At 69.8% G+C, this 41,625-nt stretch carries 35 protein-coding genes; 18 read left to right on the top strand and 17 right to left on the bottom strand.

What is annotated here, in order from left to right:
• Positions 1–228, top strand: a 228-nt coding sequence (locus FL311_RS11390; protein ID WP_141325064.1) for a response regulator transcription factor, incomplete at its 5' end; no start/stop codon positions are given.
• A gap of 69 nt (positions 229–297) precedes the next feature.
• Here the strand turns inward: FL311_RS11390 and FL311_RS11385 are convergent.
• Positions 298–1,539, bottom strand: a complete 1,242-nt coding sequence (locus FL311_RS11385; protein WP_141325063.1) for a cellulase family glycosylhydrolase — start codon at positions 1,537–1,539, stop codon at positions 298–300.
• 39 nt (positions 1,540–1,578) lie between these two features.
• Between FL311_RS11385 and FL311_RS11380 the strand changes: the two genes are divergently transcribed.
• Together FL311_RS11380 and FL311_RS11375 are read left to right on the top strand one after the other, a co-directional pair.
• Complete coding sequence (locus tag FL311_RS11380) at positions 1,579–2,460, top strand: ABC transporter ATP-binding protein (RefSeq protein ID WP_141325062.1); 882 nt, start codon at positions 1,579–1,581, stop codon at positions 2,458–2,460.
• 1 nt (position 2,461) lies between these two features.
• A complete protein-coding gene (locus FL311_RS11375) occupies positions 2,462–6,064 on the top strand; it encodes a M1 family aminopeptidase (RefSeq protein ID WP_141325061.1) in 3,603 nt (1,200 codons plus the stop codon).
• Between the two features lie 19 nt (positions 6,065–6,083).
• Here FL311_RS11375 and FL311_RS11370 read toward each other — a convergent pair whose 3' ends face one another.
• Positions 6,084–6,617, bottom strand: coding sequence for a DUF2378 family protein (locus tag FL311_RS11370; protein WP_141325060.1), 534 nt, complete (start codon positions 6,615–6,617; stop codon positions 6,084–6,086).
• A 58-nt stretch (positions 6,618–6,675) separates the two neighbouring features.
• Positions 6,676–7,776, bottom strand: coding sequence for an ankyrin repeat domain-containing protein (locus tag FL311_RS11365; RefSeq protein WP_141325059.1), 1,101 nt, complete (start codon positions 7,774–7,776; stop codon positions 6,676–6,678).
• A 238-nt stretch (positions 7,777–8,014) separates the two neighbouring features.
• On the opposite strand from FL311_RS11365, the gene FL311_RS11360 reads away from it, so the two are divergent.
• The 5 genes from FL311_RS11360 (at position 8,015) to FL311_RS11340 (ending at position 16,965) form a co-directional block, all read left to right on the top strand.
• Positions 8,015–9,877, top strand: a complete 1,863-nt coding sequence (locus FL311_RS11360) for a methylmalonyl-CoA mutase family protein (protein ID WP_141325058.1) — start codon at positions 8,015–8,017, stop codon at positions 9,875–9,877.
• The gene (gene scpA, locus FL311_RS11355) at positions 9,877–12,066 is read left to right on the top strand and encodes a methylmalonyl-CoA mutase (protein ID WP_141325057.1); all 2,190 of its coding nucleotides are present in this window, start codon (positions 9,877–9,879) and stop codon (positions 12,064–12,066) included. Before FL311_RS11360 ends, scpA begins: the two co-directional genes overlap by 1 nt.
• Positions 12,063–13,046, top strand: coding sequence for a methylmalonyl Co-A mutase-associated GTPase MeaB (gene meaB, locus FL311_RS11350; protein WP_141325056.1), 984 nt, complete (start codon positions 12,063–12,065; stop codon positions 13,044–13,046). Before scpA ends, meaB begins: the two co-directional genes overlap by 4 nt.
• A 75-nt stretch (positions 13,047–13,121) precedes the next feature.
• Entirely contained in the window at positions 13,122–16,589 is a 3,468-nt protein-coding gene (locus tag FL311_RS11345; RefSeq protein WP_141325055.1) for a methylmalonyl-CoA mutase family protein, read from the top strand.
• A gap of 58 nt (positions 16,590–16,647) precedes the next feature.
• The gene (locus FL311_RS11340) at positions 16,648–16,965 is read left to right on the top strand and encodes a hypothetical protein (protein WP_228556816.1); all 318 of its coding nucleotides are present in this window, start codon (positions 16,648–16,650) and stop codon (positions 16,963–16,965) included.
• Between the two features lie 27 nt (positions 16,966–16,992).
• Here FL311_RS11340 and FL311_RS11335 read toward each other — a convergent pair whose 3' ends face one another.
• Together FL311_RS11335 and FL311_RS11330 are read right to left on the bottom strand one after the other, a co-directional pair.
• Entirely contained in the window at positions 16,993–17,811 is an 819-nt protein-coding gene (locus tag FL311_RS11335; protein ID WP_141325054.1) for a hypothetical protein, read from the bottom strand.
• A 186-nt stretch (positions 17,812–17,997) separates the two neighbouring features.
• Entirely contained in the window at positions 17,998–18,609 is a 612-nt protein-coding gene (locus FL311_RS11330) for a TetR/AcrR family transcriptional regulator (protein ID WP_141325053.1), read from the bottom strand.
• Positions 18,610–18,671: 62 nt separating this feature from the next.
• Between FL311_RS11330 and FL311_RS11325 the strand changes: the two genes are divergently transcribed.
• Together FL311_RS11325 and FL311_RS11320 are read left to right on the top strand one after the other, a co-directional pair.
• Positions 18,672–19,097: a PaaI family thioesterase gene (locus FL311_RS11325; RefSeq protein ID WP_228556815.1), complete on the top strand. Its 426-nt coding sequence runs from the start codon at positions 18,672–18,674 to the stop codon at positions 19,095–19,097.
• Positions 19,094–19,627 carry a pyridoxamine 5'-phosphate oxidase family protein gene (locus tag FL311_RS11320; RefSeq protein ID WP_141325052.1) on the top strand — a complete coding sequence of 178 codons (534 nt, stop codon included), beginning with the start codon at positions 19,094–19,096 and terminating at the stop codon, positions 19,625–19,627. Before FL311_RS11325 ends, FL311_RS11320 begins: the two co-directional genes overlap by 4 nt.
• Positions 19,628–19,851: 224 nt before the next feature.
• Here the strand turns inward: FL311_RS11320 and FL311_RS11315 are convergent, their stop codons facing one another.
• The 4 genes from FL311_RS11315 to FL311_RS11300 all read right to left on the bottom strand — a co-directional run bounded on the left by FL311_RS11315 (position 19,852) and on the right by FL311_RS11300 (position 26,141).
• Positions 19,852–21,336, bottom strand: coding sequence for a DEAD/DEAH box helicase (locus FL311_RS11315; RefSeq protein WP_141325051.1), 1,485 nt, complete (start codon positions 21,334–21,336; stop codon positions 19,852–19,854).
• A gap of 389 nt (positions 21,337–21,725) precedes the next feature.
• Positions 21,726–23,834: an elongation factor G gene (gene fusA / locus FL311_RS11310; RefSeq protein WP_141325050.1), complete on the bottom strand. Its 2,109-nt coding sequence runs from the start codon at positions 23,832–23,834 to the stop codon at positions 21,726–21,728.
• Between the two features lie 466 nt (positions 23,835–24,300).
• The gene (locus FL311_RS11305; RefSeq protein WP_141325049.1) at positions 24,301–25,497 is read right to left on the bottom strand and encodes a cyclic nucleotide-binding domain-containing protein; all 1,197 of its coding nucleotides are present in this window, start codon (positions 25,495–25,497) and stop codon (positions 24,301–24,303) included.
• 155 nt (positions 25,498–25,652) lie between these two features.
• The gene (locus FL311_RS11300) at positions 25,653–26,141 is read right to left on the bottom strand and encodes an FKBP-type peptidyl-prolyl cis-trans isomerase (protein WP_141325048.1); all 489 of its coding nucleotides are present in this window, start codon (positions 26,139–26,141) and stop codon (positions 25,653–25,655) included.
• A 190-nt stretch (positions 26,142–26,331) separates the two neighbouring features.
• Here FL311_RS11300 and FL311_RS11295 point away from each other — a divergent pair, with 190 nt between their 5' ends.
• The 7 genes from FL311_RS11295 (at position 26,332) to FL311_RS11265 (ending at position 31,981) form a co-directional block, all read left to right on the top strand.
• The gene (locus tag FL311_RS11295) at positions 26,332–27,528 is read left to right on the top strand and encodes a metallophosphoesterase (protein WP_141325047.1); all 1,197 of its coding nucleotides are present in this window, start codon (positions 26,332–26,334) and stop codon (positions 27,526–27,528) included.
• A 124-nt stretch (positions 27,529–27,652) separates the two neighbouring features.
• Positions 27,653–28,198, top strand: a complete 546-nt coding sequence (locus FL311_RS11290; protein ID WP_141325046.1) for an RNA polymerase sigma factor — start codon at positions 27,653–27,655, stop codon at positions 28,196–28,198.
• The gene (locus FL311_RS11285; protein ID WP_141325045.1) at positions 28,195–28,863 is read left to right on the top strand and encodes a DUF1109 domain-containing protein; all 669 of its coding nucleotides are present in this window, start codon (positions 28,195–28,197) and stop codon (positions 28,861–28,863) included. Before FL311_RS11290 ends, FL311_RS11285 begins: the two co-directional genes overlap by 4 nt.
• Positions 28,860–29,189 (top strand): Carotenogenesis protein CarS, encoded by a 330-nt coding sequence (locus tag FL311_RS11280; RefSeq protein WP_194869163.1) that lies wholly within the window; start codon positions 28,860–28,862, stop codon positions 29,187–29,189. The genes FL311_RS11285 and FL311_RS11280 overlap by 4 nt, the downstream gene beginning before the upstream one ends.
• Before the next feature lie 43 nt (positions 29,190–29,232).
• Entirely contained in the window at positions 29,233–29,991 is a 759-nt protein-coding gene (locus FL311_RS11275) for an RNA ligase family protein (RefSeq protein ID WP_141325044.1), read from the top strand.
• Positions 29,988–31,184 (top strand): non-canonical purine NTP pyrophosphatase, encoded by a 1,197-nt coding sequence (locus FL311_RS11270; RefSeq protein WP_141325043.1) that lies wholly within the window; start codon positions 29,988–29,990, stop codon positions 31,182–31,184. Before FL311_RS11275 ends, FL311_RS11270 begins: the two co-directional genes overlap by 4 nt.
• Positions 31,181–31,981, top strand: a complete 801-nt coding sequence (locus FL311_RS11265; protein ID WP_141325042.1) for a nucleotidyl transferase AbiEii/AbiGii toxin family protein — start codon at positions 31,181–31,183, stop codon at positions 31,979–31,981. The genes FL311_RS11270 and FL311_RS11265 overlap by 4 nt, the downstream gene beginning before the upstream one ends.
• A gap of 12 nt (positions 31,982–31,993) precedes the next feature.
• Here FL311_RS11265 and FL311_RS45010 read toward each other — a convergent pair whose 3' ends face one another.
• Together FL311_RS45010 and FL311_RS11255 are read right to left on the bottom strand one after the other, a co-directional pair.
• Positions 31,994–33,751 (bottom strand): hypothetical protein, encoded by a 1,758-nt coding sequence (locus FL311_RS45010; protein WP_228556814.1) that lies wholly within the window; start codon positions 33,749–33,751, stop codon positions 31,994–31,996.
• 61 nt (positions 33,752–33,812) lie between these two features.
• Positions 33,813–34,982 carry an AI-2E family transporter gene (locus tag FL311_RS11255; RefSeq protein ID WP_141325041.1) on the bottom strand — a complete coding sequence of 390 codons (1,170 nt, stop codon included), beginning with the start codon at positions 34,980–34,982 and terminating at the stop codon, positions 33,813–33,815.
• Between the two features lie 102 nt (positions 34,983–35,084).
• On the opposite strand from FL311_RS11255, the gene FL311_RS11250 reads away from it, so the two are divergent.
• Positions 35,085–35,570 carry a hypothetical protein gene (locus tag FL311_RS11250; RefSeq protein WP_223749957.1) on the top strand — a complete coding sequence of 162 codons (486 nt, stop codon included), beginning with the start codon at positions 35,085–35,087 and terminating at the stop codon, positions 35,568–35,570.
• A 30-nt stretch (positions 35,571–35,600) separates the two neighbouring features.
• Here the strand turns inward: FL311_RS11250 and FL311_RS11245 are convergent, their stop codons facing one another.
• From FL311_RS11245 to hemB, 6 genes are all read right to left on the bottom strand, one after another.
• Positions 35,601–35,717: a hypothetical protein gene (locus FL311_RS11245; protein ID WP_046713536.1), complete on the bottom strand. Its 117-nt coding sequence runs from the start codon at positions 35,715–35,717 to the stop codon at positions 35,601–35,603.
• Between the two features lie 43 nt (positions 35,718–35,760).
• The gene (locus tag FL311_RS11240) at positions 35,761–37,140 is read right to left on the bottom strand and encodes a P1 family peptidase (RefSeq protein ID WP_141325040.1); all 1,380 of its coding nucleotides are present in this window, start codon (positions 37,138–37,140) and stop codon (positions 35,761–35,763) included.
• Between the two features lie 103 nt (positions 37,141–37,243).
• Positions 37,244–39,490: an ATP-grasp domain-containing protein gene (locus FL311_RS11235; protein WP_141325039.1), complete on the bottom strand. Its 2,247-nt coding sequence runs from the start codon at positions 39,488–39,490 to the stop codon at positions 37,244–37,246.
• Positions 39,475–40,089 carry an RDD family protein gene (locus tag FL311_RS11230; protein WP_141325065.1) on the bottom strand — a complete coding sequence of 205 codons (615 nt, stop codon included), beginning with the start codon at positions 40,087–40,089 and terminating at the stop codon, positions 39,475–39,477. Before FL311_RS11230 ends, FL311_RS11235 begins: the two co-directional genes overlap by 16 nt.
• 23 nt (positions 40,090–40,112) lie before the next feature.
• Complete coding sequence (locus FL311_RS11225; protein WP_141325038.1) at positions 40,113–40,616, bottom strand: hypothetical protein; 504 nt, start codon at positions 40,614–40,616, stop codon at positions 40,113–40,115.
• A gap of 74 nt (positions 40,617–40,690) precedes the next feature.
• Positions 40,691–41,623 (bottom strand): porphobilinogen synthase, encoded by a 933-nt coding sequence (gene hemB / locus FL311_RS11220; RefSeq protein WP_141325037.1) that lies wholly within the window; start codon positions 41,621–41,623, stop codon positions 40,691–40,693.
• Positions 41,624–41,625: the final 2 nt, after the last annotated feature.

Here is a 41,625-nt window from a genome sequence, read left to right as displayed (position 1 = left end):
GAGAGCGCCTCCGCCGAGGAGCCGCTGCTCAAGCCCCTGTCGGACCGCGAGCGCGAAATCCTCCAGCTCATCGCCAAGGGCGTCTCCAACAGCGAGGCCGCCCGGCTCCTCAGCCTCAGCAAGGCCACCATCCGCACGCACCTGGAGCACATCTACCGGAAGCTCGAGGTGACCAACCGCGTCGAGGCCGTCACCGAGGGCATCCGCAAGGGCCTCATCTCCGTCTGAGCCGTCGCGAATCCACCGTGGCCCGTGGCCCGGAGTGGCGCGAAGCGCGCCGCGCCGGGCCTTCGTGCGTCAGGGCCTCGTCGAACCCGCGGCCTCGATGACCAGGTCCGCGTAGCGGTTCACCGGGTCATCGGGCGAGGTGCCGTCGCGGAAGTAGAACGTGTGGTCATCCCACGCGTCGGGCCGGGCGTCGTTGGCGAACATCCACAGCGCGCCGCCGCCCACGCCCACGCCGCGCATGCACTCCAGCCAGCCACGATACAGCGCGCGACGCTGGGACAAATCCAAGTCCCCCGCGTTGCGCAGGCCCAGCTCCCCCACCAGCAGCGGCTTGCCCAGGCCGTGCGCGATGGCCGCGTGCTCGCGAATCCACCGGGCCCCCGCCTCCGCCGTGCCCGCGCCATCCAGCCCCCACGACTCCGGATAGAAGTGCACCGACGCGAAGTCGATGTACGGCGACGCCGTGTTGCGCGTGAAGCTGGAGCCGGGCGTGCGCAGCATCGTCGTCCCCACGCGGGACCAGTAGGCACCGTCGTACCCTTCCGACGAGGGCTCGAAGCCCTCCTCGCCCGTGCCCACCAGGTGCCCCGGGGCTCGCGACTTCACCTCGCGCGCCATCTCGTCGACCCACGCGCGCAGCTTCTCGCCCCGCGCATCCAGCCCCCGCCCCCGAGGCTCGTTGAGCAGCTCCCACGCCAGCACCGCCGGATGGTCGCCGTAGCGCATGCCGTCCTCGGTGTTCACCCGCTCCAACGTCCGCGCCAGGTGCTCCTTGTAGAGCGCCCGGACGACGGGCTCGGTGAAGAAGCGCGGGTCCCCCTGCACCGGGTCCGGCAGCCCCGCCCAGCTCACGTACTGGCGCGTGCCACCATAGGCATCCCAGTAGTTGCCCAGCGTGAGCACCAGCCGGACCCCATGCACCCGGGCCCGGGCGAGCACGCGGTCCAGCCCTCGCAGGGCGACCTCGTCGTACTGGAGCGGCGCCACCTGGATGGTGCTGTCCCCCACCTTCTCCGGCGCCTCGTTGTGCCCGTTGGTCCGGAGCGCCACGACGCCCATCGCGGCGGCCTTGGCGAACACCTCCTCGACGATGGGTGAGTCGGACAGGCCCCGGCGCACGTCGCGCGCGGCCTCCTCCTGGAGGAAGTAGGCGTTGAGCACCATGCTCGTCGCGGGCAGCCGCCCCAGCCGCTGCGGTGGAGCGCTCCCACAGTCGGCCGCCGCGGCCTCGAGCATCACGGGCTCTCCCTCGCCACACGCGCACAGCAGGAAGAGGGGCGTGAGACACAGGAGCCAGCGCCGTGAAGACATGGAGCCCATGGTAACGGATGGGCTAGGTTGATGCCCGACATGGAGCTCCGACTCGAAGGCGTGTCCAAGACGTACCCCAACGGTACGCGTGCGTTGCACGACGTCACCCTCACCATCCCGCGCGGGATGTTCGGCCTGCTGGGGCCCAACGGCGCTGGAAAGTCGACGCTCATGCGCTCCATCGCCACGTTGCAGGACGTGGACGGTGGGACGATGACCTTCGACGGCATCGACGTGCGACGTGACAAGGACCGGCTGCGCGACGTGCTCGGCTTCCTGCCGCAGGATTTCGGCGTGTACCCGAAGGTGACGGCCTGGGACATGCTGGACCACCTGGCGCAGCTCAAGGGCCTGGCCCAGCGGCGCGCGCGCCACGACGCGGTGAAGGCGCTGCTCACCAAGGTGAACCTGTGGGAGCACCGCGACCGCAGGCTCGGCGGCTTCTCCGGCGGCATGAAGCAGCGCTTCGGCATCGCCCAGGCGCTGCTCGGAGACCCCAAGCTGCTCATCGTCGACGAGCCCACCGCGGGCCTGGACCCCGCCGAGCGCTTCCGCTTCCACAACCTGCTGGCGGAGATCAGCTCGGACGTGGTGGTGCTGCTGTCCACGCACATCGTGTCGGACGTGGCGGACCTCTGTCAGGACATGGCCGTGCTCGCGCAGGGCCGCGTGGTGGCGAGCGGCCACCCGCTGAAGCTGGTGGACCAGCTGCGAGGCCGGGTGTGGAAGCGCTTCGTCACGAGCCAGGAGGAGCTCGACGCGCTGTCGAAGCAGCTGGAGGTCATCGCCGTGCGGCGCGTGGCGGGCCAGCGGCTGGTGCACGTACACGCCCCCAGCGCGCCCGAGGGCTTCGAGGCGGCGAGCCCCGACCTGGAGGACGTCTACTTCCACGCGCTGTCCGGCGCGTCGAAGGCGGCGTGACATGTTCAGCGCACTCGTGACCTTCGAGCTGCGTCGCCGGGTCAAGATGATCTCGACCTGGGTGTACGCAGCGGTGCTCGCCGGCGCCGGCCTGTTGTTGATGCTGGCGACCGGCGGCGTCTTCAAGAACATCAGCGCCAGCTCCGGCGCCGAGCGCGTGCTGGCCAACAGCCCGTACACGCTCTTCAACTTCATCACCGTGCTGGGCCTGTTCGCCCTCCTCATGGTGGCGGCCGTCTTCGGCCAGGCCGCATACCAGGACTTCGGCCACGGCACGTGGATGCTCATCTTCACGAAGAACGTGAAGAAGGCGCCGTACCTGCTGGGCCGCTTCCTCGGCGCGTTCGTCTTCAGCGCGGTGCTGATGTTGTCCATCATCCCGGGCCTGCTGGTGGGCGCCGGCGTCGTGTGGCTCTTTGACAAGACCCAGCTGGCGCCCCACCAGTCGCTCGCCTACCTGTGGCCGTACGTGGTGGGCGTGTGGCCCACGCTGTTCTTCGCGGGCACGGTGTTCTTCTCGCTGGCCGCGCTCACGCGCCGCATGGCCCCCGTGTACGTGGGCGTCGTCGTGCTGGTGCTGGGCTACCTGGCGCTCAGCTCCGCCATGTCGGACGTGGCCAACCGGCCGCTGGGCTCCATCCTGGACCCGTTCGGGTTCATCACCGTCGACAACGTGACGCGCTACTGGACCCCCGCCGAGCGCAACCGCGACCTGATTCCGTTCAGCGGGGTGCTGCTCGTCAACCGCCTGTTGTGGTCCACCGTGGGCGCGCTGCTGTTGGGCCTCACGGTGCTGCGCTTCCGGCCCGAGGTGGAGGAGCACCGCGGTGGCCGCGCGGCGAAGGCGGCGGAGCCGCCCCAGGCGCCCGTGGGCATCCCCACCACGCGCGCCGCGCCGACCTTCGGCAGCTGGGCGCGCACGGCCGCGGCGTCCGCGTGGCTCGCCTTCCGGGACGTGCTGCGCTCGCCGGTGTACTGGTCCTTCGTGGTGGCGGGGCTCATCTTCGTCACGCTGGGCGCGCTGGTGTCCAAGCAGATCTACGGCACCTCGACGTGGCCCGTGACGTGGCAGGCGCTGGAGGTGGCGACGGGCACCTTCAAGCCCTTCGTGCTCATCACCCTCACCTTCTACGCCGGTGAGCTGGTGTGGAAGGAGCGCGACGCGGGCCTGGGCGACATCGTGGACGCGACGCGGGCCCCGACGTGGGTGGGCTATGCGTCCAAGCTCGGCGCGCTGCTGCTGGTGGTGTTCTCGCTCAAGGTGGTGGTCGCGCTCGCGGTGCTCATCTCGCAGGTGAGCCGGGGCTTCTTCCAGATCGAGTGGGGCCTGTACTTCAGGGACATCGTCCTGGTGGACTTCACGCACGAGGTGCTCCTGTGCGTGCTGGCCTTCTTCGCGCAGGTGCTCATCCACCAGAAGTACCTGGCGTACCTGGTCATGGTCATCCACTTCGCGTCGCAGGCCGCGCTGGGCCTGTTCGGCGTGGAGGACCGCCTGGTGCGCTACGGCTCGGACACCGGCATGCTGTACTCGGACATGAACGGCTACGGCCACTTCGTGTCCAACCTCGTGTGGTTCCGCCTGTACTGGTACGCGCTCGCGGTGCTGCTCGTCGCGGTGGGCTACCTGCTCATCGTCCGGGGACGCACCACGCGGTGGAAGGAGCGGCTGCGCGAGGCGCGGGCCCGACAGAGCTGGGCGTGGACGGCCGGCGCCAGCGTGGCGCTGCTGGCGTTCCTGGGGCTGGGCGGTTTCATCACGTACCAGACCCGCGTGGTCAACCCGTTCGTCACCGAGAAGGACATGGAGCGCGCGCGGGCCCGCTACGAGAAGGAGTACAAGTCCTTCCTCGCCCTGCCCCACCCGCGCGTGACGGACGTGGACGTGACGTTCCACATCCATCCGGAGGAGCAGCGGCTGGAGGCGCTCGGCACCTACCGGCTGCGCAACAAGACGCAGGAGCCCATCGCCAAGGTGCTGCTCGACATGCCCACCGACGTGCGCGTGCGCAAGCTGAGCCTCGCGGGCGCCGAGCGCACGGAGCCCACGGACCGGGAGCTGGGCCTGTTCGTCCTGGAGCTGCCCACGCCGCTGGCCCCGGGCGCGGAGGCGGAGCTGGTCTTCGACCTGGAGTTCCACGCGAAGCGCCTGAAGCACGGGGCAGCGCGCACGGACATCGTGAGCAACGGCACCTTCTTCAACAGCGGCAACCTGCCGACGCTCGGCTACCAGGAGGACTCGGAGCTGTCCGAGGACAAGGACCGCAAGGAGTACGGGCTCGAGCCCAAGGAGCGGCTGCCGGACCGGGATGACCCGAAGGCGCTGGCGAACAACTACATCACGCCCGACGCGGACTTCGTCTCCTTCCAGGCCACGGTGAGCACGTCGCCGGACCAGCTCGCCATCGCCCCGGGCTACCTGGAGAAGGAGTGGACCGTGGGGGACCGGCGCTTCTTCCGCTACAAGATGGACCAGCCCATCCTGAAGTTCTACTCGGTGCTGTCCGCGCGCTACGAGGTGATGCGCGACACGTGGAAGGGCGTGGCGCTGGAGATCTACCACCACCCCACGCACACGTACGTGCTGGACCGGATGATGCGCGGCATGAAGGACGCGTTGGAGTACTGCTCGGAGAACTTCGGGTCGTACCAGCACCGCCAGGCGCGCATCCTGGAGTTCCCCCGCTACGGGAGCTTCGCGCAGTCGTTCCCCAACACGATTCCGTACTCGGAGGCGGTGGGCTTCATCGCCCGCGTGCGCGATGGCAGCCCGGACGACGTCGACTACCCGTACTACATCACCGCGCACGAGATCGCCCATCAGTGGTGGGGGCACCAGGTGGTGGGCGGGCGCGCGCAGGGCGCCACGATGACGTCGGAGACGATGTCGCAGTACGCCGCGCTGATGGTGATGAAGCACCGCTTCGGCGCGACGAAGATGAAGCGCTTCCTCAAGTTCGAGCTGGACACCTACCTGATGGGCCGCGCGATGGAGCGCAAGAAGGAGGTGCCGCTGTCGCGGGTGGAGAACCAGCCGTACATCCACTACCAGAAGGGCAGCCTCGCCATGTACGCGCTGCAGGACTTCATCGGCGAGGAGCGCGTCAACCGCGCCCTGAAGCGCTACGTGGAGAAGGTCCGCTTCCAGGGGCCTCCGTACACGGGCTCCGCGGAGCTCATCGGCTTCCTGCGCGAGGAGACGCCGCCGGAGTACCAGTACCTGCTGGAGGACCTCTTCGAGACCATCACCCTCTACGACAACCGGGCGGTGTCCGCGACGATGCGGCAGAACGCCCAGGGCGGCTGGGACGTCACGCTCAAGGTCCTCGCGAAGAAGTTCCGCAGCGACGACAAGGGCGAGCAGACCGAGCTGAAGTTCTCCGACTGGATGGACGTGGGCGCGCTCGACGCGGACGGCAACGCGGTGTTCCTGGAGAAGCGCCAGGTGAGCCAGGGTGAATCCGAGCTGAGCTTCACGGTGCCGGTGAAGCCCGTGGAGGTCGGTATCGATCCGCTCAACAAGCTCATCGACCGCACGTCGCAGGACAACGTGACGGAGCCCACGGAGGGCGCGGCCGTGGCGCTGGGCACGCCCCAGCCCTGAGCCCGGAGTGCCGGGGGCTTCACCAGCGAAGACGCAGGTCGAAGCCCTCGGTGCCCTCGTAGCGCTCCACCTCCACGGTGGCCGTGGAGGCGCCCGCCTGCTTCAGCGCGACCTCACACGTGCCCGCGGCGGCCTCGGCGGGGAAGACGTAGCCGCGGAACTTCGCGCGCCAGACCTGCGGACCCAGGTTCTCCACCGTGATGTCCACCGGCTCCATCACCGAGCTGAAGCTGAGCGCCACACGCTTCATCGCCCGCTCGGGCCCCGCCACCTTCAGCGCCATGCCCACCACGCGGCCCACCAGCGTGTCGAAGTACTTGCGGACCAAATCCCTCCCCAGCTCCCGCTGAGCGGCCTTCGGCGCGAGCCCCGCGTACGTCGTGCGCAGCGCCACGGCCTGACACGCGGCGAACACGGACGCGGGATAGGTGGCGCGAGGCCGGTCCACGTCGTAGCCCGCCGCGAGGAGCTCGGCGCGCTGGGCCGAGTCGGGGTTCATGCAGCGAATCAGCGACTCGAACAACGTGGACTGGACTTTGACTTCGGTCGGCATTCGGGCCGTCACCCTAGGGGCAATCGCGTCATCCGGTCATGACGCGCTGGTTCAAGCACTAGGAGTCAACGCGCTCCTGGACCTCGAAATGCCCCGCCTTGACGACATGCTGTTTCACCACGAGCTTCGGGGTGCGCAGGGTGCCCCTGACCTCGAGCGCGTAGTCGTTGTGCGCCGCCTCGACGTGGGAGGCGTCCAGGTCGCCGCCGATGATGACGGGCCCCTCGGTGTAGAAGGACTCGCACGTGAAGGCGCCCCCGACGAACAGCGAGGCGCCCTGGCGGTTGGCGGCCTTGCCCTTCACCGTCAGGTTGCCCGTCACCAGGAGCGACTTCACGGTGAGCGGGCCATTGATCTCCAGGTCTCCGTGGTGGGCGTAGGAATCCTTGGCGAGCTTCTTCACCGACTTGTTCTTGGGCGCCTCGACGATGACAGCCTGGATGAGGCCGATGGCGGCGAAGACCAGGTCGGGATTCACGGAGGAGCGGTCCTCGATACCCGCGTAGAGTTCCTCCAGCGAGACGGCGTGGGCCTCCACGAAGACAGCTTCCATGATGCCCCGGAGCATCGTCCAGGACGCCGCGCTGACACCCGCGGGCGGCTCGCTGGAGAGGTACTTCATCACCTTCTCCTCGGAGAGACCCTTGAGCTTCTTGGGCGGCGGCGGGCGCTGGTCCTTGGTGGGCAGCAGCAGTTGCACCAGCATGGCCGGGACACCGCGGCTGTGACGCGAGTTCCGGGCGATGCGCAGCGCGCTGCCGCCGAACGGTGAAGGGGTCCGCGGGTCCACGCCCTGCTCGATGATGAAGCGCACGACGCGGTCCGCGCCGAACTCCGCAGCGCGGTGCAGCGGCATCTCGTTGCCATGGGCCACGCGAATGTCCGCGCCGTGGGCCATGAGCAGTTGGATGAGCGCCACGTTGTTCTGCGTGACGGCGGTCAGGAGCGGCGTGTGGTGATTCTGGTCCGCGAAGTCCAGGCTCAGCCCCGAGGCGAGCGCCTGACGGATCTCCTCGAGCGTGACCTCGTTCTCCGCCTGCTCCTTCGCCAGTCGCCGCTCGTAGTCAGCCGGGTCCCTGGGCCGGATGTGGTCTTCGATGAAGTTGTGGCTTCGGACCTGCCTGATGAGGTTCAGGAACTCGTACTGTTGCTGCGTCATGGCGTGCGCACCCGGTGGATCGTCCGGGTCAGCCTTCTCGCGCCTCGCGGGTGAAAGCAACCCCTGTCCGCCTGGCGTCCCACCGGCCCATGACTCCCGGCTTGTTGACACCCCGGCGGCCGGGGCGATGCCAACAAGGCCCTCCCCCGCTCACCGCCATTGAACGGGCGCGTTTTTGCGCCTATGGGACGGGGACGGCCGCCCTGTCATCGGCCACATCCCCCCGCGAGGACACAGCATGTCGCAGGTGCCTCTTCACATCGCCGCCGAGTTCCCGGCCCGCACTCTCGAGGAGTGGCGCCGGCTGGTGGACAAGGACCTGAAGGGCAAGCCCTTCACGGTGCTCCAGTCGCCGCTGGAAGGTGGACTGGCGCTCCAGCCCCTCTACGCGCAGGCGGACACGGCCGCGCCGCAGCCGCCAGGCGTCGCCCCCTATGTCCGGGGCACCCAGCCCCTGGGCCACACCGAGGGCGGCTGGCTGCTGTGCCAGGAGTACTCCGAGCCGGACGTGACGCTCGCCGCCGAGGCCCTCCGCACGGACCTGGAGCGAGGCACCCAGGGTGTCTGGCTCTGCCTGGGCGAGGTCCATGGCATCCCGGTGAAGGACGAGGCCACGCTGGCCCGGCTGCTGGCCCACGTGCCGCTGGACCGGACTCCCGTGCACCTGGAGCCGGACTCGGCGCCGCTCGCCACGGCGTCCCTGCTGCTGGCCGTGGCCGACAAGGCGGGCGTCAAGCCGAGCGGCTCGCTGGGCATCGACCCCTTGGGCATCCTCGCTCGCACCGGCGCGCTGCCGGAGGGCGTGGCGGCGGTGCTCGCGGAGGCCGCGCCGCTCGTCACGTCGCGGGCCCAGAGCGCGCCGGAGCTGCGGGTGCTGCTGGTGTCGACGCGGGCCTACGCGGACGCGGGGGCCACGTCGGTGCACGAGCTGGCGTGGGCCATGGCCACGGGTGTGGAGTACCTGCGCGGAATGGAGCGCGCGGGCGTGGCGGTGGACGTCGCGGCGCGCTCGGTGCAGTTCGCGCTGTCTGTCGGCGGCCAGTTCTTCCCGGAGATCGCCAAGCTGCGCGCCGCGCGGCTGTTGTGGGCCAAGGTCGTGGCCGCGTCGGGTGGCTCGCCCGAGGCGCAGGCGATGCGGCTGCACGCGCGCACCGCCCTCGGCACGAAGACGCAGAGAGACCCGTGGGTGAACATCCTGCGCGCCACGGCCGAGTCCTTCGCGGCCGTGGTCGCGGGCGCGGACAGCGTCAGCACCTCCCCGTTCGACGAGCCGCTCGGCACGCCAGACGAGGGCGCGCGCAGGCTCGCGCGCAACACGCAGCTCATCCTGCGCGACGAGTCGAGCCTCAACCGCGTCGCGGACCCCGCGGGCGGCAGCTACTACCTGGAGCAGCTCACCTCGGAGCTGGCGCGCGCGGCGTGGACGGAGCTGCAGCGAGTCGAGTCGCTCGGCGGCCTGGAGAAGGCGCTGGCCCAGGGCGACATCGCGAAGGTGCTCGCGGAGACGCGGGCCGCGCGTGAGAAGGCCGTGCGCAGCCGCAAGCAGCCCATCGTGGGCGTGAGCGAGTTCCCCTTCCTGGGCGAGGCGCCCGTGCGCCGCGTGGACCGGGCGCGGAGCACCGTCGCGAGCAGCGAGGGACTGAAGCCCACGCGCCTCGCGGAGCCCTTCGAGTCGTTGCGTGACGCGAGCGACCGGTATGTCGCGGCGCACGGACAGCGGCCCACCGCGTTCCTGGCGAGCCTGGGCACGGTGGCCGAGCACACGGCGCGCTCCACGTGGGTGGTCAACGCGCTGGCGGCCGGCGGCATCGAGTCGAAGGAGAAGCACGGCTTCGCGGACCCGGCGGCGGTGGTGACGGCCTTCGCCGAGTCGGGCGCGACGCTCGCGGTCATCTCCGGTCCGGACGCGATGTATCCCGAGTGGGTGCCCGCGCTGACGGCGGCGCTGAAGGCGAAGGGCGCGCACACGGTGGCGGTGGCGGGACGTCCTGGCGAGCACGAGGCCGCCTTCCGCGCGGCCGGCGTGGACCTGTTCATCTTCGCGGGAGCGGACCTGTTCGCGCTCCTGAACTCGCTGCACGCGCAGCTCGGAGTGGCCTGATGAGTCCCCACGTCCCGAACTTCTCCGGCATCGCCTTCGACGCGCCGGAGACCCAGCCGACCGCCGCCGCGCTCGAGGCGCAGCGCGAGAAGGCCCGCGCCACGCTGAAGGACGCCGAGCACTGGGACACGCCCGAGGGCATCCCCGTCAAGGCGGTGTACACGCCCGAGGACCTGGCGGACGTCGAGCACCTGGGCTCGCTGCCGGGCCTGCCGCCCTTCGTGCGCGGCCCCTACTCCACCATGTACGTGCAGCAGCCGTGGACGGTGCGCCAGTACGCGGGCTTCTCCACGGCCGAGGCGTCCAACGCCTTCTACCGCCGCAACCTCGCGGCCGGACAGAAGGGTTTGTCCATCGCCTTCGACCTGGCCACGCACCGGGGCTACGACAGCGACCATCCGCGCGTCGCCGGTGACGTGGGCATGGCGGGCGTGGCCATCGACTCCATCAAGGACATGCGCATCCTGTTCGACCGCATCCCGCTCGACCAGATGAGCGTGTCGATGACGATGAACGGCGCGGTGCTGCCCATCCTCGCGCTCTACGTGGTGGCGGCCGAGGAGCAGGGCGTCAAGCCGGAGCAGCTCAGCGGGACCATCCAGAACGACATCCTCAAGGAGTTCATGGTCCGCAACACGTACATCTACCCGCCGGGCCCGTCGATGCGCATCATCGGCGACATCTTCCGCTTCACCGCGGAGAAGATGCCGCGCTTCAACAGCATCAGCATCAGCGGCTACCACATGCAGGAGGCCGGAGCGACGCAGGACCTGGAGCTCGGCTACACCCTGGCGGACGGTGTGGAGTACGTGCGCGCGGGGCTCGCGGCGGGACTGGGCGTGGACGCGTTCGCGCCGCGCCTGTCGTTCTTCTGGGCCATCGGCATGAACTTCTTCATGGAGGTGGCGAAGATGCGCGCGGGCCGGATGATCTGGGCCCGGCTCATCAAGGGCTTCAGCCCCAAGAGCGACAAGAGCCTGGCGCTGCGCACGCACTCGCAGACCTCCGGCTGGAGCCTCACCGCGCAGGACGTGTTCAACAACGTGGTGCGCACGTGCGTGGAGGCCATGGCCGCGACGCAGGGCCACACGCAGAGCCTGCACACCAACTCGCTCGACGAGGCCATCGCCCTCCCCACGGACTTCAGCGCGCGCATCGCCCGCAACACGCAGCTGTATCTCCAGCTGGAGAGCGGCACCACGCGCGTCATCGACCCGTGGGGCGGCAGCTACTACGTGGAGCGGCTCACGCACGAGCTGGCGCAGAAGGCGTGGGGCCACATCCAGGAGGTCGAGGCGCTGGGCGGCATGACGAAGGCCATCGAGGCGGGGCTGCCCAAGCTGCGCATCGAGGAGGCGGCGGCCCGCACGCAGGCGCGCATCGACTCCGGCCGTCAGGCCATCATCGGCGTGAACAAGTACCCGCCCGAGCGTCCCGACAACATCGAGATCCTCAAGGTGGACAACTCCGCGGTGCGCGAGGCGCAGATCGCCCGGCTCAAGGAGCTGCGCGCGGAGCGCAACGCGGACGACGTGCGCCGCAAGCTGGAGGCGCTCACCGAGGCGGGCCGGCGCAACGAGGGCAATCTCCTGGCGCTCGCCATCGACGCGGCGCGCGCGAAGGCGACGGTGGGAGAGATCAGCGACGCGCTCGAGAAGGTCTTCGGGCGCTACGAAGCGACGGTGAGGAGCGTGTCCGGCGTGTACTCGAGCGAAGCGGGCAAGGACGCCCAGGGCATCACCGAGGCCCGCGCCGCGGCGGACGCGTTCCTCGCGCGCTTCGGCCGCCGGCCTCGCATCCTCATCGCGAAGATGGGCCAGGACGGGCATGACCGGGGACAGAAGGTCATCGCCACCGCGTTCGCGGACCTGGGCTTCGACGTGGACATCGGTCCGCTGTTCCAGACGCCCGAGGAGTCCGCGCGCCAGGCCGTGGAGAACGACGTGCATGTGGTGGGCGCCAGCTCGCTGGCGGCCGGACACCTGACGCTGGTGCCGCAGCTCAAGCGCGCGCTGAGCGAGCTGGGCCGCGAGGACATCATGGTCGTCGTGGGCGGCGTCATCCCCGCGCAGGACTACGACGAGCTGCGCGCCGCGGGCGCCGCCGCCATCTTCGGCCCCGGCACGGTCATCTCGAAGGCGGCCCTGGAGCTGCTGGAGAAGCTGACGGCGGCGCAGGAGGAGGCGTGAAGCAGCTGACGGTGGACGCCTACGTGGACGGCGTCCGCTCGGCGGATCGCTCCGTGCTCGCGCGCGCCATCACCCTGGTGGAGAGCGGACATCCGCGCCACCAGGCGCTCGCGCAGGAGGTCCTCACCCGGCTGCTCCCCTTCACGGGCGGCAGCCGGCGCATCGGTATCAGCGGAGTGCCCGGCGTGGGCAAGAGCACCTTCATCGACGCGCTGGGGATGCACCTGGTGGGCGCGGGACGGCGCGTGGCGGTGCTCGCCATCGACCCGTCGAGCACCATCTCCGGCGGCAGCATCCTGGGCGACAAGACGCGCATGGCCCGGCTGTCGCGCGAGACGGCCGCGTACATCCGCCCCAGTCCGTCCAGTGGCACACTGGGCGGGGTCGCGCGCAAGACGCGTGAGACGCTGCTGTTGTGCGAGGCGGCGGGCTTCGACGTGGTGCTGGTGGAGACGGTGGGCGTGGGCCAGTCGGAGACGGTGGTCGCCGACATGGTGGACTTCTACCTGGTGCTGATGCTCGCGGGCGCGGGCGACGAGCTGCAGGGCATCAAGCGCGGCATCCTCGAGGTGGCGGACATGCTCGCCATCAACAAGGCGGACGGTGACAACCTGCCGAGGGCCGAGCGGGCCCGCTCCGAGCTGCGCGCCGCGCTCCACCTGATGCGTCCGGGCAACGAGCCCGTGGTCACCACGTGCAGCGCGCTGGAGGGCCAGGGCATCGGCAAGCTGTGGGAGGCGCTGGAGGCGCAGGTGGGCAAGCGCGTGGCCTCCGGGACACTGGAGCAGCGACGGCGCGCGCAGCAGGTGGGCTGGATGTGGTCCATGGTGCAGGACGGTCTGCGAGCGGCCCTGCATGCGAACCCCACGGTGGCCGCCCTGGTGCCGGTGCTGGAGGCGGAGGTCCGCGAGGGACGCGCCACGCCGACGTCCGCCGCACTGCGGGTGCTGGAATCCTTCCTCCCGACATCGAGGGCTTGACAGTCCGCGTCGAGCCCCGGCGGCCCCCGCTTCAATCGCTTGCCCGACATCCACCGCGCTCCTACTGTACGCGCCGTGCGAAACGTCCAGTTGACCCCGGTCCCCGGGCCCTACAAGCCGCGATTCCACGTGCGAATCGTGACGGCCGCCTCCCTGTTCGACGGGCACGACGCGGCCATCAACGTCATGCGCCGCCTGATGCAGGCCTCGGGCGCCGAAATCATCCACCTGGGACACAACCGCTCGGTCGCGGAGATCGTCGACTGCGCCATCCAGGAGGACGCGCAGGGCATCGCGATCACCTCGTACCAGGGCGGTCACGTCGAGTTCTTCAAGTACATGATCGACCTGCTGAAGCAGCGCGGGGCGAACATCAAGGTCTTCGGCGGTGGCGGCGGCACCATCCTGCCGACGGAGATCGAGGAGCTCCACGCGTACGGGGTCACGCGCATCTACTCCCCGGATGACGGGCGGGCCATGGGCCTGCAGGGGATGATCGACCACCTCATCCAGGAGTGTGACTTCGAGAAGCGCCCGGCGGACTTCGCGCCGACGGCGGCGGCGATGCCGGTGCGCGAGCCGATGAAGATCGCCTCGCTCATCACCATCGCGGAGAACTTCGCGTCGGTGGGAGACCAGCTCCGCGACGCGATGACGAAGCTGAGCTCGAAGCAGCCGCGCGTGCCCGTGCTGGGCATCACCGGCACCGGCGGCGCGGGCAAGTCCAGCCTCGTCGACGAGCTGGTGCGGCGCTTCCTGGCGGACTTCCCGGACAAGACGCTGGCGGTGCTATCGGTGGACCCGTCGAAGCGCAAGTCGGGCGGCGCGCTGCTCGGCGACCGCATCCGGATGAACGCCATCGACAACCCGCGCGTGTACATGCGCTCCATGGCGACCCGGCAGAGCAACCTCGCGCTGTCCAAGCACGTGGGCGACTCCATCGAGGTGTGCAAGGCCGCGGGCTTCGACCTCATCGTGGTGGAGACCTCCGGCATCGGCCAGTCCGACACCGAGATCACCGAGCACTCGGACGTGTCGCTCTACGTGATGACGGCCGAGTACGGCGCGGCGACGCAGCTCGAGAAGATCGACATGCTCGACTTCGCGGACGTCATCGCCATCAACAAGTTCGACAAGCGCGGCTCGCTGGACGCCCTGCGCGACGTGCGCAAGCAGTGGAAGCGCAACCACAACGCCTTCACCACGGCGGATGACGCGGTGCCCGTGCACGGCACCATCGCGTCGCAGTTCAACGACCCGGGGATGAACCAGCTCTACCGCGCCATCATGGACGCGGTGGTGAAGAAGACGGGCGCCCCGCTCCAGTCGCACCTGGCCCAGACGCCGGGCATGAGCGAGAAGAAGTGGATCATCCCGCCCGAGCGCACCCGCTACCTCGCGGAGATCGTCGAGACGTGTGAGGCGTACGATGCCTTCGCCCGCGCGCAGGCGGCCATCGCCCGGCGGATGTACCAGCTCCACGGCACCATCGAGGCGCTGCGGCAGAACGTCGGCAAGAAGCGGCTGGAGATCGTCGAGCCGAAGGACGCGTCCGACGTGGTGCACGTCACCGAGCGCGTCGAGGGCGAGCCCGCGTACCTGAGCGAGCTGGTGGAGCTGTACAAGGACCTGGAGTCGCGGCTGGACCCGGATTGCCGCCGGCTCCTGAGCGAGTGGCCCGCGACGAAGCGGCGCTACGCGGCGTCCAAGTACCAGTACCAGGTGCGCGACAAGGTCATCGAGCTGGACCTGTTCACCGAGTCGCTGTCGCACCTGCGCATCCCGAAGATCGCCCTGCCCCGCTACGAGGACTGGGGTGACATCCTGATGTGGCTGTTGCGCGAGAACGCGCCCGGCGCGTTCCCGTTCACCGCAGGCGTCTTCCCGCTCAAGCGCGAGGGCGAGGACCCGGCGCGCATGTTCGCCGGCGAGGGCGGCCCGGAGCGCACCAACAAGCGCTTCCACTACGTGTCGCGCGGACTGCCGGCCAAGCGCCTGTCCACGGCGTTCGACTCGGTGACGCTGTACGGCGAGGACCCGGACCACCGGCCGGACATCTATGGCAAGGTCGGCAACTCGGGCGTGTCCATCGCCAACGTCGACGACGCGAAGAAGCTCTACTCGGGCTTCGACCTGGCGGACCCGACGACGTCGGTGTCGATGACCATCAACGGCCCCGCGCCGATGCTGCTCGGGTTCTTCCTGAACGCGGCGGTGGACCAGCAGTGCGAGAAGTGGATCCGCGCCAACAACAAGGTGGAGGAGGTCGAGCAGAAGATCGACGCGCTCTACCAGAAGCGTGGCGTGCCGCGTCCGCGCTACCAGGGTGAGCTGCCGCAGGGAAATGACGGGCTGGGGCTCTTGCTGCTCGGCGTGTCCGGCGACGAGGTGCTGCCGCGCGAGGTGTACGAGAAGATCCGCGCGTCGACGCTCCAGCAGGTGCGCGGCACGGTGCAGGCGGACATCCTGAAGGAGGACCAGGCGCAGAACACCTGCATCTTCTCCACGGAGTTCGCGCTGCGGCTGATGGGCGACATCCAGCAGTACTTCACCGACAAGAAGGTGCGGAACTTCTACTCGGTGTCCATCTCCGGCTACCACATCGCGGAGGCCGGGGCGAACCCCATCTCCCAGCTGGCCTTCACACTGGCCAATGGCTTCACCTTCGTCGAGTACTACCTGTCGCGCGGGATGGACATCGACGACTTCGCGCCCAACCTCTCGTTCTTCTTCTCGAACGGAATGGACCCCGAGTACACGGTGCTCGGCCGGGTGGCGCGTCGCATCTGGGCCAAGGCCATCCGCGACAAGTACGGCGGCAATGACCGCTCGCAGAAGCTGAAGTACCACATCCAGACGTCGGGCCGTTCCCTGCACGCGCAGGAGATCGCCTTCAACGACATCCGCACCACGCTGCAGGCGCTGCTGGCGTTGAACGACAACTGCAACTCGCTGCACACCAACGCCTACGACGAGGCCATCACCACGCCCACCGAGGAGAGCGTGCGGCGCGCGCTGGCCATCCAGCTCATCATCAACAAGGAGTTCGGCCTGTCGAAGAACGAGAACCCCAACCAGGGCTCGTTCATCGTCGAGGAGCTGACGGACCTGGTCGAGGCCGCGGTGCTCACCGAGTTCCGCGCCATCTCCGAGCGCGGCGGCGTGCTGGGCGCCATGGAGCGCATGTACCAGCGCTCGAAGATCCAAGAGGAGTCGCTGTACTACGAGACGCTGAAGCACGACGGCTCGCTGCCCATCATCGGGGTGAACACGTTCCTGGACCCGAAGGGCTCGCCCACCGTGACGCCGCCGGAGGTGATTCGCGCGACGAAGGAGGAGAAGGACTACTCCATCACCTCGCGCGACGCGTTCTGGAAGCGCAACGCGGACGTGGCTCCCGCCGCGCTGGAGGCCGTGAAGCGCGCGGCGCTCGACAACGGCAACATCTTCGCCGCGCTGATGGACGCCTGTAAGGTCTGCACGCTCGGGCAGATCTCCCGCGCCCTGTACGAGGTCGGCGGGCAGTACCGGCGGAACATGTAGTCTGTCAGCGCGTTGAGCGCCCCACGTCTCCTCGAGGAATCTCTCGAGGAGACGTGACATGGGATGGATGACGGACGCACTTCAGGCGCTGACGCAAGGCAAGGACATCACGGTACGCCCCCGGGGAGGCTCGATGCGCGGAGTCATCGAGGACAACCAGGCCGTGACGCTGGCCCCGGTGAATCCGTTGGAGGTGCGCGCGGGAGATGTCGTCTTCGTGCGCTGGAAGGGCGGCGCGCTGCTCCACCTGGTCAAGGACGCCACGCCCGAGCGCGTCTTGATTGGCAACGCGCTGGGGAGGATCAACGGGTGGGCTCGACGCTCCGATGTGCTCGGACGGGTGGCACGGATTCATCCGCGGACCTCCGGGCCTTGAGGCTCGGAGCATTTGCGGAATCCCTGCTCACGAGCTCCCGCCATCTGGCCCCGCATCGCTCGAGGCCCCCCCTGAGCCAGCATCACTTGCCAGCGGAGTATCTACCCCTGCATCTGAGGCTCCAGCATCGCTCGTTCCAGCGTCCGTATCAGCAGGAGATTTGAACGCCCCTTCCGCGTACTTGATCATCATCAACCGGGCTTGGGTATTGGCCTCCTGTCTCTCGGATACCCATTGGCTTCGTGCAGCCATGCAAATAGCGAAGGCTGCATCTGAAGTCTGACTTGCCATCCCCAGTGAGGCCGTCGACGAGGCCTTGGCCGCGGAGGAACTCCGCTCCAAACCATAAATGCCGATACCAAGGGCAACGAGACTCCCTCCGAGCGTTGCGAAGTCCTCGAACGTAGCCTTGCCCTCCGTCATCATCTTGGTCCCAGCCACTGTTCCAGCCAGCCCTGCCCCCAGGAAGACAATCCCCTCCCCTGCCCATGCAGTCGATGCACGAGCAGCATGCTGTTCGATGTTTCGGCAGTACGACCAACCATCACGCATCGGGTATCGAATCCGCCTGGAGTCGTAGACTACCCCACCATCCATCCCCCCATCCAAACCTCCCGCGATCACGAGCGTCCCGCCATCAATGAGCACAGGGCCGCCGTCCGCCAAAATACCATCTGGATAAGGCGCATAAATCCGGGCCGCCAACGCCCGCTCGTCGGGAGTCGGAGAATCAATCACCGGCACGAAGTTTGGAAATGGCCCATGGATACTCTTGAGCCATGAGCATCCAACACACGCAACCGAGATACCCAGACTCAGCAGAACCCTGGCTTGAAGCTGCATCATCCCCCCACGCATGCATGTCCATCAATCATCACAAACATGCCAGCCAATGTAAATACCGGCCCATCCGGGTAGACATCGCCCCTGGTAATTCACACCCAGGTCGCATCCACGAGACGGCCCTCCACTGACGCGTTCTCAAAGCAGGCATACACATCAGGATGGGTCAATCCCCTGTCGGACAGACTTCTACTTACGAAGAGCCTTCGCGCTCGTGGGGCTCTTTTCGACGGACTGCCAGGCCGCACGGGCCAGGACGGGTATCGCGGTGCGCGGGTCGGTCTTCGTCCTGCCCGCGAGCCACTCCCGGAGCATCTCCTGCGCCGGTCCCCGGAGGATGGCGAGGAAGAGCTCGAAGGGCATCTCGTCGAACGTGCCGTCGCGGACGTGGCCCTGCCACCAGTCCTTGAGCTGACGGAAGAAGCCCTTGTTCTGCTCGCGGATGCGCGTCTCCGCCGCGGTGACGGCGGCTCCACTTCGAGCCTCCACCAGGAAGCGGGCGGCGTCGGGACGCGACAGGGACCAGTCCAGGTGGTGGCGCACCAGCACCTCGATGCCCTCGCGCGCGCCGGGATGCTGCTCCAGCTCCTTCAAGAGGCCCGTCTGGTACTCGCCGAGCACCTCCAGGTAGAGGGCGGCCGCGATGGCCTCCTTGCTCTCGAACAGGTGGTAGATGCTCCCCGTGCTGGCCCCGGAGCGCTCTCGGATGGCCGCCATCGTCGTGCCCTCGACGCCTCGCTCCAGGAAGCACTCGAGCGCCGCCTTGAGGACCTCTTCTCTCCGGTGACCCGGGTTGCGCATGGCCGCACCCTACATTAGAACGTCATTCTAGAACGATATTCTAGTCAGCCCGGGAGGGCACCGTGGACTCACTCATGGAGATTGGGCAGCAGCTCCTCGCCAAGCAGGGCTTCAGCAACCTGTTGGGCACCCGGCTGACGCGGTTGACGAAGGGCGAGGTGGAGCTCGAACTGCCCATGCGCCCGGAGCTGCGCCAGCAGTATGGCTTCGCGCACGGCGGCGTCCTGAGCTACCTGGCCGACAACGCGCTCACGTTCGCCGGGGGCACCGCGATGCTCGACGTGCCGATCATCACGTCGGAGTTCAAGATCAACTACGTGCGGCCGGCGCTCGGCCATCAGCTCGTCGCCCGGGCACGCGCGGTGCACACGGGACGACGACAGTCGGTGTGCCAGTGCGAGATCTTCGCGGTGGACGACCAGGGGGAGACGCTGGTCGCCGTGGCGCAGGGCACCATCGTCGTGATGGGGAGCAGCAAGGAGTCATGAGCGCCCTGGCACCCACTGACCTCGGCACCACCCTGCCCCGGGATATCAGGGAGCAGTGGACGCGGACGCGTCAGCTGTTCTCGCGGGCCTTCGCCAGCTCGCTCCACTTCTCCATCGCCACCGTCGACGAGAATGGAGCACCCCATGTCACGCCCATCGGCTCCGTGCTCCTGGGTGAGCCTGGACGTGGCGTCTTCTTCGAAGTCTTCACCCGACGGCTCTCGATGAACCTCGCGCGCGATGCGCGACTGAGCATCCCGGCCGTGGACAGCGGCAGGGGGTTCTGGCTCCGCTCGCTGTTCAGGGGACACTTCGCGCGGGCACCCGCCGTGCGCCTCGTCAGCCGCGTCCTCGGGCCGCCCCGTCGCGCCACGAAAGAGGAGCAACAGCGCTTCGCGAGACGGGTGAGCGCGGTCCGATGGACGAAGGGGCACGACCTGCTGTGGGGCCGACTCGAGTTCGTCCGCGACTTCGCGGTCGAACGAATCGAGCCCGTTCACCTCGGCGCGATGACGGCCCACCTCGAGTAGGCAGGTCCGGCCCAAACCCGACAACCGCCGAGCCATGCGCGCGGACTCATGCGTGAGTCCGTGCCGCACCCAGGCTCAACGTCGAGGCCCGAAGACGATAGAGCCCCGAGCGCTCGCACCGCTGCACGAGGAGGCGCCTCCAGCGCGATGACGCGGGAGGCGACCTTCCACGCGGCACCCGTCGCCCCTCAGGAAGGAGTCACGGATGCCACGGAGCCACTACCTCACAGCCACTTCGGCGCTTCGCGACGCGCGGGAGGCGCGTCAGCGGGCTTCGACGGCCCCGCGGAGGCCGCGGGCCTGGGCGAGGAGCCCCCCGGTCCACGCGGCGCCTGCGCATTGCCACGGTTCGGACCCGGGCCACCCGGACGCGCCGAGCGATTGCCGCCCTCGGACCGACCCTGGCCACCGCCACCACCCCGGCCACCGCGCCGACGACGCGAGGCACCACCGGGCGCGTTGCCCCCCCGGCCACCACCACCGCCCTGCCCGCCTCGCGCCTGGGCGCCAGGATTCGGACCGCGCGACACCGGCGCCTCCACCGTGGCCGAGGCCCCGGGACGCGGCGGCGCCATGCCCGAGCGGTACGGATGGTCCTCCACCACCGGCACGCTGCGCCGGATGGTCCGCTCGATGTCGCGCAGGTACGCGCGCTCCTCACCGTCGCAGAAGGACACCGCCGTGCCCGTCGCACCCGCCCGGCCCGTGCGGCCGATGCGGTGCACGTACTGCTCCGGCACGTTGGGCAGGTCGTAGTTGATGACGAAGCTCAGCCCGTCGATGTCGATGCCGCGCGCCGCGATGTCCGTGGCCACCAGCACGCGCAACGTCCCGGAGCGGAACTCGTCCAGCGCGCGCTCACGCGCGTTCTGGCTCTTGTTGCCGTGAATCGCCGCGGCCGTCACACCCGAGCCCTCGAGCTGCTTGGCCACGCGGTTCGCGCCGTGCTTGGTGCGCGTGAAGACCAGCGCCCGCGAAATCCTGCCGTCCTTCAGCAGGTGCGTCAGCAGGCCGCGCTTCTGCTCGCGCTCCACGAAGTACACCTGCTGCGCCACCGTCTCCGCGGTGCTGGAGACAGGCGTCACCTCCACGCGCACGGGGTCCGTCAGCAGGTTGCGCGACAGGTCCACGATCTCAGGCGGCATCGTCGCGCTGAAGAACAGCGTCTGACGCTTCGCCGGCAGCGCCTTGATGACCTTGCGCACGTCGTGGATGAACCCCATGTCCAGCATGCGGTCCGCCTCGTCGAGCACGAACACCTCGAGCGAGCGCAGGGACACGTAGCCCTGGTCCATCAGGTCCAACAGACGGCCCGGCGTCGCCACCAGCACGTCCAGGCCGCGCTGGAGCGACTGCACCTGCGCCGCCTGCCCCACGCCGCCGAAGATGACCGCGTGCTTGAGCGGCAGGTTCTTGCCGTACGTCATGAAGCTCTCGCCCACCTGACCGGCGAGCTCGCGCGTCGGGGTGAGCACCAGGCACCGAATCGGTCGGTGCCCGCCCGCGGGCGCCTTCGCGGACAGCCGCTGGAGGATGGGCAGCGCGAACGCCGCCGTCTTCCCCGTGCCCGTCTGCGCCACGCCGAGGACGTCCTTGCCCAGCAACGCGTGGGGAATCGCCTTCGCCTGGATGGGCGTGGGGGTGGTGTAGCCCTCCGCCTTGACCGCGCGCAGGAGGGTGTCGTGAAGCTGCAGTTCGTCGAAAGTCATGTCTTCCTGGGAAACAGTGAGCTCACCGCCTTGCGGTGGTGAGCAAGCCCGCGCAGCGCGCTCTTCCGACCCATGCCGGAGGCGCCTGGCGGTGCGCGGCCGGACCTCACTGGGTCCGGACCACTCGGGGAACGTCGGGGAACAGGGAGGCTGAGCCACCCATTCCGACGTCTTGGCGCGAGACCCTGCCCGCTCCCCGGGCCAAAGTCCCGCGGAATCAACGGCGGGGTGTACGTTTTGCGCCACTCCCCTCGGGGGCGCCAGGACGCCCGCCTGGTCTCCTGTCTGACGAGGAGGCTCGCGGCTTGTACCCACGTACAAGCAAGCGAAATCGCTCGCGCTCGAAACAAAGAGACCCCGGGCCGATACGAGCCCCGGGGCCTCTTGCCTCATGCGTGAGTCACGGCCTGGGACGGCTGGAGCGCGTCCGGCAGCGGCTCGTACTCACCCAGGCGCATGCTCGCCTGGGCCCTGCCTTGCGTCCGGCCACGCAGGCTCGTCACGTAGCCGAAGAGGCTGGCCATGGGGACGCGCGCCGAGACGACTCGCGCGTTGCCCCGCTCCTCCATCCCCAACACCCTGCCCCGCCGCGCGGCGAGGTCACCCAGCACGTCGCCCAGGTACGCCTCGGGCGTCGTCACCTCCACCGCCATCACGGGCTCGAGCACCCGCACGCCAGCGGCCCGCACCGCCTCCTGCAGCGCCAGGGAGCCGGCCGTGGAGAACGCCTGGGGTGTGGAGTCGCGCACGTGCGTGTCTCCATCCACCAGCCGGACCTCCACGTCCACGAGCGCCACGCCGTCGCGCACGCCCTTCTCCATGGCCCCCGCCACGCCCTTCTGGATGGCCGGCACCAGCTCCCTCGGGATGGAGCCACCCTTCGTGTCGTCCACGAACACGAGCCCCGCGCCTCGCGCCGCCGGGGCCACGTCCAGCACCACGTACGCATACTGACCCGGCCCGCCCGATTGACGGACGTGGCGGTACTCCTGGCGCACCGCGCGCTGGAGCGTGTCGCGGTAGGCCACCTTGGGCTGTCCCACGCGCGCCTCCACGCCGTACTCCGTCCTCAAGCGGTCCACGACGACCTCCAGGTGAAGCTCACCCATTCCGGACAGCAGCACCTGGCCACTCTCCGGGTCCACGCCCACGCGCAGCGACGGATCCTCCGCCGCCAGACGATGCAGGCCCTCCTCCAGCTTCGGCAGCTCCGCCGGTGACTTCGCCTCCACGGCCAGGTGCACCACCGGCTCCGGGAAGCCGAGCGACTCGAGCACCACGGGGGCCTCCACGTCGCTCAGCGTGTCTCCGGTGCGCACGCCCTTCAGGCCGAGCGCCGCGGCGATGTCTCCAGCATGGACCTCCTCCACCTCCTCCCGGCGATTGGCGTGCATGAACATCAGTCGGCCCACCCGCTCCCGCTTGCCGGTGGCGGAGTTGAGCAGGACGGTGCCCGCGCGCAGCGTGCCCGAGTACACGCGCAGGAAGACGATGTTCCCCACGTTCTTGTCACTCATCATCTTGAACGCCAGCGCGGCCGGAGGGCTGTCGTCCGCGGGCTCACGCGTGGTCCGCTGCTCCGTGCCGTACACGGAGCCCTCCACCGCCGGCAGGTCCGACGGCGCGGGCAGGTAGTCGACGACGGCGTCCAGCAGCCTCTGCACTCCCTTCTTCTTGAACGCCGCGCCGGCGAGCACCGGCACCAGCACGCGCGACAGCGTCCCCGCGCGCAACGCACGCACAAGCTCCGCCTCGCCAATCTCCTCCAGCCGTCCGTCCACGAACTTCTCCATCACCGCGTCGTCCACTTCCGCCGCGGCCTCGATGAGCCGCAGCCGCCAGCGCTCCGCCTCCGCGCGCGCCTCCTCGGGAATGGGGAGGCCGTCGCGGTACTCACCGCCGTCGCCGTCGAAGAGGACCGTCTTCATCCGGACCAGGTCCACCAGCCCCTGGAACTCCGAGCCCGCGCCCATGAGCGGCCACTGCACCGCCACCGGGCGAGCGCCCAGCCGCTCCCGGATGGACTCCAGGCTCATGACGAAGTCCGCGCCCACCTTGTCCATCTTGTTGATGAACGCGATGCGCGGGACGCCGTAGCGGTCCGCCTGACGCCACACGGCCTCGGACTGGGGCTCCACGCCCTGGCTCGCGTCGAACACGGCCACCGCGCCATCCAGCACGCGCAGGGAGCGCTCCACCTCGATGGTGAAGTCCACGTGTCCCGGCGTGTCCAGGATGTTGATGCGGTGGGGCAAACCCGCCGAGGGCCCCGTGCGAGGAGACCAGAACGCGGTGGTGGCCGCGGAGGTGATGGTGATGCCGCGCTGCTTCTCCTGCGGCAGCCAGTCCATCTCCGTGGAGCCGTCGTGCACCTCGCCCGTGGAGTGGATGCGACCGGTGAAGAACAGGACGCGCTCGGTGAGCGTCGTCTTGCCCGCGTCGATGTGCGCCATGATGCCGATGTTGCGATACCGCTCGATGCGAGTGCTGCGAGGCATGAAGGACTCCCGTTCCCGTCGGGCAGCGAGGCCCGCGGGGGTGATGAAGTGAGGAGCCGGTTGGTGAGGGACGACGGACGAGGCGCCGTCGAGGTGCTCGTCCACGCGCGACGCGCCGGAGGGGCGTGAGAGCCCGCTCAGGGACGCATGGAACGAAGGCACACGACGGCCCTCATCGAGCCAGGGCGGAACCGGACTTCACGACACACGGGAACCAGCAAACCCGCGCGCCGGAAGGACTCCGGCCCGCCTGCTCAAATGTCGAGCAGAACCTCGTGACGGGGGGCAAGGCACACGTCCGCCGCCGGCGCGGGGACGCGCATCAGCAGGGCTGTGAAGGAGACGGGCCTCATGATGGGATTGAGATAAAGCAGACGACTGTGATTGTCAATTCGCCCCCGGGCCACGCGCGTCCAGGCGGGCACGCGCAACGTCCCAGGGCGCAAGGCATCGCGAGCCGGCGCCGTCAGGTGCTGAGGGCCCGCACGCGGGCGGCGAGGTTCTGCGTGAACAGCCGGAAGATGCGCAGCGCGGCGCCCTCGTGCGTGTCCAGGTAGTGCTGGAAGCCCGCCCGGGTGATGCGCAGCGCGCGCACCGACGTGCGCGCCTTCACCCGCGCCGACACGGGCGCGTCCTGGACCAGGGAGATCTCTCCCAGGTAGGCCCCCGGCCCCAGCGTGTTGAGCCGGCGCGCGTCGTCCTCCGTGCCGGTGTAGACATCCACGGTGCCCTCCAGCAGCACGAAGAGGCCCACGCCCGCCGCGCCCTTCTCCAGCATGACGGCGCCCGCCGGGATGAGGACCTGACGCGCCACGCGGTAGAGGTCCTTCATGTCCTCCAGCGACAGCTCGCCGAAGATGGGGATGGCCTTGAGGTAGTTGTACCCGTTGGCCTCCGGCGACGAGCTCTGCGCGGGGAGCCGGGCGATGACGGCCTCCGCCTCCGCGTCCATGCCCATGCGGCGCAGCAGCCGCGCCTTCTCCGCGGCCAGCGCCGGGTCTCCACGCGCCGTCTCCGACGCGCGCAGCGTGTCCGCGAGCAGCGCCAGCGCCCGACGCGTGAAGCCCTCCGCGTCCAGCAGCATGCACATGCGCAGCACCGACTCGATGTGGCGCGCGTCCCCCGCGGGCACGCATCCCAGCGCCTCCACCTCCGCGTGGGGCTGGCCCAGCTCGCGGTACAGGAGCGCGCCCTCGTGCGGACGGCCCAGGCGGACCAGGCAGTGCGCCACCTGCTCGCGCGAGCCGAGTCCCCGATACACCTCCAGGGCCCGCTCCAGCGCGCCACCCCGCTCGAAGGCCGCGGCCGCGCGCTCCGGCTCGCCCGCGCGCAGGAACGCCTCCGCCGCGTCCACGTACTGGCCACCCTGGACGTAGAGCGCCGCCATCCGCGACTCCTCGCCACAGCCCTGCAACAGCCGCGCGGCGCCCGCGAAGTCACGCGCCCACGACAGGACCTCCGACAACTGCTGGCGCTCTCGCGCGGGGGCCAGCGCCGCGTCCCGCAGCAGCCGCTCGCGCTGGGCCGCGCTCAGCTCTTCATAGAGCCGGGCGGCCGTCGCGGCGGACTCCAGCCCCATCAGGGCCTGCAGCGCCTGGAGCGTTCCCTCCGCCCCGGCCTTCTCCCCATGCCCCTCGACCACTTCCGACTCGGAACCCGACATTGCGTCCCCCTCGCCGGAGGATGAAACCCCCAAGTCGGGACTCCTCCTCGGACGACCCGACTCCCCGGCAGACGTGGGGTGGCTATATCACCCCTTGTTTCACCGAGGAGCCTCCGGGGCGCCCGTCAAGTGGACGCGAGGACGAGGCGCGGCCTTCAGCGGACCGAGACGAGCTCCGTGTCGAAGATGAGCACCGCGTAGGGGGGAATCCTCGGCGGGTTGCCCTCCGCGCCGTAGGCCAGGTCAGACGGGAGGATGAGGCGGCGCTTGCCCCCCACGCGCATGCCCACGATGCCCTGATCCCACCCCTTGATGACGTACCCCGCCCCCAGGTCGAAGGCCAGCGCGGGCCCGCCCTCGGAGGTCGTGAAGCGTGTGCCGTCCGGAAACCAGCCCGTGTAGTGCACCTGGACGCGCCTGCCCGCGACGGCCTCGGGGCCCGTGCCCACCTCCTGGTCCAGGAGGAAGAGGCCGCTGTCCAGGCGCGTCATCGCCGCCAGGTCCACGTTCAGGCTCGCCGCGTACGTCACCTTCGTCGGATCACCATCGTCCGGGTTGCCCACCTGCGTGGGCTCCTTGGGGTCATCTCCACACCCCACCAGCGGGAGCACCAGGACACAGAGCAGCACGAAGCGACGAAGCATTGGAGGTCCTCGGAAAGGAGCGCGGGCCGTGAGGCCCGCGATGAATGGCCCCAAGCCTGCCCCGATGCGTCCGTTCGCGAAAGCGGAAGTGCGACCGCCTGCCTGCCGCCAGGGGCGTCTGGAGCCGCTGGAGAGACCGCTGGCGAAATGCACGGGCACGGGCCGAGGGCTTCCGCTATTCAGGAGCGCGATGCCCCGCTGGCTCAGCCTCCTCTTGTTCTTCGGCCCCGTGCTCGCGCTGATGGCGAGCGCCCATGTCTACCTCTACCGCCGGCTGGTGAGGGACCTCATCCCAAGCCAGGCGCCGCGGCGCGCCGCGCAGGTGATCTTCTCGCTCGGCTTCCTCGGCGCGGTGGGCTTCCGCTTCCTGGGGAGCCTGTTCCCCTCGGACCTGACGCGCGCGGTGGGCATCGGCCTGCTCGCGTGGATGGGGCTGGTGATGTACCTGCTCTTCTTCACGCTGGGGGCGGAGCTGCTCGAGCGTGGCAGGCGCGGGCTCGCGCGCCGTGCCGCACCGCCCGCCGAGCAGCCCTCCTCGGGTCCGCCGTCTCCCGAGCGCCGCGCCATCATCACCGGTGGCCTGGCCTTGGGCGCGGGCCTGGCGGGCGTGGCGACGACCTCGTTCGGCGCCTGGCGGGCCTTCCATCCGCCCGATGTGCGCGACACCCCGGTGCGCCTGCCCCGGCTGCCTCGGGCGCTGGACGGCTTCACGCTGGTGCAGCTCACCGACATCCACGTGGGGGACGTGCTCCAGCGCCACTTCGTGGACGAGCTGGTGGCGCGCACCAACGCGCTGAAGCCGGACGTCATCGCCATCACCGGGGACCTGGTCGACGGCACCGTGGCGGACCTGGGGGCCTACGTGGCCGGCTTTGGCGCCCTGCGCGCGCGACATGGGGTGTACTTCGTCACCGGAAACCATGACTACTATTCGGGCGCATCGTCATGGGTCGCCTACCTGGAGCGTCTGGGCATCAACGTGTTGCGCAATCGCGCCGTGTCCATCGGCGACGCGAGCGCATCGTTCATGCTCGCGGGCGTGGACGACTGGAGCGCGGACCGGATGGGTCTGCCCGGATACGACCTGGACGCGGCGCTGCGCGAGGTGAGCCCGGACCAGGCCTCGGTGCTGCTGGCGCACCAGCCCTCCAACTTCGACGAGGTCGCCCGGCGCGGCGTGGGGCTCCAGGTCTCCGGCCACACCCACGGCGGCCAGATGTTCCCGGGCAACGTGGTGGGAGACCTCATCTGGCGGGAGCGCAACGCGGGGCTCAGCCGCACGGGCGACTCGCAGATCTACGTCAGCCGAGGCTGCGGCTTCGTGGGCCCGCCGATGCGCGTGGGCGCCCCGCCCGAGATCGCCCGCCTGGTGCTGATGCCCGGGTAGGCCCTGGCGGGCTGGCGCGCCGCCTCGTCGGGCATCCCTGGATCGGATGCCCGACACAGACTCTCCGAGGGGCCTGGGGGACTCCGGAAACACATTTCAGGGTGGGCCGTCCATGAGCCGGGTGATGGGGAGTCCCTCGGACGAAGAGCTCATGGAACGGTTCTGCGCTGGTGCACAAGACGCCTTCGAGGCCCTCTTCGCCCGTCACTCGGGGCGGGTGCAGGGCTTCCTGACGCGGATGGTGCGCGACGGCTCGCTCGCCGAGGACCTCTTGCAGACCACCTTCCTGTCCGTCGTCCGGGCCCGCGGCCGCTATGAGCGCGGCACCCGCTTCTCCCCCTGGCTGATGACCATCGCCGCCAACGCCGCGCGCGATGCACTGCGCCACCGTCAGCACGTGGACGCCTACTCCTCCGGAGAGGGCACAGGCGCTCCTACATCCGCGCCCCCACCCTCCGGGGACCCGGCGCTGCGCCGGCACCTGCTGGACGCGTTACAACAGCTTCCTCCCGACCACCGTGAGGCGGTGGTGCTGAGCAAGGTGGAGGGCTGGTCGTTCGAGGAGATTGCCGCGCTCCGAGGCATCAGCGCCGGCGCCGCGCGGCTGCGGGCGCATCGGGGATACGAGAAGCTCCGGGAGCTGCTCGGAGGGCTGGGAGAGGCGCGATGAAGACGCCCATGGACATCGACGCCCTGCTCCAGGAGGAGCCCCGCCCGCCGGACACCGCGGCGCTGGAGCGCGCCCTCGCGAGCGCCCGGAGCGAGCTGGCGCTGCGCAAGCCCGTGCGGAGCTGGCGCACCCTGGCCACGTGGATGATGGCGTCCTCGGGAGGCATCGCGCTGCTGGCCGCCGGGGTGATGCTGGCGGTGGGCGCGGTCAGCGCGGCGGCCCTGTGGACGCGGGCGCCACTGTTGCTCCTGTTGCTCGTGACGAGCGGCGTGTGTGCCTGGGGCGCGCTGTCTCCGCGCGGACGGGATTTGCGTCGGGCCGCCGTGGGACTGGCCATGGCCTGCGCGGCGACGCTGGTGCTCGCGCGCGGCTCTCCGACGACGCCTCCGTCCCTGCCCGGCTGGGTGTGCACCGCGAGCCACCTGGCCGTGGGCATCATCCCCCTGGTGATGGCCGTGGTGGTGTTGCGTGGGGCCGCGTTCCAGCCGCTGCGCGCCCTGTGCGCGGGGTTGTCCGTCGGCACGACGGGCGCCTTCGTCGGCGAGCTGGCCTGCGAGCAGGACTGGCGCCACGTCGCGGGCTACCACCTGTTCGCCTGGGGGCTCATCTGTGTGGTGGCCCTCGTCGTTTCACGCACCCTCAAGCCCCGCTCCTACGCCCCATGAACGACCCCTCCCTCATCGTGAGCACGAACGTGGACGGCGCGCCGGTGAGGATTGGCGAGCGCGTGAAGGTCGTCGCCCACTCGTCCGACGGCACCATCAGCGCCGGCTTCGTGGGCCACACCGGCATCGTCGTGGCGCTCGTGTACGACGACCCCGTGGCCCAGTACCCCGCGGACCCGCTCATCCAGGTGCGCGTCGACGGCCTGGGCGAGGACCTGTTCTTCATGGACGAGCTCGTCCCGGAGTGGGCCTCCGCGCCCCTGCCGCGCCCGCCTCGCGAGAAGAAGGCCGAGCGGCCTCGGCCCACCGTGTGGCGCGTGCAGTGAGCGCCCGACACGGCGCACCGGAGCAGGGCATGATTCCGGGGTGGTGACACCGCCCGACGCTCCACTCCGCCCGCTGGGTCGCAAGGCCTACGGCTCGATTCCCCACCTGCCCGGCTCGCGCACGGGTCCCGCCGACCACCACCTGAGCACCGCGCTGGCCCGCGTCTGCACCGAGCGACTTCGCGACGAGAAGGACCGCGTCATCGTCCTGGAGAAGCTGGACGGCTCGTGTGTCGCCGCCGCGAGGCTCGGGGATGAAGTCGTCGCGCTCGGTCGCGAGGGGCGCCTCGCGGCGAGCTCCCCCAACGAGGCCCGTAGGATGTGGGCGGACTGGGTCTGCCTCCACGCCGAGCGCTTCAGGGCCGTGCTCCAACCCGGCGAGTGGATGGTCGGCGAGTGGCTCGCGCTCGCCCATGGCACCCGCTACGCGCTGCCGCACGAGCCGTTCGTCGTGTTCGACCTGATGCACCAGGGACAGCGCCTGCCGTGGGAGCAGCTCACCGCCCGAGTCGGTGCGGGCGGCTTCGTCACGCCAGGGCTCATCCACGAGGGCGGCCCGCTCGACATCGAGTCCGCCATGGGGCGCCTCGCGTCGGGAGGCTTCCATGGGGCGGAGGACCCCGTGGAGGGCGCGGTGTGGCGCCTGGAGCGACAGGTCGGCAAGGGTGTCAGGGTGGAGCTGCTGACCAAGTATGTCCGTCGCGACAAGGTGGACGGGAGCCTCCTGCCCGAGAACACCGGGCGACCCGCCCACTGGAACTGGCGCCCGTCGGCGCCCTCTGCGCGGGAAGTGCTTCCATGAGCCGGGCCCTCTTCGTCACCGGGAACCGCTTCAAGGCCGACGAGGTCGGCCGACTGCTGGCGGGACTCGACGTCTCGCCCAGGAAGCTCGCGCTGCCCGGCCTCTCCGACGCGGAGCTCCAGGGCCCGGGCCCGTTGGACCTCGCGAGCATCGCGAAGCGCAAGGTGCTGGCGGCCTCCGCCGTGCTGGGCGCGCCATGCTTCGTGGAGACCACCGCCCTGGAGCTGGATGACGGCACCTGCTTCACCGGCGCGCGCTTCAAGAAGGAGCTGCTCGAGCGGGGCATGCAGGACTTCCTCTCCGAGCACGGTGGCCGTCGTGGGCGCACGCGCGTGGCCGTGGCCTTCAGCGAGGACGGGCATCCGGACCGCGTCCGCATCTTCGAGGACGCCATCGAGGGCATGCTGCTCACCGAGCCGCGTGGCAGCGGCGGCTTCGGCTGGGACAACGCGTGGCTGCCGGATGGCTACCAGCGCACGCTCGCGGAGATGGAGCGCAACAAGTTCTTCCTCAACATGCGCCACCGGCCCTACCTGGAGCTGGCCGACCTGCTGCGCCCCGCGTCCCCGGGCGGCGCCTACGAGGCCCACCTCACCGTCTCCGCCCGCTCGGAGGAGGACCTGCGGCGCTTCCGCGCGTTCTGCGACGCGGCTTCCGTGAAGTGCATCTTCATCGAGCTGGGCCGAGGCGCCGAGCCGTTCCAACCCATGACGGCCTCGTACCACCACGGCACGCTCCGCCATGCGCTGGAGGAGGTCAGGGACATGGCGCGCGCGCTCGCCAGCGACGGCTTCGACGTGACGCGAATGAAGCTGGAGGCCCTGGGCAAGAACCGCGACATGCCGGAGGACGACGCCGCGGCGCTCGCCCAGCCGTCCAATTACTTCGAGTTCCACGTGAAGGTCCTGCTCCCCGCGCACGGCGCGGACCTGGAGGCCCTGCAGGCCCGCTGCGCGAGCCATGGTGCCCACCTGTCCCGCAACGCGCGCAAGGTGCGCGAGGACGGCGCCTCCGAGCGCTTCGTCACGCTCCGCGTCCACGGCCTGGGCAAGGTGAAGGCGGACGCGCGCTTCGACGCGCTCCTCGAGGACCTCGCGGGGCTGGGTCTGCCGCTGACGCAGCGGCTGCGCGAGTACACCGTCTACGACTCCAACCACGCGTTGGACCGGGGCTGGCTGGAGACCTCGACATGAGCCCCCTGCCCTTCCCGCTCCGCGCCAGCGCCGCCGCGCTCCGTCGGCTCGCGCGCACGTCCCAGGCCCCTCACCTCATCCTGCGGGGCGGGCTGATGATGCGGCTGTGGAGCGGCCCCGTCCCGCGCCCGGTGGAGGACCTGGACTTCCTCGCGGCCTTCCCGTTCCACGAGGGCGACACGGTGGACCGGTTCGTGGACGTGCTGGGCGTGGACGTCGGAGATGGCTTCGTCTTCGGCGCCCTGCGCTCGGAGGTCATCTGGGCGGAGACACCATTCCCCGGCGTGCGCATCCACGTGGAGACCTGGCTGCCAGGCGAAGAGTCCCCTCAGCTGCTGCGCATCGACACCGGCTTCGGCGACCCGATGAATCCGCCGCCCGCCTGGTTGGACTACGCGACGGACGACGGCACCACCGCGCGCGTGCTCGCGTGTCGTCCCGAGACATTGCTCGCGTGGAAGCTCCACGGCCTCTTCGAGCGAGGCAAGGGACGCTTCCGCCCCAAGGACCTGTTCGACGTGTACCTGCTCACGCGTCACGCGCCGCTGGAGTCCGCGCTGTTGCCCGCGGCGCTGCGGCTCGCGTTCGACTCGCGCGGAGACTCGCTGGACGTGATGGAGCGGCTGGTGTCCGGCGAGCTGGGCCAGAGTCCGTGGAGCCTGGAGAAGTGGGCGCGCTATCGGGCCAGTGAGGCCGAGGGACGCCCCGAGCGGCTCTCGGAGGTGGTGACGGCGGTGTCCGTCGCCATCCGTCCGGTGTGGGCCGCGGCGCGAGCGCTTCCATCCTCGCGCCCGTGACCTGCCTGGGCGTCAGTACGAGGCCGTGAGTCCCCAGTGGATGCTGGAGTACGTGTCCTCGGCCACGCCTCCGTTGTCCCAGCCGATGCGCGCGCCCAGGCCACTGAAGGTATCCTTGTAATGCGACAGCTTGAAGCGCAGCTGGTAGCCGAACGGGCCCCACAGCTCGCCGGCGACGCCCAGCTCCGCCTCCCAGCCGAACGTCGACACTGACGTACCGTAGTCACTCACCTCCAGGTCCAGCGCGCCGCCCTCGTCATCGAACCCCTGGCCGGGCTTCGGGCTGATGAAGAGCTGCCCCGCGGCCTCCAGCCGCACCTGACGAAGCAGCGGCACGGAGACCTCCAGGCCCACCGCCGGGTACAAGCGATGCGTGCTGGACAGCGGACTGTCCGCGTCCTCCTCCACGTCGAACGCGCGCGTGAGCAGGCCCGCCTTCACCCCGGCGTAGCCCAGCAGCTGGCGCGACGAGCCGAAGCCGAAGAAGTAGCGGTACATCGCCTGCGCGGTGAGCACCGAGTCGGTGGCCACCACCTCACGCGTGGCGGACTGGCCCACGTCGTTGAACAGCGTCACGTTGGTGGAGGCATACCCGCGCCGGTAGCCCAGCACCGCGCCCAGGCCGCGCAACGCGGAGGGACGGCGCGCGAAGGGCAACAGCTCCAGCTCCGCGGAGATGCCCAGGTACGGCACGGAGGACTCGTAGTCGGCGCGATCGCCCACCTGCTCCTCCTCGGGCTTGCGGTCGAACTCGCCGCAGGACTTCACGCCCGGACGCGTGCAGTACTTCCGCCACGTCGTCGTGCCGCCCAGCGTGAGCCGGGCCAGCGGCGGACGCGGCGGCTCCTCGCCCACGGTGCCACCCGAGCCCGTGTCCAGCTCCACCTCGAGGAACGGGTCCGTCGTCGTGTGCGACTCGGGCTCCTCGTCCATCGGCGGAGGACCGTCCTTCGGCTGGGGGCCGATGGCCACCATGTCGGGCGCCTTCGGAGCGGGCTTCGGGCGCTCGGGCTCCAGCGGCTTCGGGCTCTCCACGGGACGCTCCGCCACGGGCTCCAGCGGCTTCGGCGTCTCCAACGGCTTCTCGGACGGAGGCGTCGGCGTCCGGGGCGCCTCGGCGACGGGCGTCGGAGGCGTCACGGGCTCGGCGGGAGCGAGCGGCTCGGACGGGGTGACGGGCTCCTCGAAGGGACGCGTCGCGCCACTCAGCGCCTCGCCCACCGCGGCCACCGCCAGCTTCACGTCCGCGGGCGCGAGCCTGCCCCGCGTCAGCTTCACGTCCTGCTCACCCAGCACCGCGCCGCTCGGGTCCAGCACGCGCACCGTCAGGCTCGAGCCGCTCATGGTGCCCGTGACGGCCGCGTCCAGCTTCATCTTCGGCGCCACCTGGGCCAGGGGCGCGTCGGTGAAAAGCGTGTTGCCCTTCAGGCCTTCCTTCTTGCCGAGGGTGGCGTACTGCTTCAGCGACGCCACCTTCACCGGCTTCGCGCGGCGCAGGGCCGACTCGAGCTGTGCCCGGACCTTCCCGCCGCGATCTCCCTCCACCGTCAACACGACGAGCTGCTTGGGAGCCTCCCTGGGCGTCGCCGTCTTCCTGGACTTCGCCTCCCGCGCCTTGGCCGGCTTCGCCTTCGCCTTGGGCGCCACCACCTGGGCGGGCACCGCGCGCTTCTTCTTGACGACCTGCGCCAGCGCTCCCGGGGAGGCCAGCGTCACCGCCGTGAAGAGCACCAGGCCCCAGCGGACCATCGCGTGTTGGGAGTTCATCATTCGGGACTGGAAGGTTCACCCAGCCCGCACGCGATGTCCAGGCTTGCCCGGCGGTCCGCTCTCAGGCGTTGAGGTGCGCCGGGGCTCCCACCACCGAGGGAGCGGACACGGGCCGCCCCTCCGACTCGGGCTCGTTCCCTTCCTCGTCGGGGGCCTCCCGCGCCGACCCGGTGGACTCCGCCACGTAGGCGGCGCGACCGATGCCCAGGAAGTCGCGACGGTAGATGCGCACCATCGCCATGAAGATGGACGCGATGAGCGGCCCCACCAGGAGCCCCATCATCCCGAACACGGCCAGACCGCCGAACATGGACAGGAAGACGAGCAGCGGGTGCAGCGCCATGCGCGAGCCGCACAGCCGGGGGCGGATGACGTTGTCGATGGTCCCCACCAGGAAGGTGCCCCACGCGAGCAGGAAGACGCCCTCGCTCACCTTGCCCATGGCGATGAACACCACGCCGATGGGGCCCCACACCAGCGCCGTGCCGCCCACGGGCACCAGCGCCACCAGCACCATGGCCGCGCCCCACACCCCCGCGTGCGGCACCCCGGCGATGAGCAACCCCACGAAGCCCACCGCGCCCTGGATGAGCGCCGTGACGGTGTTGCCGTAGACGATGGCGTACGCCACGTCGGTGAACTCGCGCGAGAAGGCCTCGAAGTAGCGACGGTCCAACGGAATCAGCCGCGTCACCTCCGCGACCAGCCGGCGACCGTCGAGGAAGAAGTAGTACATGGCCACCGTCATCAGGAACATGTTGATGACCAGCTCCGTGCCCGCGCCCACCAGGTCCTTGAGCAGGGCCGCGCCGCCCGTCACCGCCGCCATCAGCGAGCGCTCCGTCTGCGCGCTCTCCAGGTCGAACCGGATGTAGCGGCTCAGGCCGCGGGGCAGGCTGGAGGCGAACTGGTGACGCAGGTCCACCCGCTCGAGCAGGTCCTGCGCCTGGCCGACGAACTGGAACACCTCCCGCGCCACCATCCACCCGACGAGGGCCAGCGGCGCGAGGATGAGGAGGAATACCGTGAGGGTGGACAACCCGGCGCACAAGGGCTTGCGGCCCCGCAGCTTCTGACACAGGTAGTCCTGCACCGGCAGGAACAGGACGACCAGGAAGCCGCCCAGCAACACCGGCATCAGGAACGGCAACAGAATCCTGGAGAAGAGAATCAACGCCAGCGCAAACAGCGCCGCGAACACGTAGTTCGACCACCGCCGCGAATCAGCCACCGCCCCACCCCACCCCGCCCGACGAGCCCACTGCCCGCTTCCAACCTAGGAATCGCGCTTCCCGCCGGGAAGTCCGACATCCCCCACATGAGGACATCACCCATGACTACTGGACGTTTGACGCTGACGGGCCTCGCGGTACTGGCCACTGCCCTGGGACTCGGCGCCCCGGGCTGCGGAGACTCCGCCGCGCCGTGCACCGACTGTCCGGCGATGGAGGGTCGCTACCGCATGGCCTTCGGCGACGCGGGGGTGCCCGCCGAGTGCCTCAACCTGGGCGTGGAGCTGCCGCGCAACAGGCCCCTGGACGTCACCCGCTCGGCGGACCGACTCATTGGGAACCTGGAGGGCGTGGGACTGTTGGGGACCATCTCCGCCGAGGGCTCCTTCTCCATGGCCGGCACGGGCCCGGGACAGGACGGCGGGCGGATGGACACGCTGAGCCTCGCCGGTCGCTACACGTCCCCCGAGGGGGACGGCGGCACGGCGCGACTCGACGGGACGTTCACGGGGAACTTCTCGCGCCCGGGCGTGGAACCGCCCCAGCGGTGCAGCTTCGTCACCCCGTTCTCGGCGACCCGGGAATAGCGCCACGGGCCGCCAACGGGGCGGACCTGCCTACTTCTTCTTCTCGGCGGCGGCCTTGGCCTCCGCCTTGTTCTTCTTGGCCCGCTTCTTCCAGGCCTGCTTGATCTTCATCTGCACGCGGCGGTGCTTGCTCTTGCTGCGGGCCATCGTTGACTCCTGTGCTCCATGACGGAGACGTGAAAAGAGGCGCTTAACTATCAGAACCTGAAGGGCTCCCGGAAGAGGAACCCTCCGGAGGCGGTCCGGAGGCGGGTTCCGAGGCGGGGGCCGCCCCCTCGGCCACCTCGGGAGCGGGGCGCGTCGGGTAGGGAATGCCCTCCGCCCCCCGGACCTGGGTGGGCCGGGCGGTGGAGACGGTGACCTCCCCCTCCCGGTCCTCGTCCACGGGCTTCTCCCGGGAGGCAGGGGCGCTGCTCTGCTGGGGACGCTTCTTCACCGAGGCGAAGATGGGCTTGCACGCGTCCAGGAAGCGGCGGACCTCGTCCAGGGGGAGCGCCGGGCAGTGGTTGCCGTTGGCGCCCGTCATGGAGGTGGCCATGCACATGGCGTTGAGGATGGCCTCCTCGGTGGCCTCCATCACCGCCTCGTAGAGGGGGTCCAGGCGCTGGTCCAGCAGGAGCTTCAGCTTGTAGACCATCTTCTGCGTACGGCGCGGGATGATGTTCGCGGTGGAGAAGCCCACCACGATTTCGCCCGAGCCGTGCGCCGCGTAGCTGCCCACCCGGCCGATGCCCAGGCCCACGCGCTTGCACAGGCGGTTGATCTGATGGCTGAGCAGCGGCGCGTCGGTGGCCACCACCGCGATGATGGAGCCGTAGGTGGTGCCGCGCTTGGGGGCGCCCTTGAACTTCTCCGCCAGCACCTCGCCCACGGGCAGGCCGCCCACGCGCAGGTTGTGCATCTTCCCGAAGTTGGACATCACCAGCACGCCCAGCGTGTAGCCCCCCAGGACCTCCGGGAGCTTGCGGGAGGACGTGCCGATGCCGCCCTTGAAGTCGCACGTCACCATGCCGGTGCCGCCGCCCACGTTGCCCTCGGCCACCGGGCCGGACGCCGCGTTGCGGATGGCCTCGAAGACGTGCTCCTCGCGCACGTGCCGGCCGGAGATGTCGTTGAGCCACGAGTCATCGCACTCGCCGACGACGGGGATGATGACGTCGTGCTCGTCGCCGATGCCCGGGTAGCGCTCCACCAGGTGGCGGGCCACGCCGTCGGACACCGCGCCCACCGCCATGGTGTTGGTGAGCAGGATGGGCGTCTCGATGAGGCCCCACTCCATGAGCTGCGTCATGCCGGAGACCTCGCCCGCGCCGTTGAGCACGAAGCCGCCTCCCGTCATCCGCTCCATGAAGATGTTGCCCATGTTGGGCATGATGGCCGTCACGCCCGTGCGCACCGGGCCGTGCCCCGGCCTCAGTGGACCGTCGCCCTGGATGAGCGTGCAGTGGCCGACGAGCACGCCCTCCACGTCGGTGATGGCGTTGTACTTGCCGGGCTTGAATCGGCCCAACGGAAGTCCCAGCTCGCGGGCGCGAACCCGCGGTCCCATGTACTCGGGGATGTGCACCATGCCGGCCACACTAGCGGACCATCACCCACCGTCAACCACTCCGAGGGCGTAATATCTTCAGGCGCTCGAAAGGCCCTCGTATGAGGGCCCCCGCGGCCGCGCGTCAGGCCTTGGCTTCGATGCGCGGCACGCCGTCCGTCGACGCGGGCGCGGTGCTGGCATCATTCACGGGAGTGTTCGAGCCATTCGGCGCAGCGCTGCTCCCGGGCGCGACCGGAGCCGAGGTGACGACAGGCGCGGCGTGCTCGTCGAGCGCGGGGCCCTTGTGCAGCCCCGGCTGCACGACGGGATGCGGGTGCTCGCTGGCGGCGCGGCGCGACGCGCGCTCCTTGTAGCGGCGGATGGCGGGGGCCATGATCTCACCGATGAGCGCGCGGTAGTCCATGCCCGCGCCCTGCGCGATGAGCACCAGGTCGCTCCACCCTGGCGTGAGGCCGGGCAGCGGGTTGCACTCGATGAAGTAGATGCGCCCCTTGTCGTCCATGCGGAAGTCGATGCGCGCGACGTCGCGACATCCCAGCGCCATGAACGAGCTGCGCGCGGCCGTGCGCAGCTTCTCCAGCAGCGCGGGCTCCAGCTTGGCCGGCGCGTCGTAGCGGATGCGGTCCGTCCAATCCAGCTTGTGCTGGAAGCTGTACACGGGGTTCTTCTCCCCCTTGTCCAGGAAGACGATCTCCATGGGCGGCAGCACGCGCGGGCGCCGCTCGCCGAGCAGGCCCACGGTGAACTCGCGCCCGCCGATGTACTCTTCGATGAGCGCGGGCTGCTGGTACTTGCTGGCGATTTCCCGCACCACCTCGCGCAGCTCCGCCTCGCTGTGGCAGACGCTCTTGGTGACGACGCCCTTGGAGCTGCCCTCCGCCACCGGCTTCACGATGAGCGGGAAGGTGGTGAACTCCTTGTTGAGCCGCTCCTTGCCCGTGGCCATCAGCTGGAAGTTGGGCGTGAGGATGCCCGCCTGACGGACGATCTTCTTTGCCAGCGCCTTGTCCAAGGCAATCGAGAGCGTGGCCGGATCGCTTCCCGTGTACGGGATGTCCAGCAGCTCCAGCATGGCCGGCACCTGGCTCTCGCGGTTGCGGCCCTTGAAGCCCTCGGCGATGTTGAAGACGATGTCCAGCGGCGTGCTCGACAGCACCGTGGGCAGCTCCGCGGTGGCCTCCAGGTCGATGACCTCGTGGCCCCAGGAAGCAATCGCCTCGCGGATGGCCTGCAGCGTGTTGGGCGAGTCGTACTCGGCCTCGCTGTCCTCCACCGCCTCGCCGTGGGCGCTCGGCTTGACGCGCTTCACGTTGTACGTGAAGCCGACGCGCAAGGGCCCCGTCTTGCGCGCGGGCTTGCCCTGGCGCCGGGAGGAGTCCTTGATCTTGTAGCGCTTGGCGGCGCTCTGGATGATGAAGTTGATGACCCCGTCCAGGTGCAGGCCGTCCAGCTCCGCGGAGGCGTAGATGCCCGCGCCCGGCTCCAGGCTGGGCAGCGCGTTGATCTCCAGGAAGTACGGCACGCCCGCGTCGCTCAGGCGGAAGTCGATGCGGCCCAGGTCGCGGCAGTCGAGCGCCTGGAAGATCCTCTGCGCCATCTTCCGCACGTCCTCGGCGGTGCGCGCCGGGATGCGCGCGGGCGCGAGCACCGAGACGGCGCTCTCCTTCTTCGTCTTCAGCTCGTAGTCGTAGATGGCGTAGCGCCGGCCCGCCGTCACCGCCGGGTCCACCACGTACTCCACGGGCGTCAGCACGCCGTCGTAGTCGTTGTCCACCGCGGCCAGGAACGGCACCGTCAGATCACGCCCCGGGATGTACTCCTCCACCAGCACGCCGGCGGGGTACTTCTCCAGCGCGGCGGACACCTTGGCGCGCACCTCGTCCAGCGTCTCCGCGATGGAGTCCTGGGTGATGCCCTTGGAGGAGCCCTCGAAGTTGGGCTTCACGATGACGGGGAAGCGCAGGTTCTCCGCCGTCAGCTCGCTGAGCTTCTCCACGTACTGCCAGCCCGGGGTGCGGATGCCCTGCTTGGACAACACGAGCTTGGTGAGCTGCTTGTCCAGCGTCACCGCCAGCGCGTACGCGTCCGAGCCCGTGTACGGAAAGCCCAGCTCGTCGAAGAGCGCGGGATAGAACGCCTCACGGAAGCGGCCGCGCCGTCCCTCGGCGGTGTTGAAGATGAGGTCGGGGCTGTACGCCTCCAGCCGCGCCACGGTGCGCGAGGCGGGACCGCTGACCTCGAAGCGCTCCAGCCGGTGGCCCAGCCGCTCGATGGCCGCCGCCAGCGTGTTGACCGTCTCCTGGGTGTCGAACTCCGCTTCCTCTTCCGAATCAGACAACCTGAGATTGTGGGTCAGCGCGATGCGCACGGTAGCCCCCTTCTCTTCTTGAGCGAGCGACCGCGGCGCACCTTCGCCGCGGACATGAGTCTGCCCGGCGCGCGCTGATGCGCCACCGGGTCGCGGGCTGCAACGGTTGCGCCCGCCACAACCTTCCCGTCCACCACCTGCGTCTGCGCCCAGGTGTCGCCGAGCCGCCAGCCGAGCGGATCCCTCACCACGCGCCACGCCTCGATGCCGCCGATGACGACCAGCCCCGCCACCGCGGCCACCGGCCCCAAGGGCTCCGGCATCATCCCCAACAAGACGATGAGCGACAGCGGCGCGTTGCGCAGCGTGCTGTCGCGGTGTCGCGCCGCCGAGCGCGTGGGCAGGTGCATCACCTTCACGCCGAAGATGCGCTTGCCCACGCTCTGGCCCTGGAGCATCCCGTCCGCGAGCAGGAGGAACAGCAGCGCGACGACGGAGCCCGCGCGACCGCACACGACATACAGGCCCCACGCCACCGCCACGTCCACCGCGCGAGCGCCAAGGCGCAGCCACAGCGACGCCTTCGGGTACGGTGAGCCCGGCTCGCTGTCCTCGACGACCAGCCGCAACGCGCGGCCACCGCCACGGCTGGCCGCCATCAGGATGCGCTCTGGGGTCGCGCTCACTCCTCGGGCTCCAACGTGAGACCCTCCTCGGGTGGCTCCGGCTCGTCCAACCCCGCCAGCCGCGCCAGCCGCTCATGCGCGCTCAAGGGATGGAACGGAGGATGGGAACCCTCGCCCGGCGTCCACGCATTCCCCGCCGACGTCGGACCCGACTCGGACAGGCGCAAGAGTTTCGCCCGCGCCGCGTCCTCGTCCGGCGCCGCCGCCGCGCCCTCCCGGGTGAAGAAGATGAACGCCATGGCCGGCCGCTTGGAGGACTCGCGCATCGCGAACTGCACGCCGTCCAGGTTCCAGCCCTTCGCCGTCCACTCGTTCAGGGTGCGCTCCAGCGCTCCCTCGTCCACCGTGGACAGCTCGACCACTTTGTACTGCAACGAAGCCCCGGTACGAATCACGGGGGCGCGCCGGGTGCCGGAGCGCTTCGGCTTCGCCGGACCGCGCCGACGTTGGGGCGGGGGCTTCTCCGACTTGCGTCTGGGACGCTTCTTCTTGGTGGGCATCGTGCGTCGGCTATTTGGACGCAACGCCCGCGGCGGATCAAGCGCAACCCGCGCGCGGGCCCTGGTGGTGTTGGCTACAGGAGCTTCGCGGCTTCCAGCGCGTGGTAGGTGATGATGAGGTCGGCGCCCGCGCGCTTGATGCCGGTGAGCGTCTCCAGCATCACCCGTTCGTAGTCAATCCAACCATTCTGGCCGGCGGCCTTGAGCATGGCGTACTCGCCGGAGACGTTGTAGGCGGCCAGCGGCAGGTCGAAGCGCTCGCGCACGGCGCGGATGACGTCCAGGTAGGCCAGGGCGGGCTTCACCATCAGCATGTCGGCGCCCTCCTCCACGTCCAGCGCGGCCTCCTTGAGCGCCTCGCGCACGTTGCCCGGGTCCATCTGGTAGCCGCGGCGGTCGCCCGACTTGGGCGTGCTCTGGGCGGCCTCGCGGAAGGGACCGTAGTAGCCGGAGGCATACTTCACCGCGTAGGACATGATGGGGACGTCGATGAGGCGCACCTCGTCCAGCGCCTTGCGGATGGCGCCCACCCGGCCGTCCATCATGTCCGAGGGGGCGATGATGTCCGCGCCCGCCTGGGCGCAGGTGACGGCCATCTGCGCGAGCAGGGGCAGCGTGGCGTCGTTGACCACGTGGCCGTCCTCCAGCACCCCGCAGTGGCCGTGGTCCGTGTACTCGCACAGGCACACGTCCGCGATGACCTGGAGGTCGGGCTCGGCCGCCTTGATTTCACGAATGGCGCGCTGGACGATTCCGTCGCGCGCGTAGCCCTGGGTGCCCTGCCCGTCCTTGTGGTCGGGGATGCCGAAAAGGATGACGGAGGGGACGCCCAGGGACTTCGCCAGGCGGGCCTCGGCCACGGCGTGCTCGAGCGAGAGGTTGAAGATGCCCGGCATGGAGGCGATGGGACGGCGCACGTCCCGGCCCTCCACGACGAAGAGGGGGTAGATGAAGTTCCCCGGGTCGAGGCGCGTCTCGCGCACCATCTCGCTGTCTCTTACACACATCT

The sequence above is a fragment of the Myxococcus sp. AB025B genome, from assembly GCF_006518215.1.
Classification (GTDB): domain Bacteria; phylum Myxococcota; class Myxococcia; order Myxococcales; family Myxococcaceae; genus Myxococcus; species Myxococcus fulvus.
The sequence above is the reverse complement of the archived record's forward strand: the minus strand, read 5'-3'. Positions and strand labels throughout refer to the sequence as shown.

What these genes read in the sequence shown, in the direction of transcription:
- scpA (WP_141325057.1), top strand. Translation starts at nt 9,877, where the DNA reads ATGAGTCCCCACGTCCCGAACTTCTCCGGCATCGCCTTCGACGCGCCG.
- FL311_RS11365 (WP_141325059.1), bottom strand. Translation starts at nt 7,776, where the DNA reads ATGACGCAGCAACAGTACGAGTTCCTGAACCTCATCAGGCAGGTCCGA.
- FL311_RS11300 (WP_141325048.1), bottom strand. Translation starts at nt 26,141, where the DNA reads ATGCTTCGTCGCTTCGTGCTGCTCTGTGTCCTGGTGCTCCCGCTGGTG.
- FL311_RS11230 (WP_141325065.1), bottom strand. Translation starts at nt 40,089, where the DNA reads ATGGCGGCCAGCCGTGGCGGTGGCCGCGCGTTGCGGCTGGTCGTCGAG.
- FL311_RS11285 (WP_141325045.1), top strand. Translation starts at nt 28,195, where the DNA reads ATGAAGACGCCCATGGACATCGACGCCCTGCTCCAGGAGGAGCCCCGC.
- FL311_RS11270 (WP_141325043.1), top strand. Translation starts at nt 29,988, where the DNA reads ATGAGCCGGGCCCTCTTCGTCACCGGGAACCGCTTCAAGGCCGACGAG.
- FL311_RS11265 (WP_141325042.1), top strand. Translation starts at nt 31,181, where the DNA reads ATGAGCCCCCTGCCCTTCCCGCTCCGCGCCAGCGCCGCCGCGCTCCGT.
- FL311_RS11335 (WP_141325054.1), bottom strand. Translation starts at nt 17,811, where the DNA reads ATGATGCAGCTTCAAGCCAGGGTTCTGCTGAGTCTGGGTATCTCGGTT.
- hemB (WP_141325037.1), bottom strand. Translation starts at nt 41,623, where the DNA reads ATGTGTGTAAGAGACAGCGAGATGGTGCGCGAGACGCGCCTCGACCCG.
- FL311_RS11340 (WP_228556816.1), top strand. Translation starts at nt 16,648, where the DNA reads ATGGGATGGATGACGGACGCACTTCAGGCGCTGACGCAAGGCAAGGAC.
- FL311_RS11225 (WP_141325038.1), bottom strand. Translation starts at nt 40,616, where the DNA reads ATGCCCACCAAGAAGAAGCGTCCCAGACGCAAGTCGGAGAAGCCCCCG.
- FL311_RS11385 (WP_141325063.1), bottom strand. Translation starts at nt 1,539, where the DNA reads ATGTCTTCACGGCGCTGGCTCCTGTGTCTCACGCCCCTCTTCCTGCTG.
- FL311_RS11375 (WP_141325061.1), top strand. Translation starts at nt 2,462, where the DNA reads ATGTTCAGCGCACTCGTGACCTTCGAGCTGCGTCGCCGGGTCAAGATG.
- FL311_RS11370 (WP_141325060.1), bottom strand. Translation starts at nt 6,617, where the DNA reads ATGCCGACCGAAGTCAAAGTCCAGTCCACGTTGTTCGAGTCGCTGATT.
- FL311_RS11380 (WP_141325062.1), top strand. Translation starts at nt 1,579, where the DNA reads ATGGAGCTCCGACTCGAAGGCGTGTCCAAGACGTACCCCAACGGTACG.
- FL311_RS11315 (WP_141325051.1), bottom strand. Translation starts at nt 21,336, where the DNA reads ATGACTTTCGACGAACTGCAGCTTCACGACACCCTCCTGCGCGCGGTC.
- FL311_RS11280 (WP_194869163.1), top strand. Translation starts at nt 28,860, where the DNA reads ATGAACGACCCCTCCCTCATCGTGAGCACGAACGTGGACGGCGCGCCG.
- FL311_RS11295 (WP_141325047.1), top strand. Translation starts at nt 26,332, where the DNA reads ATGCCCCGCTGGCTCAGCCTCCTCTTGTTCTTCGGCCCCGTGCTCGCG.
- fusA (WP_141325050.1), bottom strand. Translation starts at nt 23,834, where the DNA reads ATGCCTCGCAGCACTCGCATCGAGCGGTATCGCAACATCGGCATCATG.
- FL311_RS11305 (WP_141325049.1), bottom strand. Translation starts at nt 25,497, where the DNA reads ATGTCGGGTTCCGAGTCGGAAGTGGTCGAGGGGCATGGGGAGAAGGCC.
- FL311_RS11245 (WP_046713536.1), bottom strand. Translation starts at nt 35,717, where the DNA reads ATGGCCCGCAGCAAGAGCAAGCACCGCCGCGTGCAGATGAAGATCAAG.
- FL311_RS45010 (WP_228556814.1), bottom strand. Translation starts at nt 33,751, where the DNA reads ATGATGAACTCCCAACACGCGATGGTCCGCTGGGGCCTGGTGCTCTTC.
- FL311_RS11320 (WP_141325052.1), top strand. Translation starts at nt 19,094, where the DNA reads ATGAGCGCCCTGGCACCCACTGACCTCGGCACCACCCTGCCCCGGGAT.
- FL311_RS11360 (WP_141325058.1), top strand. Translation starts at nt 8,015, where the DNA reads ATGTCGCAGGTGCCTCTTCACATCGCCGCCGAGTTCCCGGCCCGCACT.
- FL311_RS11330 (WP_141325053.1), bottom strand. Translation starts at nt 18,609, where the DNA reads ATGCGCAACCCGGGTCACCGGAGAGAAGAGGTCCTCAAGGCGGCGCTC.
- FL311_RS11240 (WP_141325040.1), bottom strand. Translation starts at nt 37,140, where the DNA reads ATGGTGCACATCCCCGAGTACATGGGACCGCGGGTTCGCGCCCGCGAG.
- FL311_RS11250 (WP_223749957.1), top strand. Translation starts at nt 35,085, where the DNA reads ATGACTACTGGACGTTTGACGCTGACGGGCCTCGCGGTACTGGCCACT.
- FL311_RS11290 (WP_141325046.1), top strand. Translation starts at nt 27,653, where the DNA reads ATGGGGAGTCCCTCGGACGAAGAGCTCATGGAACGGTTCTGCGCTGGT.